The sequence below is a fragment of the Bosea sp. 124 genome (genome assembly GCF_003046175.1).
Taxonomy (GTDB): Bacteria; Pseudomonadota; Alphaproteobacteria; order Rhizobiales; family Beijerinckiaceae; genus Allobosea.
The window spans coordinates 4,827,027-4,883,086 of the sequence record NZ_PZZM01000001.1; the positions used below are offsets into that span (position 1 = coordinate 4,827,027).

General features: G+C 66.6%; 53 protein-coding genes and 1 pseudogene (2 of these 54 cut by a window edge). 25 read left to right on the forward strand and 29 right to left on the reverse strand.

The window, feature by feature from the left end:
- The 7 genes from C8D03_RS22850 to C8D03_RS22880 form a co-directional block, all read left to right on the forward strand.
- Positions 1-113, forward strand: the final stretch of a protein-coding gene (locus tag C8D03_RS22850; RefSeq protein ID WP_066724541.1) for a P-II family nitrogen regulator. It extends 226 nt beyond the left edge of the window; 113 of the gene's 339 nt are visible here — the last part of the coding sequence; its start codon lies beyond the left edge, outside the window; it ends in the stop codon at positions 111-113.
- Between the two features lie 92 nt (positions 114-205).
- The gene (glnA, locus tag C8D03_RS22855; RefSeq protein WP_108049945.1) at positions 206-1,615 is read left to right on the forward strand and encodes a type I glutamate--ammonia ligase; all 1,410 of its coding nucleotides are present in this window, start codon (positions 206-208) and stop codon (positions 1,613-1,615) included.
- A 265-nt stretch (positions 1,616-1,880) separates the two neighbouring features.
- On the forward strand, positions 1,881-2,978 hold the full coding sequence (locus C8D03_RS22860) for a glycosyltransferase family 4 protein (RefSeq protein WP_108049947.1): 1,098 nt from the start codon (positions 1,881-1,883) through the stop codon (positions 2,976-2,978).
- Positions 2,979-3,501: 523 nt separating this feature from the next.
- A complete protein-coding gene (locus C8D03_RS22865; RefSeq protein ID WP_248308586.1) occupies positions 3,502-3,810 on the forward strand; it encodes a hypothetical protein in 309 nt (102 codons plus the stop codon).
- A gap of 126 nt (positions 3,811-3,936) precedes the next feature.
- Positions 3,937-6,117: a DNA topoisomerase IV subunit B gene (parE, locus tag C8D03_RS22870; protein WP_108049951.1), complete on the forward strand. Its 2,181-nt coding sequence runs from the start codon at positions 3,937-3,939 to the stop codon at positions 6,115-6,117.
- Positions 6,118-6,327: 210 nt separating this feature from the next.
- Positions 6,328-7,239 (forward strand): LysR family transcriptional regulator, encoded by a 912-nt coding sequence (locus C8D03_RS22875; RefSeq protein ID WP_108049954.1) that lies wholly within the window; start codon positions 6,328-6,330, stop codon positions 7,237-7,239.
- 106 nt (positions 7,240-7,345) lie between these two features.
- Entirely contained in the window at positions 7,346-7,606 is a 261-nt protein-coding gene (locus C8D03_RS22880) for a hypothetical protein (RefSeq protein WP_146170268.1), read from the forward strand.
- 3 nt (positions 7,607-7,609) lie between these two features.
- Here the strand turns inward: C8D03_RS22880 and C8D03_RS22885 are convergent, their stop codons facing one another.
- A complete protein-coding gene (locus tag C8D03_RS22885; RefSeq protein WP_108049958.1) occupies positions 7,610-8,305 on the reverse strand; it encodes an alpha/beta fold hydrolase in 696 nt (231 codons plus the stop codon).
- Positions 8,306-8,467: 162 nt separating this feature from the next.
- Between C8D03_RS22885 and C8D03_RS22890 the strand changes: the two genes are divergently transcribed.
- A complete protein-coding gene (locus C8D03_RS22890; protein WP_108049960.1) occupies positions 8,468-10,063 on the forward strand; it encodes a DEAD/DEAH box helicase in 1,596 nt (531 codons plus the stop codon).
- A gap of 184 nt (positions 10,064-10,247) precedes the next feature.
- Positions 10,248-11,306 carry a GGDEF domain-containing protein gene (locus C8D03_RS22895; protein WP_108049962.1) on the forward strand — a complete coding sequence of 353 codons (1,059 nt, stop codon included), beginning with the start codon at positions 10,248-10,250 and terminating at the stop codon, positions 11,304-11,306.
- On the opposite strand, the gene C8D03_RS22900 is transcribed toward C8D03_RS22895, so the two are convergent.
- The gene (locus C8D03_RS22900; RefSeq protein ID WP_108049964.1) at positions 11,266-11,631 is read right to left on the reverse strand and encodes a TfoX/Sxy family protein; all 366 of its coding nucleotides are present in this window, start codon (positions 11,629-11,631) and stop codon (positions 11,266-11,268) included. The two genes, C8D03_RS22895 and C8D03_RS22900, sit on opposite strands and share 41 nt — an antisense overlap.
- A 6-nt stretch (positions 11,632-11,637) precedes the next feature.
- Positions 11,638-12,024 carry a HesB/IscA family protein gene (locus C8D03_RS22905; RefSeq protein ID WP_181301189.1) on the reverse strand — a complete coding sequence of 129 codons (387 nt, stop codon included), beginning with the start codon at positions 12,022-12,024 and terminating at the stop codon, positions 11,638-11,640.
- Positions 12,025-12,216: 192 nt separating this feature from the next.
- Here C8D03_RS22905 and C8D03_RS22910 point away from each other — a divergent pair, with 192 nt between their 5' ends.
- A complete protein-coding gene (locus tag C8D03_RS22910) occupies positions 12,217-13,293 on the forward strand; it encodes a malate/lactate/ureidoglycolate dehydrogenase (RefSeq protein ID WP_181301191.1) in 1,077 nt (358 codons plus the stop codon).
- A 25-nt stretch (positions 13,294-13,318) separates the two neighbouring features.
- A complete protein-coding gene (locus C8D03_RS22915) occupies positions 13,319-13,702 on the forward strand; it encodes an MmcQ/YjbR family DNA-binding protein (RefSeq protein WP_108049968.1) in 384 nt (127 codons plus the stop codon).
- Positions 13,703-13,854: 152 nt separating this feature from the next.
- Here C8D03_RS22915 and C8D03_RS22920 read toward each other — a convergent pair whose 3' ends face one another.
- The 9 genes from C8D03_RS22920 to C8D03_RS22955 form a co-directional block, all read right to left on the reverse strand.
- Complete coding sequence (locus C8D03_RS22920; protein WP_108049970.1) at positions 13,855-14,742, reverse strand: PhzF family phenazine biosynthesis protein; 888 nt, start codon at positions 14,740-14,742, stop codon at positions 13,855-13,857.
- 284 nt (positions 14,743-15,026) lie between these two features.
- Positions 15,027-15,407: an SUF system Fe-S cluster assembly protein gene (locus tag C8D03_RS22925; RefSeq protein ID WP_108049972.1), complete on the reverse strand. Its 381-nt coding sequence runs from the start codon at positions 15,405-15,407 to the stop codon at positions 15,027-15,029.
- 17 nt (positions 15,408-15,424) lie between these two features.
- Entirely contained in the window at positions 15,425-16,663 is a 1,239-nt protein-coding gene (locus C8D03_RS22930; protein WP_108049974.1) for a cysteine desulfurase, read from the reverse strand.
- 16 nt (positions 16,664-16,679) lie between these two features.
- Entirely contained in the window at positions 16,680-16,889 is a 210-nt protein-coding gene (locus tag C8D03_RS22935) for a tautomerase family protein (RefSeq protein ID WP_108049976.1), read from the reverse strand.
- Positions 16,889-18,238, reverse strand: coding sequence for a SufB/SufD family protein (locus C8D03_RS22940; RefSeq protein ID WP_181301194.1), 1,350 nt, complete (start codon positions 18,236-18,238; stop codon positions 16,889-16,891). The genes C8D03_RS22935 and C8D03_RS22940 overlap by 1 nt, the downstream gene beginning before the upstream one ends.
- Position 18,239: 1 nt before the next feature.
- Positions 18,240-18,992, reverse strand: a complete 753-nt coding sequence (gene sufC, locus C8D03_RS22945) for a Fe-S cluster assembly ATPase SufC (RefSeq protein ID WP_108049980.1) — start codon at positions 18,990-18,992, stop codon at positions 18,240-18,242.
- Between the two features lie 5 nt (positions 18,993-18,997).
- Positions 18,998-19,285, reverse strand: a complete 288-nt coding sequence (locus C8D03_RS26275; protein WP_146170269.1) for a hypothetical protein — start codon at positions 19,283-19,285, stop codon at positions 18,998-19,000.
- Positions 19,282-20,754 carry a Fe-S cluster assembly protein SufB gene (sufB, locus tag C8D03_RS22950; protein WP_108049982.1) on the reverse strand — a complete coding sequence of 491 codons (1,473 nt, stop codon included), beginning with the start codon at positions 20,752-20,754 and terminating at the stop codon, positions 19,282-19,284. The genes C8D03_RS26275 and sufB overlap by 4 nt, the downstream gene beginning before the upstream one ends.
- A gap of 62 nt (positions 20,755-20,816) precedes the next feature.
- Complete coding sequence (locus C8D03_RS22955) at positions 20,817-22,022, reverse strand: cysteine desulfurase family protein (protein WP_108049984.1); 1,206 nt, start codon at positions 22,020-22,022, stop codon at positions 20,817-20,819.
- A 325-nt stretch (positions 22,023-22,347) separates the two neighbouring features.
- On the opposite strand from C8D03_RS22955, the gene C8D03_RS22960 reads away from it, so the two are divergent.
- The 3 genes from C8D03_RS22960 (at position 22,348) to C8D03_RS22970 (ending at position 25,385) form a co-directional block, all read left to right on the forward strand.
- On the forward strand, positions 22,348-23,019 hold the full coding sequence (locus C8D03_RS22960) for an alpha/beta hydrolase (protein WP_108049986.1): 672 nt from the start codon (positions 22,348-22,350) through the stop codon (positions 23,017-23,019).
- Positions 23,020-23,167: 148 nt separating this feature from the next.
- Entirely contained in the window at positions 23,168-24,412 is a 1,245-nt protein-coding gene (tyrS, locus tag C8D03_RS22965) for a tyrosine--tRNA ligase (RefSeq protein WP_108049987.1), read from the forward strand.
- A gap of 97 nt (positions 24,413-24,509) precedes the next feature.
- Complete coding sequence (locus C8D03_RS22970; RefSeq protein ID WP_108049989.1) at positions 24,510-25,385, forward strand: hypothetical protein; 876 nt, start codon at positions 24,510-24,512, stop codon at positions 25,383-25,385.
- Between the two features lie 21 nt (positions 25,386-25,406).
- Here the strand turns inward: C8D03_RS22970 and C8D03_RS22975 are convergent, their stop codons facing one another.
- Positions 25,407-28,862: a hypothetical protein gene (locus C8D03_RS22975; protein ID WP_146170271.1), complete on the reverse strand. Its 3,456-nt coding sequence runs from the start codon at positions 28,860-28,862 to the stop codon at positions 25,407-25,409.
- A gap of 222 nt (positions 28,863-29,084) precedes the next feature.
- Here C8D03_RS22975 and C8D03_RS22980 point away from each other — a divergent pair, with 222 nt between their 5' ends.
- The 4 genes from C8D03_RS22980 (at position 29,085) to purN (ending at position 32,763) form a co-directional block, all read left to right on the forward strand.
- Entirely contained in the window at positions 29,085-29,561 is a 477-nt protein-coding gene (locus C8D03_RS22980) for a peroxiredoxin (RefSeq protein ID WP_108049994.1), read from the forward strand.
- Between the two features lie 84 nt (positions 29,562-29,645).
- Entirely contained in the window at positions 29,646-30,953 is a 1,308-nt protein-coding gene (locus C8D03_RS22985) for a peptidoglycan DD-metalloendopeptidase family protein (RefSeq protein WP_108049996.1), read from the forward strand.
- Positions 30,954-31,069: 116 nt separating this feature from the next.
- On the forward strand, positions 31,070-32,143 hold the full coding sequence (gene purM / locus C8D03_RS22990; protein ID WP_108049998.1) for a phosphoribosylformylglycinamidine cyclo-ligase: 1,074 nt from the start codon (positions 31,070-31,072) through the stop codon (positions 32,141-32,143).
- Positions 32,144-32,145: 2 nt separating this feature from the next.
- A complete protein-coding gene (gene purN, locus C8D03_RS22995) occupies positions 32,146-32,763 on the forward strand; it encodes a phosphoribosylglycinamide formyltransferase (protein ID WP_108050000.1) in 618 nt (205 codons plus the stop codon).
- Here the strand turns inward: purN and C8D03_RS23000 are convergent.
- Entirely contained in the window at positions 32,753-33,556 is an 804-nt protein-coding gene (locus C8D03_RS23000) for a helix-turn-helix transcriptional regulator (protein ID WP_108050002.1), read from the reverse strand. The genes purN and C8D03_RS23000 overlap by 11 nt on opposite strands.
- A gap of 118 nt (positions 33,557-33,674) precedes the next feature.
- On the opposite strand from C8D03_RS23000, the gene C8D03_RS23005 reads away from it, so the two are divergent.
- Positions 33,675-34,397, forward strand: coding sequence for a glutathione S-transferase family protein (locus C8D03_RS23005; protein WP_108050004.1), 723 nt, complete (start codon positions 33,675-33,677; stop codon positions 34,395-34,397).
- Here C8D03_RS23005 and C8D03_RS23010 read toward each other — a convergent pair.
- Together C8D03_RS23010 and C8D03_RS23015 are read right to left on the reverse strand one after the other, a co-directional pair.
- Complete coding sequence (locus tag C8D03_RS23010; RefSeq protein ID WP_108050006.1) at positions 34,381-34,743, reverse strand: hypothetical protein; 363 nt, start codon at positions 34,741-34,743, stop codon at positions 34,381-34,383. The genes C8D03_RS23005 and C8D03_RS23010 overlap by 17 nt on opposite strands.
- Before the next feature lie 103 nt (positions 34,744-34,846).
- Positions 34,847-36,934: a molybdopterin-containing oxidoreductase family protein gene (locus tag C8D03_RS23015; protein ID WP_108051926.1), complete on the reverse strand. Its 2,088-nt coding sequence runs from the start codon at positions 36,932-36,934 to the stop codon at positions 34,847-34,849.
- A gap of 187 nt (positions 36,935-37,121) precedes the next feature.
- Here C8D03_RS23015 and C8D03_RS23020 point away from each other — a divergent pair, with 187 nt between their 5' ends.
- Positions 37,122-37,964: a MipA/OmpV family protein gene (locus C8D03_RS23020; RefSeq protein WP_108050008.1), complete on the forward strand. Its 843-nt coding sequence runs from the start codon at positions 37,122-37,124 to the stop codon at positions 37,962-37,964.
- A gap of 109 nt (positions 37,965-38,073) precedes the next feature.
- On the opposite strand, the gene ndk is transcribed toward C8D03_RS23020, so the two are convergent.
- Together ndk and C8D03_RS23030 are read right to left on the reverse strand one after the other, a co-directional pair.
- A complete protein-coding gene (gene ndk, locus C8D03_RS23025; RefSeq protein WP_108050010.1) occupies positions 38,074-38,496 on the reverse strand; it encodes a nucleoside-diphosphate kinase in 423 nt (140 codons plus the stop codon).
- A gap of 118 nt (positions 38,497-38,614) precedes the next feature.
- Complete coding sequence (locus C8D03_RS23030) at positions 38,615-38,884, reverse strand: SEL1-like repeat protein (protein ID WP_108050012.1); 270 nt, start codon at positions 38,882-38,884, stop codon at positions 38,615-38,617.
- A gap of 356 nt (positions 38,885-39,240) precedes the next feature.
- Here C8D03_RS23030 and C8D03_RS23035 point away from each other — a divergent pair, with 356 nt between their 5' ends.
- On the forward strand, positions 39,241-39,639 hold the full coding sequence (locus tag C8D03_RS23035) for a DUF2147 domain-containing protein (RefSeq protein ID WP_108050014.1): 399 nt from the start codon (positions 39,241-39,243) through the stop codon (positions 39,637-39,639).
- A 495-nt stretch (positions 39,640-40,134) separates the two neighbouring features.
- Here C8D03_RS23035 and C8D03_RS23040 read toward each other — a convergent pair whose 3' ends face one another.
- The 4 genes from C8D03_RS23040 to gatB all read right to left on the reverse strand — a co-directional run bounded on the left by C8D03_RS23040 (position 40,135) and on the right by gatB (position 43,494).
- Positions 40,135-40,842: a glutathione S-transferase N-terminal domain-containing protein gene (locus C8D03_RS23040; protein WP_108050017.1), complete on the reverse strand. Its 708-nt coding sequence runs from the start codon at positions 40,840-40,842 to the stop codon at positions 40,135-40,137.
- Between the two features lie 138 nt (positions 40,843-40,980).
- Entirely contained in the window at positions 40,981-41,469 is a 489-nt protein-coding gene (locus C8D03_RS23045; RefSeq protein ID WP_108050019.1) for a GNAT family N-acetyltransferase, read from the reverse strand.
- A 32-nt stretch (positions 41,470-41,501) separates the two neighbouring features.
- Positions 41,502-42,008, reverse strand: coding sequence for a GNAT family N-acetyltransferase (locus tag C8D03_RS23050; protein ID WP_108050021.1), 507 nt, complete (start codon positions 42,006-42,008; stop codon positions 41,502-41,504).
- A gap of 4 nt (positions 42,009-42,012) precedes the next feature.
- Complete coding sequence (gene gatB, locus C8D03_RS23055; protein WP_108050023.1) at positions 42,013-43,494, reverse strand: Asp-tRNA(Asn)/Glu-tRNA(Gln) amidotransferase subunit GatB; 1,482 nt, start codon at positions 43,492-43,494, stop codon at positions 42,013-42,015.
- A gap of 230 nt (positions 43,495-43,724) precedes the next feature.
- Here gatB and C8D03_RS23060 point away from each other — a divergent pair, with 230 nt between their 5' ends.
- Together C8D03_RS23060 and C8D03_RS23065 are read left to right on the forward strand one after the other, a co-directional pair.
- Positions 43,725-44,897 (forward strand): efflux RND transporter periplasmic adaptor subunit, encoded by a 1,173-nt coding sequence (locus C8D03_RS23060; protein ID WP_108050025.1) that lies wholly within the window; start codon positions 43,725-43,727, stop codon positions 44,895-44,897.
- A 74-nt stretch (positions 44,898-44,971) separates the two neighbouring features.
- On the forward strand, positions 44,972-48,169 hold the full coding sequence (locus C8D03_RS23065; protein ID WP_108050027.1) for an efflux RND transporter permease subunit: 3,198 nt from the start codon (positions 44,972-44,974) through the stop codon (positions 48,167-48,169).
- Between the two features lie 105 nt (positions 48,170-48,274).
- On the opposite strand, the gene C8D03_RS23070 is transcribed toward C8D03_RS23065, so the two are convergent.
- The 6 genes and pseudogenes from C8D03_RS23070 to C8D03_RS23095 all read right to left on the reverse strand — a co-directional run bounded on the left by C8D03_RS23070 (position 48,275) and on the right by C8D03_RS23095 (position 53,316).
- Positions 48,275-49,507: an HlyD family secretion protein gene (locus tag C8D03_RS23070; RefSeq protein ID WP_108050029.1), complete on the reverse strand. Its 1,233-nt coding sequence runs from the start codon at positions 49,505-49,507 to the stop codon at positions 48,275-48,277.
- Positions 49,500-49,946, reverse strand: coding sequence for a hypothetical protein (locus tag C8D03_RS23075; RefSeq protein WP_108050031.1), 447 nt, complete (start codon positions 49,944-49,946; stop codon positions 49,500-49,502). Before C8D03_RS23075 ends, C8D03_RS23070 begins: the two co-directional genes overlap by 8 nt.
- Positions 49,947-50,145: 199 nt before the next feature.
- Positions 50,146-51,660 carry an Asp-tRNA(Asn)/Glu-tRNA(Gln) amidotransferase subunit GatA gene (gene gatA / locus C8D03_RS23080; protein ID WP_108050033.1) on the reverse strand — a complete coding sequence of 505 codons (1,515 nt, stop codon included), beginning with the start codon at positions 51,658-51,660 and terminating at the stop codon, positions 50,146-50,148.
- 85 nt (positions 51,661-51,745) lie between these two features.
- Positions 51,746-52,033: an Asp-tRNA(Asn)/Glu-tRNA(Gln) amidotransferase subunit GatC gene (gatC, locus tag C8D03_RS23085; protein WP_108051927.1), complete on the reverse strand. Its 288-nt coding sequence runs from the start codon at positions 52,031-52,033 to the stop codon at positions 51,746-51,748.
- Positions 52,034-52,305: 272 nt separating this feature from the next.
- Positions 52,306-53,004: a metal-dependent hydrolase gene (locus C8D03_RS23090; RefSeq protein WP_108050035.1), complete on the reverse strand. Its 699-nt coding sequence runs from the start codon at positions 53,002-53,004 to the stop codon at positions 52,306-52,308.
- A 21-nt stretch (positions 53,005-53,025) separates the two neighbouring features.
- Positions 53,026-53,316, reverse strand: a pseudogene (locus C8D03_RS23095) (GIY-YIG nuclease family protein).
- Positions 53,317-53,566: 250 nt separating this feature from the next.
- On the opposite strand from C8D03_RS23095, the gene ade reads away from it, so the two are divergent.
- Both ade and C8D03_RS23105 read left to right on the forward strand, forming a co-directional pair.
- Complete coding sequence (gene ade, locus C8D03_RS23100; RefSeq protein ID WP_108050037.1) at positions 53,567-55,282, forward strand: adenine deaminase; 1,716 nt, start codon at positions 53,567-53,569, stop codon at positions 55,280-55,282.
- Positions 55,283-55,439: 157 nt separating this feature from the next.
- A complete protein-coding gene (locus tag C8D03_RS23105) occupies positions 55,440-55,865 on the forward strand; it encodes a GFA family protein (RefSeq protein WP_108050039.1) in 426 nt (141 codons plus the stop codon).
- 94 nt (positions 55,866-55,959) lie between these two features.
- On the opposite strand, the gene C8D03_RS23110 is transcribed toward C8D03_RS23105, so the two are convergent.
- A protein-coding gene (locus C8D03_RS23110; RefSeq protein WP_108050041.1) for an Ldh family oxidoreductase crosses the window boundary here: on the reverse strand, positions 55,960-56,060 show its 3' portion. Its footprint extends 880 nt past the window's final position; 101 of the gene's 981 nt are visible here — the last part of the coding sequence; its start codon lies off the right edge, out of view; the stop codon is at positions 55,960-55,962.

Below are 56,060 nucleotides of genomic sequence, written 5' to 3' on the forward strand. Positions count from 1 at the left end.
CGATCATGAAGGCGGCCCAGACCGGGCGCATCGGCGATGGCAAGATTTTTGTATCGACGGTGGAGGGGGCGATCCGCATCCGCACCGGAGAAACCGGCGCGGACGCGATCTGAGGGCTCATCCCGACCCGAGAGTTCGGCGGCCCGGCGGTCAGGCGACCCCGCGGATCGTATGAGTTGAGAAACGACACAAGAGGAATTCTGAGATGAAGAACGCCAAGGATGTCCTGAAGGCGATCAAGGACAACGACGTCAAATATGTCGACTTCCGCTTCACCGACCCGCGCGGCAAGTGGCAGCATGTGACGTTCGACATCACCATGATCGACGAGGACATCTTCGCCGAGGGCACGATGTTCGACGGCTCCTCGATCGCCGGCTGGAAGGCGATCAACGAGTCCGACATGCTCCTGATGCCCGACCCGACGACCGCCGTGATGGATCCGTTCTTCTCGGCCGCGACGATGGTCATCACCTGCGACGTGCTCGAGCCGGCCACCGGCGAGCCCTATGGCCGCGATCCGCGCGGCATCGCCAAGAAGGCCGAGGCCTATCTCAAGTCGACCGGCATCGGTGACACCTGCTATGTCGGACCTGAGGCCGAGTTCTTCGTCTTCGACGACGTCAAGATTGCTGCCGACCCGTACAACACCGGCTTCAAGCTCGACAACGTCGAGCTGCCGACCAACGGCATGACCGAATATGAGGGCGGCAACCTCGGCCACCGCATCGCCACCAAGGGCGGCTACTTCCCCGTCCCGCCGCAGGATTCGGCGCAGGACATGCGCGGCGAGATGCTGGCTGCCATGGCCGCCATGGGCGCCAAGGTCGAGAAGCACCACCACGAGGTCGCTTCCGCCCAGCACGAGCTTGGCCTGAAGTTCGACACGCTGACGCTGATGGCCGACACGATGCAGGTCTACAAATACTGCATCCACAACGTCGCCCAGAGCTACGGCAAGACCGCGACCTTCATGCCGAAGCCGATCTATGGCGACAACGGCTCGGGCATGCACGTCCACCAGTCGATCTGGAAGGGTGGCAAGCCGACCATGGCCGGCAACAAGTACGCCGACCTGTCGCAGGAGTGCCTGTGGTACATCGGCGGCATCATCAAGCACGCCAAGTCCCTGAACGCCTTCACCAACCCGTCGACGAACTCCTACAAGCGCCTCGTCCCGGGCTATGAAGCCCCGGTGCTGCTGGCCTATTCGGCCCGCAACCGTTCGGCGTCCTGCCGTATTCCGTGGACGAACTCGCCCAAGGCCAAGCGCGTCGAAGTCCGCTTCCCCGATCCGATGGCGAACCCCTATCTCGCCTTCTCGGCCCTGCTGATGGCCGGCCTCGACGGCATCATCAACAAGATCGATCCGGGTCCGGCCATGGACAAGGACCTGTACGACCTGCCGCCGCGCGAGCTGAAGAAGATCCCGACGGTCTGCGGTTCGCTCCGCGAGGCGCTGGAGTCGCTCAAGAAGGACAACGCCTATCTCAAGGCCGGCGGCGTCTTCAACGACGACTTCATCGAGAGCTATATCGAACTGAAGATGCAGGATGTGATGCGTTACGAGATGACGCCGCACCCCGTCGAGTTCGCGATGTACTACTCCTACTGAGGATTTCGGCCGGCGAAACAGCCAGCCGCGAGCTTCCTCCCGACCGCGGTCTTTCGCGGTCCACCTGACCAACCGGGGCGGCGACGCCCCGGTTTTTTCATGCGCCGGGCGAGCACCCGCCTGCGCTTCTCGCCATCTGCGCCTCTCGCCAGCGACGACGCGGGCCGCCTGCGACCGGCCGGCGGCGGAAACGCCGTCTTTACGCGACGCAGGCAACAGTCCGCCGGATTTGCAGGGCGGACCCTGCGCGCGGGGACGCCTGCTCTTGAAGACGATCAGCATCAATGGCCGCTTCCTGGCCCAGCCTCTCACGGGCGTGCAGCGCTTCGCTCGTGAGCTGACGCAGGCGCTCGACCGGAAGATCGCTGCCGGCGAGGTGCCGCAGGCGCTGCGGGGCATGGACTGGCGGCTGGTCGTACCAGGCGAGGCCAAAGCCGATCTCGATTTGACCGCGATCCGGCTGGAGCGCCTCGGCGGCGGCACCGGCCATCTCTGGGAGCAGACCGCGCTGGCGTGGCGAGCGCGTGGCGATCTGCTCGTCGGCTTTGGCGGCAGCGGGCCGCTTCTCCATCGCGATCAGCTCACCGTGATCCATGACGCCACGATCTTCCGCCATCCCGCTTCGTTCAGCCGCTCCTACCGCATCTTCCATGGCCTGCTCGGTGCCGTGCTGACCCGGACGGCGAGGATTGCGACCGTCTCACATTTCTCCCGAGGGGAACTCGGCGAGATCTTCCGTGTCGATCCGGCGGGGATTTCCGTCGTCTACAACGCGACCGACCATTTCGCTGGCCTCGTGCCGGACGAGACGATCCTGGACAGGCTGAAGCTCACGGGAGGCGATTATTTCCTGCTGGTCGGCACGCTCAAGCCGAACAAGAACATCGCCTTCGCGATCCAGGCTTTCGAGGCGCTGGCGGCGGCCGGCCAGAAGCTGGTGATCGTCGGCGGCATCCATTCCCGCGTCTTCAAGGGTGGCGACTATGGCACGGGCGAGGGCCTCGTCTTCGCCGGGCGCCTGAGCGATGCCGAGATCGCGGAGCTGGAGCGGCGCGCCACGGCGTTCGTCTTTCCGAGCCTCTATGAGGGCTTCGGCATTCCGCCGCTGGAGGCGATGTCGCAGGGCTGTCCGGTGCTGGCGTCCGATATTCCCCCCGTCCGCGAGGCCTGCGGCGAAGCCGCGCTCTATTTCGACCCGACGAGGCAAGAGACGCTGGTTCAAGCCATGCGGACGGTGCTCGGCGAGCCCGCGACGCGCGACCGGCTGATCGCCGACGGGCATGCGAATGCGAAGCGCTTCTCCTGGGCTGGCAGCGCCGACAGTCTGCTCACGCTTCTGGCGAGGATGCAGCCGAAGCGGTAGCGGGCGAGGCGGATCAGCGCGTGCTCAGCACCAGCAATCCGGCAGCCGCAGCGAGGCCGGCGGCAAGCCAGAGCAGCCAGCGCGACGGCTGCAAGGCGGGCCAATTCAGCCGCGGCAGCGGAGCCGGCTCTTCATGTCCGAAGGCCTCGCCGGCAAGGCGGGCCGCCCGTTGCAATCTCGCGACTTTCACACTCGGTACCAACCGAACAGACGCCACGAACCCCTCCCTCATTTTTGTCGATCATAGCAGCCGGCGGCGTGACGCCCAGCCCTCCGATCGTTGAATTCATTCTTCAGTCCGCCTTGTTAATGCGGCCTGAACGGTTCGGTTCCAGCGACGATCATCAGCATCGGCAGGTGACGGCGCGATGACGGTGCAGGATGGCACGCAAGGACCGCTTGACGCTAGGGCAGCTCCACCCTCTACTGTCGAAAGCCGAACCACAAGGTCGCCATCATGCCATCGCGCCTGTCCACGGCTACGCTATGCCTGCGCGTCGCTCCCGTCATCGCGCTGGCAGGCATGCTGCTCGGCATCGCGATGGGCGTTCTCAACGATCACCGGCTGAAAACGCTTCATGCCCATGTCAACCTGATCGGCTGGGTCTCGCTGTTCCTCGCGGGCCTGTACTACCGACAGATTCCGGCGGCCGACGGCAAGCTCGCGCGCTGGCATTTCGCGCTCGCGACGCTGGGACTCGCGGTGCTGTCGATCGGGCTGGCGGGCCTCGCCTTCGGTGAAATGGCGTTCGAGCCCTTCGCTATCGTCGGCTCGTTCCTGACCATCATTTCCATGGGACTCTTCTCATGGATCGTGATGCGGACCAGTTGAACGCGAAGCCGTCGCGCAACCTCGGTGGTTCCCTCGCAGCGCCCGTCGCTGTAGGAAGAGCCGCGACGCGGCAGCGCAGCATCCGCGCTATCATGCACAGTCGCGAATCAGGGGCCCACGGACACGATGGCGGAGAACGGCGATCTATTCGGCACGGAACCGGAGCGGCCGGTGGCACCCGTCCCTCGGCCGGCTGCGCCAAGGCCTGCGCCATCGCGATCCGAAGCCCCGGCTGGCGAAGGTTCCGCTAGCCCGAGTGCTTCCAGCGCCAGTGCTTCCAGCACAAGTTCTTCCGGCAAAAATTCTTCCAGCCCACGCCTCGCCCAGCCGGCTGCACCGACGCCTCCGCGAAACGGCACGCTCTCCGAAGCGAACTATGATGCGTCCGCGATCGAGGTGCTGGAGGGGCTTGAGCCCGTCCGCCGTCGTCCCGGCATGTATATCGGCGGCACCGACGAGCGCGCACTGCACCATCTCTTCGCCGAGGTGATCGACAACGCGATGGACGAGGCCGTGGCCGGCCATGCCAGCTTCATCGATGTCGAGGTGCTGGAGGACGGCTCGATCGCGGTCACCGACAATGGCCGCGGCATTCCGGTCGACCCGCATCCGAAATTTCCGGGCAAATCCGCGCTCGAAGTCATCATGACGACGCTGCATGCCGGCGGCAAATTCGACTCGAAGGCCTATGAAACCTCGGGCGGCCTGCACGGTGTCGGTGTCTCGGTGGTGAACGCGCTGTCCGACCTGCTCGAGGTCGAGGTCGCGCGCGGCAAGACGCTCTATCGCCAGACCTTTTCGCGGGGCCTGCCGCAGGGGCCGCTGGAGACGGTCGGTGCCGTGGCCAACCGGCGCGGCACCCGGGTCCGCTTCCACCCCGATGCGCAGATCTTCGGCGAGGGCGCGCATTTCGTGCCGGCCCGCCTGTTCCGCATGGCGCGCTCCAAGGCCTATCTCTTCGGCGGCGTCGAGATCCGCTGGCGTTGCGCGCCGGCTCTGCTGAAGCCAGAGGGCGATGTCGCGGCCGAGGCCGTGTTCCGCTTCCCCGGCGGCCTGCGCGACTATCTTGGCCGCGAGATCGAGGGCAAGGATCTCGTCGCCGAACCGATCTTCTCCGGCAAGATCACCAAGGATGGCAGCCACGGCTCGCTGGAATGGGCGATCGCCTGGCTCGCGACCGGCGAGGACGGCTTTTCCTCCTCCTACTGCAACACCATCCCGACGCCGGAGGGCGGCACCCATGAAGCGGGACTGAGGATCGCCCTGCTGCGGGGCCTGCGCGACCATGCCGAGCGCATCGGCCAGTCCAAACGCATGGCGCAGGTGACCTCCGACGACGTGATGGCGACCTGCGCCGCGATGCTCTCGGTGTTCATCCGCGAGCCGGAATTCCAGGGCCAGACCAAGGACAAGCTGGCGACGCTCGAAGCCTCGCGCATCGTCGAGAACGCGGTCCGTGATGCCTTCGATCACTGGCTGGCGCAGGCGCCGCAACAGGCGCTGCGGCTGCTCGACTGGTCGGTCGACCGGGCCGAGGAGCGCCTGCGCCGCCGGCTCGAAAAGGAGGTCTCGCGCAAGACCGCGACGCGCAAGCTCAGGCTGCCCGGAAAACTGGCGGATTGCAGCAATGCGGGCGCGGCGGGCTCCGAGATCTTCATCGTCGAGGGCGACAGCGCCGGCGGCTCGGCCAAGCAGGCGCGCAACCGCGCGACCCAGGCCATTCTCCCCTTGCGCGGAAAAATCCTCAACGTCGCCAATGCGACGCGCGAAAAGATGAACCAGAACCAGCAGCTCGCCGACCTCATCCTGGCGCTGGGCTGCGGCATCGGCAGCCAGTTTCGCGAGGACGACCTGCGCTACGAGAAGGTCATCGTGATGACCGATGCCGATGTCGACGGCGCCCATATCGCCTCGCTTCTGGTAACCTTCTTCTGGCGACAGATGCCGCGGCTGATCGAAAAGGGGCACCTCTATCTCTCGATCCCCCCGCTCTACCGGCTGCGCCATGGCGGCAAGAGCGTCTATGCGCGAAACGACGCCCATAAGGACGAGCTGATGGAGACCGTCTTCAAGGGCAAGAAGCCGGAGATCGGCCGCTTCAAGGGTCTCGGCGAAATGATGCCGGCCGAACTCAAGGAAACCACGATGGACCCGAGCAAGCGCATCCTGCTCAAGGTCATGGTCGATCACGAGTTGCGCGACGAGACTTCGGACACGGTCGAGCGGCTGATGGGCAACAAGCCGGAAGCGCGCTTCCTGTTCATCCAGGAGCGTGCCGCCTTCGCCGGCGAGCTGATCGACCTGTGATCCCGGCAGGCCGCCGGGTCCAGAGCGCCGACCCCGTCATTCTTGACGGGTTGGGCGGCAATCATGCCGGGCTGCCATGCTGCAGCGGTGCCGGCATGGTCGGCGCATGTCGAACGAACCGCACCACCGCCCTGCCCGTCCTCCCCAGATCGGCCAGCATGACCGCAGATCGTCCCCGGGCCAATCCTTCCCGTCCTGGCCGCTGATCGCATGGGGCAGCCTGCTCCCGCTTCATCTCGACGCGACGGCGATCTGGCAGCGCCGGGCTGGGACGACATCGGCATCTTTCACGCCATCGCCGAGAGCGGGTCGCTGGCCCTGGCAGCGGTCCGGCTCGGACTGAGCGAGGCGACGATCGCGCGCCGGCTCAAAAGCTTCGAGCGCGAACTCGGCCTGCTGCTGTTCCGGCGCGGCGCCAACCGCCTGACCCTGACCGCCGCAGGCACCGAACTGGCGCGCGAAGCAGGAAGGGTCGCAGCGGCCGCAGCGCGCTTCGCCAGTTGCGCGAGAGCCGCCCGCCCCCTGGCGGACGCCCCGGTACGGGTGACGGCGACGACGTCGATCAGTCTCTTCCTGACCAGGAATGCGACGACGATCTCGGCTGCGGCGGGCGGTGTCGAACTCGTCATCATCAGCACGCGCGACCGGCTCGACCTGGCGCGTGGCGATGCGGACATCGCGGTGCGAATGAGCAGCGTCCCCGACGAGCCGGGCTATTTCGGCCAGAAGGTCGGGCGGCTGGTGCAGGCGCTCTATGTCCGGCGCGACGTCGATCCGCTGACCGCGCCGATCATCTCGGTGAGCCGCGAAACCTCGTCGCGGATCGACGAGCACATTCTCGCCTTCGCTCAGGGCCGGCCGATCGCCGCCCGCGTCGGCGATTCGGCCGCGCGCTACGAAAGCGTGCGCTCTGCAGGCGCCGTCTCGATGGTGCCCTGCTTCATGGGCGATGCCGACGATCTGCTGCTGCGCCTGCAGCCGCCGCCCGACAGGACCGCCGACGAAATCTTCCTTGTGACGCATGAGGTGTCGCGCCAGAGGCCGGCCGTTGTCGCCGTGCTCGCCGCCCTGCGCAAGGTCTTCCGCGAGCACCGGGCGCGGCTCGAGGGGCACATCGTCTGAGCGACAGCCCCCCGGCACAACGCTTCGCTAACCATCTTTTTACAGGTGCTGCCGCAAGGTGTTCGGGCAGGGGCGCGCGGTCGCCCCTCTCATGCGGGAGGGCCCGATGCGGCTCATCGAATTGTTCTGGAAGAACGAGCGCGGCACGCTGGTTGCCGACATCGCCAAGGCCGGCGCGGCGATCGCGTTTCTCTCGGTGATCGCCGCCAATTTCGTCTCGAGCCAGACGGCCCATTTCGACAGGGAGCGCCTCGCCGAAGTGGCTGCGGCCGCGACCAAGGGCAAGCACGCCGACCCGATGGTCACGGGCTCGATCCGCAAGGCCGCAAGCGAAACCCGGTTCGACCCCTGCGCCGTCCCGCGCTGAGCGTCAGGCCAGCCAGGCCAGCAATTCGCGCGTGACCGCCGCGGGCTGCTCCATCGTCGAGAGATGGCCGCAGCCGGGAAGCGTGACGAGCCGCGCATTCGAGCCGATTCCACCGGCGATCTCCTGCGCGTCGGATGGCGGCGTGATCTGATCCTCCGCGCCGACCAGCACCAGCGTCGGGATGCCGATCGCGGCCAGGCCGATGCGCGAATCCGGCCGGCCCATGATCGCGCGCTGCTGGCGCACGAAGCCCTCCGCGCCGATGTTCTCGGCCATGGCGCGCACCAAGAGGCGCAGGGGCTCATCCGAAAGACGCGACGGTGCGACAAGCTTCTGCCAGATCAGCGTGGTGACGTTGTCGAAGGCGCCCTTCTGCGCCAGCGCGATCATCTGCTCGCGCGGCGCATTGGTCTCCGGCGTCGCAGGCTTGGCGCTGGTGTCGAGCAAGGCCAGCCGCGTCACACGCTCGGGCGCCTGCCGCAAGATCTCGAAGGCCGCATAGCCGCCCATCGAAAGCCCGCAGAGCGCGAAACGCTCCGGCGCGGCCGCGAGCAGCCGCCCGGCGATGGCGCGGAGGCTCTCGTCGCGGTCATGCTCGGCGACCAGGATCGGGCGCCCCGGCGCCAGCGCCGGCCATTGCGGCGCATAAAGGTTGGCATCGCAGTTCAGGCCGGGAATCAGGACAAGCGGTTCATGCATGAGGCGGATGGCTCCCTGAGGTGCTAGTTTATTGACTTTGCCGCGCTTTTTCTGCATTGCACACGGGTCCGAAGGCGCGCAGGAAAAGAAGTCGCGCCACCGTCGCGGTTGAGTAGGTCATCCCGCCACGTGTCACCGACCCTAAAAGAAGCGCAACCATCGATGTCATTCGCCGAACTCGGCCTGAGTGAAAAGGTTCTGACAGCCGTCACGACCGCAGGCTACAACACCCCGACCCCGATCCAGGCACAGGCCATTCCGCATGTGCTCGCCCGCCGCGACGTGCTGGGCATCGCCCAGACCGGAACGGGCAAGACCGCCGCCTTCACCTTGCCCATGCTGACGATCCTGGAAACCGGCCGCGCCCGGGCCCGGATGCCGCGCACCCTGATCCTCGAGCCGACGCGCGAGCTCGCCGCCCAGGTCGAGGAAAATTTCACCCGCTACGGCGTCAACCAGAAGCTCTCGGTCGCGCTGCTGATCGGCGGCGTCTCCTTCGGCGACCAGGATGCCAAGATCACGCGCGGCGTCGACGTACTGATCGCGACGCCTGGCCGCTTGCTCGACCATGTCGAGCGCGGCAAGCTGCTTTTGACCGGCGTGGAATTGCTCGTCATCGACGAGGCCGACCGCATGCTCGACATGGGTTTCATCCCGGACATCGAGCGCGTCTGCAAGCTGGTGCCCTTCACCCGGCAGACGCTGTTCTTCACGGCGACGATGCCGCCCGAGATCACCCGCATCAGCGAGCAGTTCCTGCACAATCCGGTGCGTGTCGAGGTTTCGCGGCCGGCAACGGCGGCAGCGACCATCACGCAGCGGCTGATCGCCTCCAACGGCCAGGATTTCGAGAAGCGCGACACGCTGCGCCGGCTGATCAACGAGGCCAAGGACCTGCAGAACGCGATCGTCTTCTGCAACCGCAAGCGCGATGTCGCGACCCTGCACAAGTCTTTGCTGAAGCACGGTTTTCCGGCCGTCTCGCTGCATGGCGACATGGACCAGTACGCCCGCATGGCGGCGCTGGAATCCTTCCGCACCGGCGAGAACCCGATCCTGGTGGCGAGCGACGTCGCCGCGCGCGGGCTCGACATTCCGGCGGTCAGCCATGTCTTCAACTACGACGTGCCGACCCATGCCGAGGACTATGTCCACCGCATCGGCCGCACCGGCCGCGCTGGCCGCGAAGGCGCGTCCTTCACCATCGTGACGCGCCATGACGAGAAGCTCGTCGCAGCGATCGAGAAGCTGATGGGCCAGGCCATCGCCTGGGAAGAGGGCCGCGGGCTCGACGCCCTGCCCCCCGGAGCACCGCGCGAGGAACGCTCCGGCGGCCGTGGCGGACGCAGCGAGGGCGGCCGTTCCGGTCGTGGCGGCGAGCGCGGCCGTGGCCGCTCCGAGCGCGGCCCGCGCGCCGAACCCGAGACGGCGCCCCGCCCGATCCGGGTCGAGCGCCCGGCCACGGAAGAGGATGCAGCACCGCGCCGCCGCCGTGCCGCATCGGATGGACCGACCCGGACCAAGATTCGTGGCGAAGTATCTGCCGCAGACGGCGCCGCACCGGCCGCTCCCGCGAGCAAGCCCGAGCGCACGCCGGAGCCCCGGTCGGCGCGGCCGGAGCGTACCTCGGAGCCCCGCTCGGCGCGACCGGAGCGTACGTCCGAGCCGCGGCGGCGCGACGACGATGACGGGCCGAAGGTCAAGGGCCTGGGCGATCATGTTCCGGCCTTTCTGCTGCGGCCGGTCCGTGTCGGATAGGTTCAGGTTATCAACGGCATTTTAACCGACCTCGCCTAGGGTCACCTTCAAGGTCGGGATATAGATTCCGACCACGGACGGGCGCATGCAGCCGTTGAGACGGACAGGATGTCCCGCTTCGATTCTCAATCGGAGCCGCCACGGCTGATGGCCGTGACAGGTTCCCGTTCGGACTATCGGTGGCATGAGCGAGCACGCGGTGCATTCTTCCCCGTCAGACGACCTCGCAGAGCGCGTGGTCGCCGCCATGCGCCAGCATGGCTCGCCGAGCTACCCCCGCGCCTTCGAGGTCTGGTACGCCCATCTCAGCGGCGAGTTGCCGGCCGTCAGCATGGCGATGAACGCGATCATCACGGCGAGCGAGGCCAAAGTCGGCGCAGCCGACATCGACACCCTCTATGACCGTTTCATCGGCACCGAGCGCCTGGCGCGCCATGCCGAACGCACCAGCCTGCAGGTGTTGGGCGAGATCGACGGGCTGATGACGCTCGTCGACAAGGCGCTGGATTCAAGCGAGCGCTATCATGGCCGCCTCTCCGCCATGTCCGAGGACGTGCCGCCGCCAGCCGACCGGCAGAAGCTGCGCGAATGGGTCGAGGCGCTGGTGATGTCGACGCGCGAGGAGGTGACGCGCAAGACCAAGCTCGAGGCCCAATTGCGCGACAGCTCGAACGAGATCCGCAATCTCCGCGAGGCGCTGGAATCGACGCGCGCCGAGGCGCTCACCGATCCACTGACCGGCCTCGCCAACCGCCGCCATTTCGAGGAGATGCTGCAGAAGTCGATCGACCAGGCGACGCTGCGGCGCGAGCCCTTCGCGCTGGTAATGGCCGACATCGATTTCTTCAAGCAGTTCAACGACGCCCATGGCCATCTCACCGGCGATCAGGTGCTGCGCCTCGTCGCCCGCACGATGAAGGACAAGTTCAAGGACAAGGCCGTGATCACGCGCTTCGGCGGCGAGGAGTTCGCGATCATCCTGCCGGATGCCGACCTCATCGCCGGCAAGTTCGGCGCCGAGACGGTGCGCCAGGCGCTGCTCACGCGCGAGCTGGTCAAGCGTTCGACCAACGAGAATCTCGGCCGCATCACGATTTCGCTCGGCGTGGCGAGCTATACCCGCGGCGACACGGCCGCATCGATGACGGATCGCGCCGATCAGGCGCTGATGATGGCCAAGCGCAGCGGCCGCAACCGCACGGTCACCGAGGACGCGATCGAGGCGACGAGCCAGGTCGCCTGATCGGGCGCGCCGCACCGCGCCGGCGGGCCGCCGCCACAGCAAGCTCCGCCCAGCCTCGCAGCATGCCGCCATCGTCGAAGGCCGCCTCGGGCAGGCGCCAGCAGCTCATTGCGAATGGCTTCTCGCCACGGACGTAGACGAAGGGATAGCTGCCGGCCGCGATGAAGCGGCTTTCGCTCTCGGCATCCGCCTTGAGGAAGATCTCGCCGTCGAATTCCAGCGCGAACATGCTCCCGCCGTCATAGATGCCGTGGCCGCCGAACATGCGGCGCACGCGGACAGACATGATCCCGGCGAAAAGCTCGCGGATGCCCTCGGCATCCATCGCTGCTCAATGGGCAGCGAGCGCGGCTTCGGGCTGCGGCTTGATCTCGACAGATTCACCGCAGCCGCAGGCGGAGACCTGGTTCGGATTGTTGAACACGAAAGTGGAGGAGAAGCGGTCGGTCCTGAAATCGAGCTCCGTGCCAAGCAGGAACAGCACCGCCTTGGCATCGACGATCACCGTCGCATCCTTCTCGTTGACGATTTCGTCGCCCCTGGCCGTCTCGCGCGCGATCTCGAAGGTGTACTCCATGCCGGCGCAGCCGCCCTTCTTGACGCCGACGCGCAGGCCGAGTGCGGGCTCGGCGCCCGCCGATTGCGCCATGATCTCGCGGATGCGCGCAGCCGCCGCGTCGGTCAGCGAGACGACCTTCAGGCCGGGTATCGAAAACATCTCTTCGTCCCTCCTCAACCGGGTTCAAGGCCCGATGAAGCAAGATTGCAGATCACAACATAAGGATTGCTGACCGAAACGTCGAGATGTCGGGGCGCGGGGCGCTCCGTGCCCGCCGCATATTGCACGCAACCGCCGCTCATGCACTGTGACAGCCCGCAAACCGGCACAGAAATCTGGCGGCTTCATATCATGGCCTATCGCACGCACCGTCCCGAATCGCTCCGCGCCCTCGTCCAGGACATGGTGGTCAAGGCAGGCTGGACCCTGGAGGAAGCCGTGGAGACGGCGCAGCACCTCGTGCTTGCGAACCTCAGCGGCCACGACAGCCATGGCGTCGGCATGCTGCCGCTGTATTTCCAATCGCTGCAGGACGGCAACCTCTCGCCGCAGTCGCGGCCACAGACACGGCTGGACGCCGCGCCCTTCCTGATCGTCGACGCCGGCGTTTCGCTCGGCCAGCCGGCCGCTCGCAATGCGGTCGAGCAGGCGGCGCGAATGGCGAAGACGGGCGGCGTCGCGATCCTCAACCTGCTCGACGCCCATCATATCGGCCGGATCGGCCATTATGCCGAGGCTGCGGCCGTGCATGGGCTGATCTCGCTGTTCTGGGTCAATGTCGCCGGCCGGCCGCCGATCGTCGCGCCCTTCGCGGCGAAGGAGGCGCGCTTCGGCACCAACCCCCATGCGATCGGCATCCCGCTGCCGGGCGGCGACCCGATCATCCTCGACTTCGCCACCAGCCGCATGGCCCATGGCAAGGCCCGCGTCGCGCTCAACAAGGGCGAGCCGGTGCCGCCAGGCTACATCATCGATGGCGAGGGCCGGCCAACGACCGAGCCGCGGCACGTCTTCCAGCATGGTCTCGCTGGCGACGAGGCCCTGGGGGCGCTGCTGCCCTTCGGCGACCATAAGGGCGCCGGCCTCTCGCTGATCGCGGAGCTGCTCTCGGCCGGGCTGATGGGGGCCGCGCGCATCGACCAGAAACCGGCGAAGAGCTGGATCATCAATTCCCTCTTCGGCGTGCTGATCGATCCGGCAAGGCTCGAGCCCGATGCCGGGCTGCGCCGGAGCCGGATCGAGAGCTATCTCGCCTTCGTCCGCGCCGCGCGCCCGCAAGACGAGGCCAACCCGGTGCTGACGCCGGGCGAGAAGGAGCGCGCCGTCCGGATCGAGCGCGGCGAAAGCGGCATCCCGCTCGACGACGAGACCTGGTCGCAGATCAGGGCCGCCGCGGCCGCCCATGGCATCGACGCCGAGAGCTACTGATGCACAACAGCGCCCGGGCCGTGTCATGACGCTCGACGGCTACACCGCATTCTGTGCCGCCCTCCCCGCGACGCATATGGTCGTGCAGTGGGGCGGCGCGCATGTCTGGAAGGTTGGCGACAAGGTCTTCGCGATCGCCCGCACCGATGACGGCGTGGCGCTGTCCATCACCTTCAAATGCTCCTGGGCGAGCTTCGACATCCTGAAGGAGCAGCCGGGCCTGCGTCCGGCGCCCTACCTCGCCTCGCGCGGCATGAGCTGGATCCAGCGCCTGACGGACGAGGCCATGCCCGACGCGGCCCTGCAGGACTATCTGCGGGAGAGCCACAGGCTGGTCGCGGGCAAGCTGACAAGGCGTGTGCGGGCAGAGCTGGGGCTAGACGTTCAAACCAGTTCCCGGCGACTTTGAACTCTTGTGCGCGTCGTCCCGGACAAGCCGCGAAGCGGCACCGATCCGTGACCCATTCCGGAGCATCAACCAGAAAGGTTCGGGAATGCGTCCCGGGCCTTCGCTGCGCTGCGCCCCGGACGACGCGTTCAGGCAAATGCGTTTCTGATCGCCTAAAGCAACGCCTCGCCGCGAAAGACCGGCACGCAGGAGCCGCCGACCGTCGCGCGGATGCCGTCCGCGCCGCGCCGGGCAGTGACCCGCAACTGGCTCGGGCGGCCCATCTCGACGCCCTGCGTCAGCGAGAAGGCCGCGCTGTCACCGCCGTCGAGCGAGAGCAGGAGGGCAGCCAGCGTGGCGCTGGCGCTGCCGGTGGCGGGGTCCTCCCAGGTGCCGGACAGCGGAGCGAACATGCGCGCCCGGATCTGCGCGCCGTCGCGGACATAGATGAACAGCGAGAGCCGGCCCTGCAGGGCCGGAAAAGCCTGCTCCAGCGCCTGAAAGGCCGCGATGTCCGGTCGCGCGCGGCCCAGCGAGTCGGCTCGCACCTCGGCCAGGACGAAATGCACGCCGACGGAGGCCTGGATCGGCCTGTGGGCCCCGACGACGACATCGGCGGTGTCGAGGCCGGCGCAGGCCGCGATGGCGTCTGCCGGAAGTTCGATGCCGGTCGAGAGCGGCTGCGGCGCGGCGATCGTCGCACCCGTGACCTCGCCATCCGGGCCGCTGGCGATCCTGACCTCGACGAGGCCGGCGATCTCCTCGAAGCGCAGCACGCCGTCCCGGTCGCGGCCATGGCGTGCGAGCACGAAGCCGGTGCCGACATTGGGGTGTCCGGCGAAGGGCATTTCGGCGGTGCGATGGAAGATGCGCACCCGCGCCGTATGAGCCGGATCGGCCGGAGGCAGCACGAAGGTCGTCTCGCTGTAGTTCATCTCGGCAGCGAGCGACTGCATCTCGGCGTCGCTCAGGCCGCGGGCATCGGTGAAGACCGCGAGCTGGTTGCCGCCGAAGCGCTGTTCGGTGAAGACGTCGACGGTCTCATAGGCGAATTTGCGCATGACTGGCTCCCCACCGCGCGGATAACGCGCGGCCCGGCCGCCTTGATGCCACCGATTCAGGCGGCGGGATAATGAAGCTCGCAGATGCGATCGATCACGAGATGCGATCGCCTGCGTCAGCCGAGAGGCTCACTCAAAGCCGAGGCTCTCTGAAAACGCGCTCCGGTGAGTCGGCTGGCGCGGCTTTCGAGAACCGGAGCGGAACGGACTGATGTCCGTGAGCACCGGAAGCGCAGAAAACGGCGTCGGACGGCCGCCGGAGTAGAGTTCGCAGAGCGGTTCGCTCACCACATGTCGAGCGCGACCCTCGCCTCGTCGGACATGCGCGACTGGTCCCAGGGCGGGTCGAAGGTCATGTTGACGGTCACGGAGGCGACGCCCTGAACGGTGCTGACCGCGTTTTCGACCCAGCCCGGCATCTCGCCCGCGACAGGGCAGCCCGGCGCCGTCAGCGTCATGTCGATCGTGACCTGGCGGTCGTCGGCGATGTCGACGCGGTAGATCAGGCCGAGCTCGTAAATGTCGGAGGGGATTTCCGGATCGTAGACCGTCTTCAGCGCCGCGACGATGTCGTCGGTCAGGCGGTCGATCTCTTCCGGGGGCAGGCCGGCGCCGGCGCCCATGGTCGGGGCATTCGGCTTCAGCTCTTCGGTGATGTCGGTCATGGCTTTACCAATCCTACTCAGGCGAACAGGCTCTCGGCCTTTTGCAGGGCTTCGACGAGCTTATCGACCTCGTCCATGGTATTATAGAGGCCAAACGAGGCTCGGCAGGTCGACGTCACCCCATATCGTGCCAAAAGCGGCATGGCGCAATGGGTTCCGGCCCGGACGGCGACACCGGCCCGGTCGATCACCGTCGCGACGTCATGGGCGTGGGCGCCCTTCATCTCGAAGGCGACGATGGCGCCCTTGTCCCTGGCCTTGCCGAAGATGCGGATCGAGTTCATCTCGCCGAGCCGCTGCATGGCGTAGGCGCCGAGCCTGGCTTCATGGGCCGCGATGTTCTCGCGGCCGAGCGCCATCATGTAGTCGAGCGCGGCGCCGAGGCCGACCGCCTCGATGATCGCCGGCGTGCCGGATTCGAAGCGGTGCGGCGGGTCGTTATAGGTGACCGCGTCTTCGGTGACGGTGACGATCATCTCGCCGCCGCCTTCATAGGGCGGCAGCTTGTCCAGCCACGCCTTCTTGCCCCAGAGGATGCCGGAGCCGGTCGGTCCATAGGTCTTGTGGCCGGTGAAGGCATAGAAATCGCAGCCGAGCGCCTGCACGTCGACCGGCAGGTGGACCGCGCTCTGGCTGCCATCGACGACCAGCGGAATGCCGTGCGAGCGGCAGATCGCGGCGACCTCGGCGATCGGGACGATGGTGCCGATCGCGTTCGACATATGGGTCAGCGACACCACCTTGGTCCGCGGCGTGATGAGCTTCTCGAATTCCTCGATCAGGAAATTGCCGTCCTCGTCGACCGGCGCCCATTTGATCACGGCGCCATGGCGCTCGCGCCAATAGTGCCAGGGCACGATGTTGGAGTGGTGCTCCAGGATCGAGAGGATGATCTCGTCACCCTCGCCGAGCTGGAGATGGCGGCCGAGCGAGGAGGCAACGGTGTTCAGCGAGCCCGTCGAGGAGCGCGTGAAGACGATCTCCTCGAGATGGGCGGCATTCAGGAAGCGGCGGGCGCTTTCGCGAGCGGCCTCATAGGCTTCGGTCGAGGCGTTGGCGAGATAGTGCAGGCCGCGATGGACGTTGGCGTAGTCCTCGCGCATCAGCCTGGTCATCGCCTCGATGACGACTTCCGGCTTCTGGGCCGAGGCGGCGTTGTCGAGATAGACCAGCGGCTTGCCGTAGACTTCCCGGCTCAGGATCGCGAAATCCTTGCGGATCTCCGAGACATCATAGGGCTTCGCCAGTGCGTTCATGGTTCAGGCCTTTCGATCAAGCTTTTCCCGGCGAGGCCGGGGCCTTGTCGGCGACGAGCTCGCCGCCATGGCCCCAATCCTCGCGCTCGATCTCCTGGATCACGATATGGGTGTTCTGCGGGTTCTTGCCGAGGACGCGCACCAGCGTCTGCGTGAATTCCTTCACGATCTCGGCCTTCTGGGCGCGGGTCGCGCCCTTGGTGATCTGCAGATTGATGTAGGGCATCAGATGGCACTCACGACCGAGGAAGCTTCACGCGCGCCGAGCCAGGCCTCGATCTCGGCCATGACAAGATCGCGCAGCGTCTCGTCCTGGACGAATTCGACCGCCTCGCCCGCGAAGGCCTGCAGCACCAGCGCTTCGGCCTGCGGACGCGGCAGGCCGCGCGCCATCAGGTAGAAGAGCTGCTCGCCGTCGATCTGCGCCACGGTCGCGCCATGGCCGCAGACGACGTCATCGGCGAAGATTTCGAGCTCCGGCTTGTTGAACATGGTCGCGCCGTCGTTCAGCAGCAGCGCATTGCTCTTCATGCTGCCATCGGTCTTCTGCGCATGCTGGCGCACGATGACCTTACCCTGGAAGACGCCGGTGCCCTCCCCGCCGATGATCGACTTGAACATCTCGCGGCTGGTGCCATGCGGCACCTCGTGATCCATCACCAGCGTCACGTCGGAATGCTCGGAACCGCCGAGCAGGTTGACGCCGCGCAGACCGATTTCGGTGTGCTCGCCGGCATAGCGGACGAAATACTGCTGGCGGACCTTGGCGGCGTCGCAGACCAGCGCGAAGGAGTCGAACTTCGCGTTCCCGCCCACCGTGGCGAGCAGACTGAAGATGCCGACAGAACCCTCCGACTGATCCGTCAGGAGCCGAACATGCTCCACCTCGGTCTCGTTGCCGGCCTCGACGACGAGCGCGACGTTAAGCTGCTGCGGCGCCTTGCCGAGGCAGGCGTTGATCTCGACGATCGTCGCCTTGGCCCCGTCGCCCACGAGCACGACCGAGCGACCATAAACCGAAATCTCCGTCTCGCCCGAGAACAGGCGCACGATCGCGATCGGCCTTTCAAGCACGACACCGGCGGCGATCTCGACGAAGGCACCGTCACGCATCAGGGCCGCATTGAGCATCAGCCCGCTATCATCGGCAGCGACGGACGGACCGGAGAGCAGGCTCGGCAGGTCGTCGCGACCGGAGACGAGCGCATCGGCCAGCGTCTGCACGGAGAGCCCCTCGGGCAGCCCCTCCAGAGAGGACAGCTCGGGCACGAAGGCGCCGTCGACGAGCACGACGACCGTCGCATCAAGGGCGAGTTCGGCGAGCTTAACCCGCGCCGTATCGAGCGTGCGGGGGCCCGTCGCTAGCGGGGCAGCCTCGCGCAGCATGCTGCGCAGATCGGTGTAGCGCCAGGTCTCGAGCCGGCGATGCGGCAGGCCTCTGGCCTCGAAGCCAGCGAAGGCATCCTCGCGCAGCTTGCGCACGGCCGGACCGCCCGGCAGCTCGGCCTTGATATCGGCGAATTGCTGGACGAGCTGCTGTTCAGCCGCGGTCTTGAGCGGGGTGACGATGCCCATCTCAGGCCGCCTCGACATAGGACGCATAGCCGCTCTTCTCGAGCTCCAACGCCAGATCCTTGCCGCCGGTCTTCACGATCTTGCCCTTCGACATGACGTGGACCGTGTCGGGGATGATGTGGTCGAGCAGGCGCTGGTAGTGGGTGATGACGAGGAAGCCGCGGCTCTTGTCGCGCAGCGCGTTGACGCCCTCGGCGACGATGCGCAGCGCATCGATATCGAGGCCGGAATCGGTCTCGTCGAGGATGCACATGGACGGCGAAAGCAGCGCCATCTGAAGGATTTCCATGCGCTTCTTCTCGCCACCGGAAAAGCCGACATTGAGCGGCCGGCGCAGCATGGCCTTGTCGATGCTCAGGGCATCGGCCGCCGCGTTGACCTTCTTGATGAAGTCAGGCGTCAGCAGCTCATCCTCGCCGCGCGCCTTGCGCTGGGCGTTCATCGCCGCCTTGAGGAAGGTCATGGTGGCGACGCCGGGGATCTCCAGCGGATACTGGAAGGCGAGGAAGACGCCGGCGGCGGCGCGGGCGTCGGCCTCCATCTCCAGCAGGTTCTCGCCATTGAGCAGAATCTCGCCGTCGAGGACCTCATAGTCCTCCTTGCCGGCGATGACATAGCTCAGCGTCGACTTGCCGGAGCCGTTCGGGCCCATGATGGCCGCGACCTCGCCGTCGTTGACGGTGAGGTTGAGGCCGTTGAGGATCTGCTTGTCTTCGTCGGCGATCTTGACGACGAGATTACGAATTTCGAGCATCACATCTATCCTGTCGGGTAAAATTTTTCGCGCTTTTGAGCAATCTGCTCATCATTCAAACCGGCTGCTCTCCAGTATTCAACGAAGGCACGGTCCTTTCGCGAACTCGCTTTGAAGCTTCCAAACACACAGATGATGGTGTTCGCGGCTAGCAGCGATAGGACTATGCGGCCGTCAAAAAAGGGGCTCGCCAAAAGAGAGAGAACAAAGCCGCCGACAAGAGCAAGAATCCATCGTTGAGTACGACGATCCGCCTGCTTCATATCGGCAGCCAGCCTCTCGAGTTCACTCACCCCACGCTTCCCTCAAGCGAGATCGTGATCAGCTTCTGCGCCTCGACGGCGAACTCCATCGGGAGCTGCTGCAGCACCTCCTTGACGAAGCCGTTGACGATCAGCGCCACCGCCTCCTCCTCGGAGAGGCCGCGCTGCTGGCAGTAGAACATCTGGTCCTCGCCGATTTTCGACGTGGTCGCCTCGTGCTCGAAGACGGCGGTCGCGGTCTTGGCCTCGATATAGGGGATGGTGTGGGCGCCGCACTGGTCGCCGATCAGCAGCGAGTCGCAGTTGGTGAAGTTGCGCGCGCCGGTCGCCTTGCGGTGGGCCGAGACCATGCCGCGATAGGTCGAGTCGGATTTGCCGGCCGCGATGCCCTTGGCAATGATCTTCGACGTCGTGTTCTTGCCCAGATGGATCATCTTGGTGCCGGAATCGACCTGCTGGGCGCCGTTCGACACGGCGATCGAGTAGAACTCGCCGCGCGAGCCGTCGCCGCGCAGGATGCAGGACGGGTATTTCCACGTGATCGCCGAGCCGGTCTCGACCTGCGTCCAGGAAATCTTGGAGTTCTTGCCGCGGCAATCGCCGCGCTTGGTGACGAAGTTGTAGATGCCGCCCTTGCCCTCGGAATCGCCCGGATACCAGTTCTGCACCGTCGAGTACTTGATCTCGGCATCGTCGAGCGCGATCAGCTCGACCACCGCGGCATGGAGCTGGTTCTCGTCGCGCTTGGGTGCCGTGCAGCCTTCGAGATAGCTGACATAGGCGCCCTCGTCGGCGATGATCAGCGTGCGCTCGAACTGGCCGGTGTTCTGCTCGTTGATGCGGAAATAGGTCGACAGCTCCATCGGGCAGCGCACGCCCTTGGGGATGTAGACGAAGGAGCCGTCGGTGAAGACGGCGCAGTTCAGCGTGGCGAAATAGTTGTCGGTCACCGGGACGACCGTGGCGAGGTACTTCCTGACCAGCTCCGGATGCTCCTGGATCGCGTCCGAGATCGAGCAGAAGATCACGCCAGCCTGGGCCAGCTCCTTCTTGAAGGTGGTGACGACCGAGACCGAGTCGAACACCGCATCGACCGCGACGCGGTTCTCAGGCGCTACGCCAGCCAGGATTTCCTGCTCGCTCAGCGGGATGCCCAGCTTCTTGTACGCATCCAGGATCGCCGGATCGACCTCGTCGAGCGACTTCGGCGAAGCGCCCTTCTTCGGCGCGGCGTAGTAGTAGATGTTCTGATAGTCGATCGGCGGGTACTGCACGCGCGACCAGGCCGGCTCGGTCATCGTCTTCCAGCGACGGAAGGCGTCGAGGCGCCATTCGAGCATCCATTCCGGCTCGTTCTTGCGCGCCGAGATGTAGCGCACCGTGTCCTCGGTCAGGCCCTTGGCGGGCTTGTCGACCTCGATTTCGGTGACGAAGCCGTATTTGTACTCGGTCACGTCAATCGACTTGACCTGATCAATGGTCTCCTGGACCGCTGCCATTTTCTACTCTCCTGTCGCGGGTTCAAGGCCCGCCGGTCTGTTCTTCGTAGTGCGGAAACGTTTCAGGCGGCAGCCCGAGCGTTCCGATCCGGATGGTTGGCCAGCGCTTTCGCGTAGGCCGCAAGGACATGTTCGATCTCGGCTTCGGAGGTGGTCCATCCGAGCGATGCCCGCAAGGCCCCCGCGCTCATGGCAGGGTCGACGCCCATGGCGGTCAGCACATGCGAGCGCCGGACCTTGCCCGACGAGCAGGCCGAGCCGGAGGACAGCGCGACGCCGGCGAGATCGAGCTTGATCAACGTGGTTTCAGCGGTGAGGCCCGGCGTCGCGAAGGCGCTGGTGTTGGGCAGGCGCGGCGCGGCACGGCCGAAGATGACGGTATCCGGCGACAGAGCGAGGACGCCGTCCTCGAGCCGGTCGCGCAGCGCGGTAAAGCGTCCGGATTCGGACGCGAGCGCAGCGTTCGCGATGGCAGCCGCAGTGCCAAAACCGACGATGCCCGGCAGGTTCTCGGTGCCGGCCCGCCAGCCACGCTCCTGCCCGCCGCCGCGCAAGGGCTTGTCGGCGAGTTCGAGCGCGCCGGTGCGGAAGACGATGGCCCCGATGCCCTTCGGCCCGCCGAGCTTGTGGGCGGAGACGGTCAGGACATCGACGCCCAGAGCCGCGATGTCGATGGCGATCTTGCCGGCAGCCTGGACCGCATCGCTGTGCAGCAGGGCCCCAAAACGCCTCGTGATCGCCGCGACCTCGGCTAGCGGCTGGATCACGCCGGTCTCGTTATTGGCGAGATGCAGGGAGACCAGCACGCGAGCACCCGGATGCTCGGCCATGTGCCGCTCCAGCCGGGCGGAGAGCCAGGCGAGATCGACGAGCCCGTCCGCATCGACGGGGATCGTCTCGGCCGCATGCGCCGGGAAACGGTGGCCATCGCGCACGCAGGGATGCTCCGTCGCGCCATGCAGCAGCAGCGTGGCCGGCGTACGCACGCAATCGCGCCCGCCATCGCAATCCATCAAACCGGGCGAGAGGACCGTGGCGTTGGCTTCGGTGCCGCCGCTGGTGAAGACGACGTTGGTGGCTTTGGCGCCGACCAGCGCGGCAACCTGCTCGCGGGCCCGCTCCACCGCGGCGCGGGCGGCCCTGCCCTCGGCATGCACCGAGGAGGGGTTGCCCGGCATTGCCAGCGCGCGCGCCATCGCCTGCGCCACCTCGGGACGAACCGGGGTGGTGGCGTTATGGTCGAGATAGGCGCGGGCGGACGCGATCACGGTTGCTCCATCTTGCCCGGTTGCTGGCCCGGGTGAACCCCAACTTGCCTCTTCGCGGGCGGCCGGCACGAAATGCTTGAATTCGCACCCCTGCGCCGTGCTATAGCCGCCCGTCCGAACCGGTCGCGAAGGGGGCAAGCGGCAACGCCGAAACGGCGAACTGCCTGTATGTTCCCGACTTGTTCACGGCCGTTAGAACCATTCTAAGCGCTTGATGTAGGGCGCGAGCGGCGGGGCCGTCAAGGGTGACCGGGCCAATCGGCGGCGTGATGCCGGCTTTTGGCGGGTCGTTCCAGGCCCCGACCCAACAAAAGGCGACAAGACGATGCCCGAGGTGATTTTCAACGGACCGGCCGGCCGGATCGAGGGCCGCTACCAGCCCGCCAAGAAGCGCGGCGCGCCGCTGGCCATCATCCTGCACCCGCACCCGCAATTCGGCGGGACGATGAACAACCAGATCGTCTACAACCTGTTCTACACCTTCGTGAACCGGGGCTTCTCGGCGCTGCGCTTCAACTTCCGTGGCGTCGGCCGCAGCCAGGGCCATTTCGACCATGGCGCCGGCGAGCTTTCGGACGCCGCCGCGGCGCTCGACTGGATGCAGGCGCTGAATCCCGAGGCCAAGAGCTGCTGGATCACCGGCGTCTCCTTCGGCGCCTGGATCGGCATGCAGCTCCTGATGCGCCGGCCGGAGATCGAGGGCTTCCTGTCGATCGCCGCGATGGCGAACCGCTATGATTTCTCGTTCCTGGCGCCCTGCCCGTCCTCGGGCCTGTTCGTGCACGGTTCCGAGGACCGCGTCGCCCCCGTCAAGGAGGTGATGGCGGTGATCGAGAAGGTGAAGACGCAGAAGGGCATCCAGATCGAGCATACCGTGGTCGAGGGCGCCAACCATTTCTTCGACGGCAAGGTCGATGTGCTGATGGAGCAGGTCGGCGCCTATCTCGACCGCATGGTCGGGCCGGAAATCCTGAAGAGCGAGCAGGAACAGGCCTGAGCCCAGGCATCGGCCCCTCGACGTCGTGCCGGCCCTTGTGGCGAGTATCCACGTCCCGAACGCCGAGCCCCATCAGCGAAGACGTGGATGGTCGGGACAAGCCCGACCATGACGACAGAGCGAGCCTCCCGAACCACCGAGTTGCCCCATGACCGCCTTCAAATCTGATTTCCTGCAGACGCTCTCCGAGCGCGGCTTCGTCCACCAGATCTCCGATCCGGAGGGGCTCGATGCGGCGGCCGTCAAGGGGCCGATCTCGGCCTATATCGGCTTCGATGCGACCGCGACCTCGCTGCATGCGGGCTCGTTGATCCAGATCATGATGCTGCACTGGATGCAGGCGACCGGCCACAAGCCGATCGCGCTGATGGGCGGCGGCACGACGATGGTGGGCGACCCCTCCTTCAAGGAGGAATCGCGCAAGCTGCTGACGGTTGCCGATATCGAGCGCAATCTGGAAGGCATCAAGCGCGTCTTCGCGAACTATCTGGATTTCGACGGCGCGGCGACGATGATGAACAACGCCGACTGGCTGCTCGGGCTGAACTATCTCGAATTCCTGCGCGATGTCGGCCGGCACTTCTCGGTCAACCGGATGCTGTCCTTCGACAGCGTCAAGACGAGGCTCGACCGCGAGCAGTCGCTGTCCTTCCTCGAATTCAACTACATGATCCTGCAGGCCTATGATTTCGTCGAGCTGAACAAGCGCACAGGCTGCATCCTGCAGATGGGCGGCTCCGATCAATGGGGCAACATCATCAACGGCATCGATCTCGGCCACCGCATGAGCAATGTCCAGCTCTACGCCCTGACCTCGCCGTTGCTGACGACCGCGTCTGGCGGCAAGATGGGCAAGACGGCCTCGGGCGCGGTCTGGCTTAACGCCGACCTGATGAGCGCCTACGAGTTCTGGCAGTTCTGGCGCAACACCGAGGACGCCGATGTCGAGCGCTTCCTGAAGCTCTACACGACGCTGCCGCTGCCCGAGATCGCAAAGCTTGCGGCTCTCGGAGGCGCCGAGATCAACGAGGCCAAGAAGGTTCTGGCGACCGAGGTCACCGCCATTCTGCATGGTCGCGCCGCGGCAGAAGCCGCGTCGGAGACCGCGCGCAAGACCTTCGAGGAAGGCTCGCTGGCTGCCGACCTGCCAAGCGTCTCGATGGCGCGCGCCGAATTCGATGCCGGGCTCGGCGTGCTGAGCGCCTTCGTCAAGGCAGGTCTCGTGCCCTCGACGGGTGAGGCGCGCCGCCAGGTCAAGGCCGGTGGCCTGCGCATCAACGACCTGCTGGTGAGCGATGAGCGCGCCATGCTCGGTGGCGGCGACCTCACGGCCGAGGGCGCGGTCAAGCTCTCCTTCGGCAAGAAGAAGCACGTCCTGCTGCGGCCGGAATAATCCACGGGCCGCAATCTCAGGTTGCATAACTACGCCCTACCATGCCAAATTCGAGTACCCCTTCCGCTTGGCGAGGGGCACCGAATGGGGGGTGGCGATGGCTTTGCTGTTCACGATTCTCAGGACCGGCAACGACTTCTCATGCAGGGCAGGCGCCGACAAGCCGTTCTTCGTGGGCCGGCGCGTGCCTTATGAGGGCAATATCGGGCTGTACAACATCTTCAGCGGCGCGAAGCTGGAGAAACGGAATTTCGTCGCGACGGATTTTGAAGGCCAAAGCGGCTTCTGGGCGCATTTCATCGAGCCGACCGCGCTCTGCGAAGGGCGCAACTTCCTGACGCTGAACACCTATGATCGCGCGGCCTTCACCTTCGGGTTCGGTCAGTTCGCCGCGCATGTTCCCGGGGGCGATTTCGTCCGCTATTTCAGGGCGATGCTTGGCCTGCCGGAGGCGAGCGACTATTTTCCGCACCTTGCCGTGATCGGCGGCCTCATCCATCGCTCGGAGGACGGCGTTTCGGCGGTGCCGCTCGAAACCGAGAGTTCGACCCAGGCGCTGATGAACTACCTCAATCCCGGGCTCGACGAGGTCCAGGACTCGGAGGTCATCGCTGCCGCCAAGCTGATCCACTGGACGGCGGCCTCCGCCTCGGCGCGCAAGACCCAGGTCGACCAGATGATCGCGACGTTTCGCGACTTCATGCTGCGAGCCGACAGGCGCCTGGGCATCGATGGGCTTGCCGCGCGGGAATGCTGCGTCATTGCCGACATCCTGCATCACGGCCGCGGCGGCAGGAACATGACATGGCCGCGCTTGCAGTCGGCCTTGCAAAGCGGAAATCCTTATGAAGCGCTGCTCCAGATCGGTTTGCCGCCCTGGTTGGAGCGCCTGCGCACCCTCAGGCGGGCGCTGAACGCCCGTCCCGCCTTTATGGCGCTCAAATGGAACAGCGCCGCGCAAAATTTCGTTTGAAGAAATCGCTCGCCGCCCCGCCTATCGCGTGGGCGGCTGCACCGGCCTCTGCGCCGGCGCGCCACCGAGCGGGTCGACGAAGCGGCGCAGGATTCCAGGCGCGATCGCCGAGAGCGGGTTGATCGACATGGTCGGCGCACTCGCCGCGCCCGCGATCCGGAAATTGACGGCGAAGAGCCCGCCATACTGGCTGCCGCCGCCGAGCAAGGCGCCGACCACCGGCACCTGCGCGAAGGCGTTGTTGAAAGCGTAACCCGGCACGAAGGTGCCACCGATATCGACCCGGTCACGGCCGTAATCGACATTGCCCTGCAAGGTGAACCCGACCTGCTGGCCCCAGATCACCATGTCGGAGACATCGAGGCGGCTGGCGGAGCGGGTGAACTCCGCCCGCAGCTTGATGAAGGCGACCTCGCTGACATTGATCGGCGCGGGCGGCGCGGTACTGCCGGCCCGGTCGCCCGAGAGCGCCTGCACCGATTGCTCGCCGACGACGCGACGCAAGGCCGGCTCATCGCGCACCACGAAGTTGCGGAACAGGAGCTCGCCGCTCTGGCGGCTGTCGCCCGGGCCGAGATTGAGGACGAGATCGCCGCCATGGGCCCGGCGGTAGAGGTCGACGAAGCGCAGCAGCGCGCCGCCATTCTCCGACTGCACGATCAGCCCGCCCGCCGCCTCGCCCTGCCGCGATGCCTGCTTGGCCGTGACCTCCGCCCGGCCGATCCGCCCCTGGAAGGCAATCGCGCGCAATTCGCCGCCGCGCTTCGAGAGCTTGAGCGTGGCGTTGGTGATCGCCTCGTTGTTGAACCCGGTCAGGATCGGCACTTCGAGATCGACGTCGAGATCGCCGCTCTTTGCCGCCTTGTCGCCGCGCGGCGCGGCCGGACCCGATGCCGACTGGAGGTCGCGGATGAAGGGCCGCACATCGGCGACGGCGCCGCGGATGACGAGCCTGGTCAGGTTGCCGTCGCGCCTGGCATCGACCTTGAGATTGTCGCCGGCCGAAAGCCGAAGCTGCGACAGGCTGGCGCTCTCGAAGCCGTTTTGGCGGTTCAATTCGACCTTGCCGCGGATCAGGATCGGATTGGAGTCGAACAGGAGATCGTCGAGATCGGGCCCGTCCGCATCGGCGATGTAGTTGAAGGTGAGCTTCGCGGCCCGGCCGGCCGGCTTGCTCAACCCCGGGAACACGCCTTCGAGCGAAGCCTTGGTCAGGTCGGTCTCGACGCGCGGCGGCGTGTCCACGCCGCGGCCGAGCGCCTTGGTCACCCGCACCTGGATCGGGCCGTTGATGCCGGCCTCGGGGCCCAGCCCGCGCTTTTGCCGTGCGGCATTGTCGAGCATCAGCGACAGGTTCGCCTCGCCCTTGCCGCGCGCATCCTGCCGGATTTCGACCTGGGCCCGGTCGCCGCCGACGCGGGCCTCGCCGCGCAACTGGACACCGTTGCGGTCGGCATTGACGGTCAGGTTGCCGCCGTCGAGCTTCTCGGTGCCGAGCAGGGTGTCGGAGGCGACGCCGGTCAGCGTGCCCGTGCTGGTGACGACGATCTCGCCCGGCTGCGGATCGTCGACGAGGGCCAGATTTACGACGCTCTTGAGGTCGCTGCTGCCGCGCAGGCTGGCCGGATCGATCCCGCCCGGCGCGAACTCCTTCAGCGCCGGAAAGGCGAACAGCGCGGTCAGCGCCTCCATCGATCCGGTCGTGCGGAAGGACGCGCGCGCCGGCGTGCGCTTTACCCAGGTCTCGGCGATGTCGAAGCTGCCCTCGCTGAGTTGAAGCTGCCGGCCATTGCCGAGATCGGCCGTCGCCTTGCTGATCGCGAGCTTGACGGTGCGCCCCGTCGTCCTGCCGGTGACGCTGGCGTCGATCAGCAAAGGCAGGCCGGGGCCGGGCAGGAAGCGCACCTGCGAGGCATCGACGACGACGGAGAGCGCGTCGTCGGGGATGCCCGCACCCTGCATCAGCCGGGCGTGATCCTCGGCGGCGAGATCCATGTCGACCTGCAAGGAGGCGAGGCGCCCGCTGACGAGCTGACGCGAAAGCGTGCCGTGCACGTCCGGCGAGGTCCAGCGCGGCCACAGCGCCAGCGCCGCACGCGGGTCGGAATCCGTGGCGGTGATCGAGAAGCGCTGCAGCGGCGAGGCGCCGACCTGCTGCACCAACCCGCGCCCCTCGGCGCGGATCGCCGGCCCCTGCACGGACATCGATTCGATCAAGGCCTCGCTGGTGCGGGGATCGATCCTGAGCTCGGCCGCGAGGGCATCGATCGTGACCGGGGGGTCGGCATCGACGCCCGCGACCTCGCCTTTCGCCGCGAGGCTCGTGCGCCAGGCGCCGCCATCGGCCCGCAGGCTGCCGGTGCCTTTCAGGCGCGTCGCCCCGGCATTGAGTTCGACGGACTTCACCTCGATGACGGAGAGATCGCCGCTGCTCGCCAGTTCGAGATGGGCCGCGTCGACGGCGATCGGCGGCATCGGGCTGTCTGGGAAGCGGATGACTCCCGGCAGCACGTCGATCCGCGCCTCAATCGATTTGCGACCGTCGGGCGACTGGCTGAGGCTCGCCTTGCCGCGCACCGGCAGCCCCTCGATCGAGAGTCCGCCCGTGCCGAGCGCGAGCGCGACGACCTCGGCCGGCTCGAAGCGGACGATGTCGATGTCGGCGCGCTGCGTGCCGTCCGCCTGGCTCGACAGATCGATCGCGAGCTCCTTCCAGCGCTGGCCAGTGCGCCCCTTCACGGTCAGGCGCGTGCCGCGCTCGCCAGTCCGGGTCAGGCGGATCTCGACATCCTCGAAACCGGCCTTCTGGCGGCCGTCGGGATCGACCAGCGACAGACGGGCACCGTTCATGCCGGCCGTCTCCAGCGCGCCCAGCAGGCCGTCGCCCTGCGCCAGCGTCGAAATCGCCGCCATGATGCCGGTGAAGGCGTTCCACTGGGCCGCATCGGGCAGTGTCGAGGGCGGCGGCGTCTCGGCCGGAGCCGAATCGGCATTGACGATCAGCGCGCCGTCCTTGTTGACGCCGAGACGCACATTGACGCCCCTGAGATCGACCGAGGTCAGCCTGATCTCACCGCGCAGCAGGGCCATCGGCTCATAGCCGAGAATCGCCTCGGGCGCGCGGATGGCGGCGCCGCTCTTGTGGCGAAACGAGACCTGCCGCACACGAAGCTGCGAATGCCCGTCGATGCGGCCGAGTTCGGCGGCGGCGGCCTCGACCTTCCAATCGTGCCCCAGACGCTCCTCGATGGCGTCGGAGATGCGGCCTTCCAGTCCCGACAGCGGAACGAGGCCGGTGACGAGCAGCGTCGCAGCAGCACCGGCCAGAGTCAGCACGGCGACCACCACCGCGACCGCGATGGTGACGAGGCCCGCCTTGGCGCGCCGCTTGACCTCGGCCACGTCGCAGTCGGGCCCGTCCGGCATCGCGGTCGATGCTGAAGCGGCATCCGGCTTGTTCGCGTCCTGGTCCAGCAAGGCCTTCTCGGTCCTCTCGGGCAAATGATCCGCTTCGGGTTCGGCGCCGTATGACTGCGATGGTCAGTGCCGTCCTTGAAGCGGCGATCTGGCCTGTCGATGCAGCCGGGCCAGGCGATTCGGCAAGGCGGGGTTTTGGCCCCGGCCCTGCCGCACTCTATCATGGCGCTTGAACCCGCGCTGGCCCATGGAAGGCGAAGGCGACGAAAGGAAGGCGAATCAATGGCTTTGCAGGCAAGCTTGGCAGAAGGTGATCGGGCCCCCGATTTCACACTCGGGCGCGACGGGGGCGGCACGCTGTCGCTGTCGGACTTCACGGGCCGCAAGCTCGTGCTTTACGCTTATCCCAAGGACGACACGCCGGGCTGCACGCAGGAGGCCATCGCCTTCAACGGCCTGCGCAAGGACTTCGCCGCGGCGGACACCGAGATCGTCGGAATCTCGCCCGATCCGGTGAAGCGTCACGACAAATTCAAGGCCAAGCACGGGCTCGATTTCGCGCTCGTCGCCGATGAGGAACAGAACGCGCTGCAGGACTATGGCATCTGGGTCGAGAAAAGCATGTATGGGCGCAGCTATATGGGCGTCGAACGGACCACCTTCCTGATCGATCGCGACGGCAAGATCGCGCGGATCTGGCGCAAGGTGAAAGTGCCGGGCCACGCCGAAGAGGTGCTGGCGGCCGCGAAGGATTTGTGACGGCCCGGGGCCGGCTTTGCGAAAGATTAACCTTAACGATGTCTCATGACGGTATCGGCAGCGTAACTTTCCGGTCCCGCGTACATGACACATTCCGTCTCGACAGGCCCCGCCCTCCCAGTCACCGGGCTGGTCACGCAGAAGACGTATACGATCCGCCGCTCGACTGTGCTGGCCGGCCTGGCATGGCTGGCGCTGACGACCGCAGGCAGCGGCGCGGCGGGCTGGTACATCCTGAGCAAGGACGACCTCGCCGCCCGGCTGATCGCCCGCGAGACCACTCGCCAATATGCCTATGAGGACCGGATTGCCGCGCTGCGCGCCGATGTCGACCGCCTCGCCAGCCGTGCCCTGCTCGACCAGGACGGCGTCGAGGCCCGCGTCGACGAGCTGGCGACACGGCAGGCCGAGCTGGAATCGCGGCAGTCCCTCGTCACCGCGCTCGCCGACACGCTCCAAACCGGCGGCATCGTGACGGCGCCCAAGGCTCCCTTGCGTCCGCGCATGATCAAGCCGGAAGAGCCGGTCCGGGCCTCGGGCGTCACCAGCTTCGCCCCGATCATGCCGACGAAGCCGACGCCTGCGCTCGATTCTCCCGTGCTGCGCGGCGCCAACGAGAACCAGAACGCGCCCTGGAAGTCAGGCGAGGCCGAGGTGCAGCCGCCGGCGCAGCGCGTCGATGCCGCCCTCACCCGTCTCGACCGCGCCATCGCCAACACCACAGGTGCCCAGCTCGCCGCGCTGAAGGAGATGGACGAGACGCTCGCGGAATCGCAGAAGCGCCTGCGCGGCGCCCTCTCCGAGACCGGCCTCGATCCCGACCGTCTCGCCGCCCAGAGCAGCGTCGCCAAGGGTGTCGGCGGCCCCTTCGTTCCCTTCACGATCGATCCCGCGGCCGGCCCCTTCGAGGCGACGCTGAGCGCGCTACAGCCGCGCATCTCGGCGGTGATGCGGCTGCGCGGGCTGGTCGAGCAGTTGCCGCTCGCCAAGCCGATGGCCGGCGACGTCGATTTCACCTCGAACTACGGCTACCGCGTCGATCCGTTCACGCGCAGCCCCGCCATGCATACCGGCGTCGACTTCCGGGCCGAGACCGGCTCGCCGATCCGCGCCACGGCGCCGGGCAAGGTCGTCACGGCGGAATATACCGGCGGCTACGGCAACATGGTCGAGATCGAGCACGCCAACGGCATCACCACGCGTTACGCCCATATGTCGGCGATCCTGGCGTCGGTCGGCCAGAGCGTAACGACCGGGACCGTCGTCGGCCGCGTCGGCACCACGGGGCGCTCGACCGGGCCGCATCTCCATTACGAGACCCGCGTCAACGACGAGCCGGTCGACCCGACCCGCTTCCTGCGCGCCGGCGGCAAGCTCGCGACGTTGCGCTGACGAGACGGCGCGGCGAGTTCTCAGAGGGTTTCGCCGCTCATAGCGCCAAGACGCCTTGCAAGGCGCCGCCCGCTTCCCTATCGCTCGCGCGAACGGAAATCGAAGGCGGAAACGAGATGAGCAAGCCGGGCGCGAACGGATTGACCTATGCGCAGGCGGGTGTCGACATCGACGCCGGCAACGCCATGGTCGACCAGATCAAGCCGCTGGTGCGGGCGACGCGCCGGCCTGGAGCGGATGCCGAGATCGGCGGGTTCGGCGGGCTCTTCGACCTCAAGGCGGCCGGCTTCAAGGATCCGATCCTGGTCGCGGCCAATGACGGCGTCGGCACCAAGGTCAAGATCGCGATCGAGAGCGGACTGCATGCGACGATCGGCATCGACCTCGTCGCGATGTGCGTCAACGACCTGATCGTGCAGGGCGCCGAGCCGCTGCTGTTCCTCGACTACTACGCCACCGGCAAGCTCGACCCCAAGGTCGGCGTCGAGATCGTGCGTGGCATCGCCGATGGCTGCCGCCAGGCCGGCTGCGCCCTGATCGGCGGCGAGACGGCCGAGATGCCCGGCATGTATGCCGAGAAGGACTACGATCTCGCCGGCTTCGCGGTCGGCGCGGCCGAGCGCGGCTCGCTCCTGCCGCGCGCTGATCTCGAACCCGGCGACGTCGTCTTCGGCCTGCCCTCCTCGGGCGTCCATTCCAACGGCTATTCGCTGGTCCGGCGCATCGTCGCGCTGAGCGGGCTTGGCTGGGACGCGCCAGCCCCCTTCGCGAGCGAAACCAGCCTCGCCGAAGCCCTGCTCGTGCCGACGCGGATCTACGTCAAGCCGCTGCTCGCCGCGATCAAGGCGACCACCGGCATCAAGGCGCTGGCCCATATTACCGGCGGCGGCTTCCCCGACAACATTCCGCGCGTGCTGCCGGAGGGCTTGGGCGTCTCGCTCGACCTTGCGGCCATTCCCGTGCCGCCCGTCTTCGGCTGGCTCGCCAAGGTCGGCGGCGTCGCCGAGCGCGAGATGCTGCGCACCTTCAACTGCGGCATCGGCATGATCGTCGCCGCAGAGGCCGCCAAGGCCGACGAGGTCGCCGCCGCACTGGTCGCGGCCGGCGAGGCGCCCGTCAGGCTGGGCGAGATCGTGCCCGTGGCCGAGGGCGAGGAGCAGGTCGCCTACCGCGGCAAGCTCGTACTGTGACGATGGCGGCCTCGCGCCCGCGCGTCGGGATCCTGATCTCGGGGCGCGGCTCCAACATGGTCTCGCTGGTCGAGGCGGCCCATGTCGAGGGCTTCCCGGCCGAGATCGCGCTGGTGCTCTCCAATGTGCCGGGCGCCGGCGGGCTCGACCGTGCGAAGGCCTTCGGCATCGCGACCGCGACCGTCGATCACCGCGCCTTCAACAAGGATCGCGAAGCCTTCGAGCGTGCGATGGACGAGGTCCTGCGGGTCAACCAGATCGACCTCGTCGTGCTGGCCGGCTTCATGCGGATCATGACGCCGTGGTTCGTGCGGCGCTGGCAAGGCCGGCTGATCAACATCCACCCGTCGCTGCTGCCGCTGTTCAAGGGCACGCATACACACCGCCAGGCTCTGGAAGCCGGCGTCGCCGAGCATGGCTGCAGCGTGCATTTCGTCGTGCCGGAACTCGATGCCGGCCCGGTGATCATGCAGGCGAAGGTGCCGGTATTGCCGGGCGACGACGAGGACACGCTGTCGGCGCGCGTACTGGTGCAGGAGCACCTGCTCTATCCGCGCGCGCTGGCCGAGGTCGCAGCCGGCCGCGTCGCGCTGATCGACGGAGCGGTCGTCAGGCGCTGAGCCTCGTCGCGCCGGACCGGGCCGTTTCGTCCCGCTGCGCGGTTGTTTCTTGCTGCGCGGATTGATCCTGCTGCGCCGTTGCCTGGCGCCGCTCGCAATCCTCGCGACTGCGGGCCTCGTCTTCCTTCTGCCAGCGACGGAAGAGATCGGCGCGCCTCGCCGGATAGCGCTCCTCGCGCGCGACGAGATCGCTCATGCGGTCGGTCCGGAAGTGGCGGAAGGCCTCGCGCAGCTCGCACCAGGCGATGACGACGCGGACCCGCTCATAGAAGGTCATGCCGATCGGCCAGATCATGCGCTGCGTGTCCTGGCCGCTCTCGTCGCGGTAGCGCATCTCCAGCTTGCGACCCTGGCGGATGGCGGCGCGCACGGCGGCGACATCGACCTGGTCGACCGGCGCGTCGCGGCCATAGGCCGGGGCGAACAGCGCACCGTCGAGCAGGATCGGCCGCAGATGCGGCGGCAGCACGGCCGCGACCTTGCTGACGACATCCTCCGCGGCGCGCGCCAGCACGGGGTCGGCCCGCTCGCCGAGCCAGCGCATGCCGACAAGCACGGCCTCGATCTCGTCGGGCGACAGCATCAGCGGCGGCAGGTCGAACCCGGCGTCGAGCACATAGCCGATGCCGGCCTCGCCGCGCACCGGCACCCCCTGGCGCACCAGCGCGGCGATGTCGCGATAGACGGTGCGGACGGAGACATCGAGTTCGGAGGACAGCGTTTCGGCCGTGACGGGCCGGCGCCGGCGCCGCAGGCTCTGGATCATGTCGAGCAATCGTTCGGCGCGCTGCATATCGACGGTTCCCGCTTCGGCTTCAGCGATGCCACAATGCTCTAGCGCTGCTGACAACTCCTGTCAGCAGCGTGTCAGTAGCATCCGACATCACGATCCGACGATCCGGGAGGCGAGCATGATCACGCTGCACAGTTTCGGGCCGGCTTTCGGGCTGCCCGATGCGAGCCCGTTCTGCATCAAGGCCGAGATCCTGCTGAAGATGTCCGGACTGCCCTACCGACGGGCGGGCGGCGATCTGCGCCGCGCACCGAAGCACAAGCTGCCGCTGATCGTCGATGACGGTGTCACCATCGCCGATTCGAGCTTCATCCGCTTCCATCTCGAAAGCCGGCACGGCATCGGCTTCGATGAGGGGCTGGATGCCGAACGGCGCGGCACCCTCTGGGCCGTCGAGAAGATGCTGGAGGAGCAGATCTACTGGATCGTGGTCGACGAGCGCTGGATGGACGATGCCAATTTCGCGCGCGGCCCGGTGCATTTCTTCAAGGCCGTTCCGGCGCCGCTGCGCCCGCTCGTCTGCGCACTGGTCAGACGCCAGGTGCGCCGGAGCCTCCATGGGCATGGCATGGGCCGGCACAGCCAGGCCGACAAGATGGTGCTGGCCGAGCGCGCGCTCGATGCGATCGTCCCGATCCTGGGCGAGCGCGCCTTTCTCGGCGGCGAGGCGCCGGCCGGCGGCGATGCCGCGCTCGGCGCTTTCATGATCGCGGGGCTGGGGCCGCTGTTCGATTCGCCGTTCCGGGGACTGGTCGAAGCGCGCCCGAGCCTCGTCGCCTATGCGACGCGGATGCGGGAGCGCTTCTTCCCGTCGTCGGAGCTGCTCAGACCGGCCGCTTGAGCTTGCACTGGTCAATGAAGCCGAGCCCCTTCGCGCGGGCCGAATCGTTGAAATAGCCGGTGTCGCGGAACGCCTGGAGCTCGTCCTTGGTCATCGAACCGACCGTGCCCTTGGCGTAGCAGCTGCAGGGCGTGTGGACTGCCTCGCGCGTCGTGCTCATCAGGCGCGACTGCGTCACCAGGCAGGCGTCGAAAGCGCGCAGCTGGATCATGTAGGGCGTCAAGTTCTTGGCGGTCGGATCGGGCGGCGGCAGGGCGCTCGACCCGCTCGCCGCATGAGCGCCGAGCCCCGCCAGCACAGACAATCCACCGGCCAGGAAGACCGCACCCATCCGCCGCATGATCATGATTTCGTTCGTCCTTCGAGAGCAGGCACGCCGGGTCCGCTTCACGCCCCGCCCGCAGCAGGGATGGTCCATACCGCCGCTGAAACGTCAAGGGTTCGCGCAGTCACGCCTTCCTGATCCAGACCTTGTTGTCGTGGAAGGCGGCCCCGCCGAAGGGGGCGGGTGCGTCCGCGCCGGTGATGGTGTTGATGCCCCGGCCATGCTTGTGGGCGGCGTTGGGCCAGATCGATTCGGCGATGACGACGCCGGGCACGACACCGGCGAACAGCGACGCGGTGAGATGGACGCTGCCGCGCCTGTTGCCGACGACGACCTCCTCCCCCGCAGCGACACCCAGCCGGGCGGCATCGTCGGGATGCAGCATCAGCGTCGGGCCGACCTCCTTCTTCACCGAACTCGGCGTCTCGGTGAAGCTCGAATTGAGGAAGCTGCGCGCCGGGCTCGTCGCCAGCCGGAAGGGATGCTCGGCATCGACATTGTCGAGCACGTCCCACTGGTCGGGCAGGACCGGCATCTGCTGCCAGGGCCCGGTCAGGCCGGCATTGGTGTTGGGGACCTTCGGCCAATCCGGCTTGAAGCGGAACTTGCGGTCAGGGTAGCCGAAGCCGTCGAGATAATGCGCCGTGCGAAAATCCGGCTGCACATCGAGGAAATCATTGGCGACGAGTTCGTCGAGCGTGCCGCGGCCGCTTTCGCGCATCGTCCAGTCGACGATGTCGCGCGAGGTCATCGCGAAACCGCGATGCTCGGCGCCCAGGCGCTCCGCCAGCGCGCAGATGACCTCATGGTTCGAGCGGCATTCGCCCGGCGGCTCGACCAGCTTGCCGCCCCACATGATGTGCTGGTGGCCGCCGCCCTGGTAGATGTCGTCATGCTCCATGAACTGGGTCGCCGGCAGCACGATGTCGGCCATCTGCGCCGTCTCGGTCATGAACTGCTCATGCACGACGGTGAACAGGTCATCGCGGGCGAAGCCCTGCTTGACCCGTTCCTGCTCGGGCGCGACCGTGACCGGATTGGTGTTCTGGATGAAGAGCGCCCTCACCGGCCCGCCCTGGCGCAGGGCCTCGGCATCGCCGGTGAGAACGCGGCCGATCTGCGACTGGTCGAGTTCGCGCACGCCCGGATCGCGGACGTCGAGCCCCTCGATCAGGCTCTTGCGCCATTTATAGATGCCGCTGTTGCTGTGGAAGGCGCCGCCGCCTTCATATTGCCAGGCGCCGGTCACGGTTGGCACAGACAGCGCCGCATGCATCGAGACGGCGCCGTTGCGCTGGCGGGCGAAACCGTAGCCGAGGCGGAAGAAGCTGTTCTTGCGCGTGCCGACGAGCGCTGCGAATTCCTCGATCTGCGCGACCTCGAGCCCGGTGATCGCGGCGGCCCATTCCGGCGTGCGGCTCTGCAGATGGGCTTCGAGTTCGTCGGGCGCATCGGTATGCGCCGCGAGGTAATCGCGGTCGGCATGGCCGTCACGGAAAAGGACGTGCATGACGGCGCAGGCAAGCGCGGCATCGGTGCCCGGCCGCAGCACGAGAGCGAGATCGGCCTGGGCCAGCGTCGCGTTGCGGTAGATGTCGATCGCGACGATCTTGGCGCCGCGCGTCTTCCGCGCCTTGATGGCGTGATGCATCACATTGACCTGGGTGTGCACGGCATTGGTGCCCCAGATCACGACGCAGTCGGACTTCGCCATCTCGCGCGGATCGGGCCCGGCGAGGCGCCCGGTGCCGGCGATGAAGCCGGTCCAGGCCGTGGTCGTGCAGATCGTCGAATACTGGCCGGAATAGCGCTTGGCATGGCGCAGGCGGTTGATGCCGTCGCGCATGACGAGGCCCATCGTGCCGGCATAGTAATAGGGCCAGACGGCGTCGGCGCCATGCTCGGCCTCGATGGCAAGGAAGCGTTTGGCGATCTCGTCCAGCGCGTCGTCCCAGGAGATCCGCTCGAACTGGCCCGACCCCTTCGGCCCGGTCCGGCGCAGCGGGTGGAGCAGCCTGTCGGGATGATGGATGCGTTCGGCGTAACGCGCGACCTTGGCGCAGATCACCCCGTCGGTGTAGCTCTGGCGCTTGCTGCCGCGAACGCGGCCGATGCTGCGTCCGTCGATGACCTCGACCTCCAGCGAACAGGCGGAAGGGCAGTCATGCGGACAAACCGACGGGAGGTGGGCAATGCGTGGCAGTTCGGTCATGTGCCTGTCGTAGAGCATGATTGGACAAAGTGGAATGTGCTCCGGGCTGGCCGCCATCTTGCCTGGGGAGCATACCCCTCCGGCGCCTGCGATTCGGCGCGCTGCCATCAACCTTGGGTTAATCCTAATGCTTCAGCTTGCCGGTATCGGTTCATGAAAGGCGCGGTCGCGCCGGAGTCCAAGTTTCATGCGTAGCGTTGCGTTCCTGGCGAGCCTTGTCGCCTGTCTCTTCCTGTCGCCAACCGACCGCGCCCAGGCGCAGTCGCGTGACTACACCACCCTGACCTCGCCGCAGTCGGCGCAGAACTGGTACGTCACCCTCGGCGCCGGCGTTCGCTATCAGCCGGACTATACGGGCTCCGACGACTATGTTTTCCGCGCGCGGCCGATCATTTCGCTGGGCAGGGGTCTGAAGAGCACCTGGTGGAGTGCCGAGGACGACACGATGCTCAGCATCGGTGTCTTCTCCGGCCAGGGTTGGCGAATCGGCTTCTCGGGCGACCTGCTCTGGAAGCGGAGCGCCAAGGTCAATCCGGCGCTCGTCGCGGTACCCGAAACCAAATTCGGCGCCGAGGCCGGCGGCTTCGTCGAATTCTATCCGACCTCGTGGCTGCGCAGCCGCATCGACGTGCGCCGCGGCATCGCCGCGCATGACGGCGTCGTCGCCGATTTCAAGCTCGACGCCTTCAGCACTATCGGTCCCTGGACGCTGGGCGTCGGCCCACGCATGCGGATCGCCTCATCCGACTACATCCGGACCTATTTCGGAACCGCCGGCGCCATGCCCGGCACGGGCGGCCTGCTGCAGCGGTACAATGCCGGCGTTCATACGGTCGGCGCGCTGGCGCAGTTGACCTATAACTGGTCCGACCAGCTCAAGACGACGGCCTATGTCGAGTACAAGCGCCTCGTTGGCGACGCCACGCGTTCCCCGATCGTCAGGCCGTTCGGCTCGCGCGACTCGATCACGATCGGCCTCTCCGCAAGCTACTCCTTCGATACCGGGTCGAGCTACTCCTTCGGGCTCTGAAAGAGCGGCAGCGTCACGGCGGGACTCGCTGCGGCCGGGACGCGCAAAAAACAAAAAAGGCGGACCGGAGACCGGCCCGCCTTTTCTGTTTGTCAGACAGTCGCTGAAATCAGCCGACGATCTCGTTGCCGGCGAAGAACTGCGCGATCTCGACGATGGCAGCCTCGGGCGCATCCGAACCATGGGCGGTGTTCTCGCCAACCGATTCAGCGAAGAGCTTGCGGATGGTGCCCTCGGCGGCGTTGGCCGGGTTGGTGGCGCCCATGACTTCGCGATACTTCGCGATGGCGTCCTCGCCTTCGAGGACCTGCACGACCACGGGGCCGGAGGTCATGAACTCGACGAGCTCGCCGAAGAAGGGGCGCGCGGAATGGACCGCATAGAAGGTCTCGGCCTGGCCCTTGGTCAGGTGGATGCGCTTCTGGGCGACGATGCGCAGGCCGGCCTTCTCGATGACCGCGTTGACCGCGCCGGTGAGATTGCGCCGCGTCGCGTCGGGCTTGAGAATGGAGAAGGTACGCTGAACAGCCATCGGTCGATCCTTGGGGAAATTCTGGGGGAAATCTTGGGGAATGCGGCGCGCTTATAACCGCGCCCTCCCCGCCCCACAAGGCTCGTCGGCGGAAGCCTTCGCGCTTCCGCGGGCCGGTTCAGTGCCGCGTCAGGAAGCTGCGGGCCTCGCGGAGCGCTTCTGCGACCTGATCGCGGGTCATCTCGAGCGCGAGTTCCTGGCGATGTGCCGCAGCGCGGCCGCAACCGCGGGCCTGGGCAATGTTGAACCATTTCTGCGCCGCGACCAGATCGACCGCGATGCCGCGGCCGGCCGCATACATCAGGCCGAGCTCGTAATACGCCTCGGCCGAAGCCTCGCTCGGGATCACCAGAGAAGCGGGGATCGCGTTCATTTCCATGCGTGCCATGACAACCACCCTTGTCGTTTTCTGTGCCGGCCACCCGTCCAAAGGCCCCGGCTCGTGATGGCGAGATTGGGCGGCGGCGCTTAAATGGGTCGCTAAAATTCGCGATGAATCGAAGCTCAACGAGAAATGAGCGAGCGGTTAAATCAACGCACGGTTCATCTTTGAATCGCAAAAAATCGAGTGTTTTCAACGGCGCTTGTGGCGAATGCCGGCGAGCGCGTTGACGGAGGATTCACCCTCCGTTGCGGAAGCAGGCTCCCGGTCTGCCGTGGCGGCGGCTTGGAAGCGGTCCGGCCCTGCGATATCGTTCATATCTGAACCATGTAGCATGGCGTGGTCGGACAGGGAGGATTGCCATGGCTATCGGATCTTGCGCGCCTCGCGCATCGCTGGCCGGTCTTGGTCTCATCGTCATTGGCCTGAGCGCGGGCGGGCCTGCTCTGGCGCAGGATGTCAGCGGCATCTGGCTGCGCGACACCGGCGCCTCGCGCGTGCGCTTCGCTCCATGCGGCGATGCGGTATGCGGCACGCTGGCCTGGCTCAAGGATACGAACGGCCCGGCCAAGGCGGGGGAGCGCATCTTCTACGACATGAAGCCGTCCGGCGACGGCAAATGGAGCGGCAGCGTCTTCAATCCGGAAGACGGCAAGACCTATTCGGGCACGATGACCCTGTCCGGCACGACCTTGAAGACCTCGGGCTGCGTGCTGGGCGGGCTGATCTGCCGATCGGTGACGTGGAACCGGGCCAATTGAGGTCGGAGGCTCTTTCGCGGAGACGCCGCCGCGGCGACAAGAGCGCGGGGAACCCCTCGCCTGTAAGGAGAAGATTCTCCGTCGCGGTTCCCGCGCCCCCGGAATCTTATCCCCGCCCTCTCTTCCCATGCCTATTCTCTCGCCGTTCCGCCCGACCAGGGGGGCTGTCGCGAGGCGTCGTGCGGCCGGGTGGAGTTGCGGTGTTCAGGGTCGTGGCCGTCGCTGGCTTGCGGCCCTGGAGGGGTCGATCGTCGTCCGGGCCGAGGCGGGTCCGGTCTCGTGCCGAGACATCAAAGCACGGCGGGGACACCGGAAGACAACCGCGCGCGGGGCGGGGTGGCGGCTGTTGGCGCTGCTTCGACATATCGACTTCGACATCGACACCGGCACGCAGTCGTCGACTGCGACGCCACCTCTCCCCGCGCATCCCTCTGGATGCATCGAGGCCCGAAAACCCCGCGGCACGAGCCGGACGGGGCTATCGCTGCGTCTCGGTCAGCGTGCCTTCTGTCCGAACAGGACCGCCTTCTCTTCCGGCGTGCTGATGCCGGCCGGGTTGCGCAGAGCCTCGCCGACCTTGATGCCGCGCTGAACGGCAGGGCGAGCCAGCATGATCTCGAGCCAGCGCGCGACATGGGGGAACTGCTTCAGATCCTGCCCCTGTTTCTCCCAGCCGCGAGCCCAGCCGATGCAGGCCATGTCGGCGATCGAATAATCGCCGCAGATAAAGCTGCGGCCGTCCAGACGCTTGTTCAGCACGCCATAGAGCCGGTTGGTCTCGTTGGTGTAGCGCTCGACGGCGTAGGGGATCTTTTCCGGCGCGTAGAGCCGGAAATGATGGGTCTGGCCCAGCATCGGGCCGAATCCGCCCATCTGCCAGAACAGCCATTCGTCGACGGCGACGCGGGCGCGCTCGTCGGTCGGATAGAAAAGGCCGGTCTTGCGGCCGAGATATTGCAGGATCGCCCCCGATTCGAAGACCGAAATCGGCTTGCCGTCCGGTCCTTCCGGATCGACGATCGCGGGCATGCGGTTGTTCGGCGAGATCGCCAGGAAGTCCGGCTTGAACTGGTCGCCCTTGCCGATGTTCACCGGCAGGACGTTGTAGGGCAGCCCGCACTCCTCCAGCATGATGCTGATCTTCCACCCGTTCGGAGTGGGCCAGTAGTAGAGGTCGATCGGCTTGGTCTGGCTGGCGGACATGTTCTGCTTCCGGTCACTGTGCAGACGTCGGGGAGCGATTTGTAGGCCTCTTCGCAGAGCCGAGAAAGGGGCGCGAGCCTCCTGCGGCGCAGCGTCGCCATGTCGTGAACATGGATGCGCGGCGGCCAGAAACCTGTCTCAGAGCACCATCTTGAAGCCCTCATGGCTCTGGTCGAAGCCGAGCCGGACATAGAAGCGATGGGCGTCCTTGCGGTCCTTGTTCGAGGTCAGTTCGGCCAGTCCCACGCCATTGTCACGGGCGAAGGCGAGCGCGTGGGCGATCATGATCGCGCCGATGCCCTGCCCGCGCCGTTCGGGCGTGACATGGACGCTCTCGAACTTGGCGCGCCGGCGGCCGCGCGAGACCAGCCCCGGGATCAGCGTGACCTGGAAGGTCCCGACGACGGCGCCGGCCTGCTCCGCGACGAACAGCGTGTTGTGAGGGGACGCCTCGATCTCGGCGAAGGCGTCGAGATAGGCGGGATCGGCCGCCTCGGCCTCGATTTCAGCGGGTGTCATCGTCGGCGTCGGGGCGCCCAGCATGATCAGCGCCGCGATGCGCGCGACATCCTCGCGGCGGGCAAGGCGAATGGCGACACGGGACGGTTGGGGGATGGCGGTATCCATCGGAGGCGGAGTTCCCGGTCGGGCTGCAGGCGTCACTCGGCGAAGAGCCGCTTGGCCATGAGCAACGTATTCGGCGTGTCGTCGCGGCCGTCGAAACGGGCCTGGCGCTGCAGGAAGAAGCCCATGCGCTCATAGAAGGTGATCGCCGGCTCGTTCTGGTTCTCGACCTCGAGCCGCGCCACCGGCGCCTGCGGGAAGCAGGCCAGCGTCACCTGCAGCAGCGTGCGGCCAACGCCGACGCCCTGCCAGGCCGGCAGGACATAAAGCCGCGTCAGTAGAGCGGCGCGGTCGCGCTCCAGCCGCGCCGAGGCGGTCGCGATGATCTCGGTCCCGACCAGCGCCACGAGGAACGCCCCGCTCTCGCGACCGAGCTGCGCCGTGAGATTGTCGAGCGAATGCCACGCATTGGTGATCTCGGCGACGCGCTGCCAGCCATAGATACCGTCATAGGTGGCATGCCAGGTCTCGACCAGAAGCGCACGCACCGCCGGCAGATCGGCGGCTTCGGCGTCACGGATGATGAGACCGTCCGGCGTCACAGGTTCACTCGATGCCGAGTTTGGCTTTCAGGATCTCGTTCAGGGCCTGCGGATTGGCCTTGCCGCCGGAGGCCTTCATGGCCTGGCCAACGAACCAGCCCAGCATGGTCGGCTTCGCCTTGACCTGCTCGACCTTGTCGGGATTGGCCGCGATCAGCTCGTCCACGGCCTTCTCGATCGCGCCGGTGTCGGTGACCTGCTTCATGCCGCGGGTCTCGACGATGTCACGGGGATCGCCCCCTTCCGACCAGAGGATCTCGAACAGATCCTTGGCGATGCGGCCGGAGATGACGCCCTCGCCGATCAGATCGACCAGCCCGCCAAGCTGGGCGGCCGAAACCGGCGAGGTGGTAACGTCCTGGCCTTCCTTGTTGAGGCGGCCGAAAAGCTCGTTGATGACCCAGTTCGCGGCGGCCTTGCCGTCGCGGCCCTTTGCGACAACCTCGAAATAGTCGGCCTGCTCGCGCTCGGCGACGAGCACCGAGGCGTCATAGGGCGAGAGCGCGTATTCGGCGATGAAACGGGCCTTCTTGGCGTCCGGCAGCTCCGGCAGATGCGCCTCCAGTGCGGCAACGAAGGCGTCGTCGAATTCGAGCGGCAGCAGGTCGGGATCGGGGAAATAGCGGTAATCATGCGCCTCCTCCTTGGAGCGCATCGAGCGGGTCTCGCCTTTGCCGGGGTCGTAGAGCCGCGTCTCCTGGTCGATCGAGCCGCCATCCTCCAAGATGCCGATCTGGCGGCGGGCCTCGACATCGACGGCCTGGCCGATGAAGCGGATCGAGTTGACGTTCTTGATCTCGCAGCGCGTGCCGAGTCCGGCGCCGGGCTTGCGGACCGAGACGTTGACGTCGGCGCGCAGATTGCCCTTCTCCATGTCGCCGTCGCAGGTGCCGAGATAGCGCAGGATGGTGCGCAGCTTGGTGACGAAGGCGCGCGCCTCGTCGGCCGAGCGCAGATCCGGACGAGAGACGATCTCCATCAGGGCTACGCCCGAACGGTTCAGGTCGACGAAGCTCATCGTCGGATGCTGGTCGTGGATCGACTTGCCGGCATCCTGCTCGAGATGCAGCCGCTCGATGCCGACGGTGATCTGCTCGGTCGGCGAGAGATCGACCACGATCTCGCCCTCTCCGATGATCGGGCTCTTGTACTGGCTGATCTGGTAACCCTGCGGCAGATCGGGATAGAAGTAATTCTTGCGGTCGAAGACCGAGCGCTTGTTGACCTGCGCGTTCAGGCCGAGGCCAGTGCGCACGGCCTGGCGCACGCATTCGGCATTGATCACCGGCAGCATGCCGGGCATGGCGGCGTCGACAAGGCTGACATGGGCGTTGGGCTCGGCGCCGAAGCCGGTCGAGGCGCCCGAAAACAGCTTGGCGTTGGAGGTGACCTGGGCATGGATTTCCATACCGATCACAATTTCCCAGTCGCCTGTCGCGCCCTTGATCAGCTTCTTGGGGTCGGCGGGGCGGGCATGCGCGTTCATCGTCGGTCTTCCGGCTCGAATGGGTCGCCTGACGGTTACGATTTCGGCGGGCGGGCGGCAAGCTCCTGTTGCGTTCCCGACACCTCCTGACGGGATTGTGGCATAGTAGGGTTCATTCTACGCCCAATGATGGGTGATGGAACTTGACAATCGTCAGCGCACACCTCTTGTAGCGGCACAGGTCGGAAACCCGTCGAGGTTGCGCCGGCCCAGCCATCCGGAGTTTCGCCATGTTGACCCGCCGCCCCGGTCCGATGCTTGTTGCCTTGTCTGTCGCGACGCTGATGACCGCCACAGTCGTGCTATTGCCGCACGGCGCCCGAGCGCAAGGCGCCCCGCCGGCGCCTCCGGTTCAGGTTTCCACGCCGCTCGCCCAGCGCGTCACCAACTGGGACGAGTTCACCGGTCGCTTCGAGGCGAGCGAGCAGGTCGAGGTGCGGGCGCGCGTCTCGGGGTTCCTGGACTCGCTTCACTTCAAGGACGGCGATCTCGTCAAGAAGGGCGACCTGCTCTTCACCATCGACCCCCGCCCCTACCGCCTCGCGGTCGACGCTGCGCGCGCCGAGGTCGCCCGGGCCAAGGCCCAGGTCGAGCTGGCGCAGAACGAGGTGGAGCGCGCCGAGGGACTGACGCAGAACCGCACCATCACGGCCCGCGACGTCGATCAGCGCCGGGCCAATCTGAACAGTGCCATCGGCAGCCAGCAGGGCGCCGAGGCGAATTTCAAGACCGCCGAGCTCAATCTGGAATGGACCGAGGTGCGCGCACCGCTGGCGGGCCGCCTCTCCAACCGCCGTGTCGACCCCGGCAACCTGATCGCCGGCGGCCAGTCGGGCGCGACGCTGCTGACGACGATCGTTGCGGTCGATCCGATCTACTTCACCTTCGACGCCTCCGAGGCGGACTATCTGCGCCTTCAGCGCCAGGCCAGAAGCCTGCGTGCCGGCGCCTCACGCGAGGATGGCACGCGTGCCGAGGCTCGCCTGTCGGATGAGCAGGAGTGGAAGCGCCGCGGCAAGATCGACTTCGTCGACAACGCGCTCAATGCGCGTTCCGGCACGATCCGCAGCCGCGTCGTGTTCCCGAATACGGACCAGTTCCTGACGCCGGGCACCTTCGGGCGGTTGCGGATCTATTCCGGCGAGGCCGATGCCCTGCTGGTTCCCGACAGCGTCATCGTCTCCGATCAGGCCAACAAGATCGTCCTGACCGTCGGGCCGGAGAACAAGATCGTGCCGAAGCCGGTGGTGCTGGGGCAGATCACGGGCGGCCTGCGCGTCATCCGCAGCGGCCTGACCCCTCAGGACAAGGTCGTGATCGGCGGTTTCGCCAATCCGATGGTGCGCCCGGGCGCGACCGTCACGCCGCAGCCGGGCGAAATCAAGATCGCCGCGTCGAACTGAACGCGGCAGCCTTCGACATTGCACCTCGGACGGCCGTCGGCCGTCCGCCCTGACGTCAGGCCAGGACAGATTCCATGTTCCGTTTCGCCCATTTCTTCATCGACCGGCCCATCTTCGCCACCGTGCTCTCGGTGCTGCTGACGATCGCCGGCGCCATCGCCCAGCGCGGCCTCCCGATCGCCGAATATCCGGAGATCGCGCCGCCGACGGTCTCGATCACCGCGACTTATCCCGGCGCCTCGGCCGAGGTCGTTGCCGCGACCGTCGCGACCCCGATCGAGCAGGAGGTGAACGGCGTCGACGACATGCTCTACATCACCTCGCAGTCGACCGGCGACGGGCGGGTGACCATCAACGTCGTGTTCAAGGCCGGCGTCGACATCGACCAAGCGCAGGTGCTGGTGCAGAACCGGGTCTCGGCCGCGGAACCGCGGCTGCCGCAGGATGTGCGCGCGCTCGGCATCCAGACGCGCAAGGCCTCGCCCGATCTGATGATGGTCATTAACATGATCTCGCCGGATGGCTCGCGCGACGCGCAATACGTCTCGAACTACGCGACGCTCAACGTCAAGGACGTGCTGACGCGCATCGACGGCGTCGGCAACGTCCAGGTCTTCGGCGCGCGCGACTTCTCGATGCGGGTCTGGCTCGATCCCGCCAAGGTGTCGTCACGCAATCTGACGGCCGGCGATGTGGTGGCCGCGCTGCGCGCAGCCAACGTCCAGGTCGCGGCGGGCGCGATCAACCAGCCTCCGGCGAAATCCGACGGCGCCTTCCAGCTTTCCGTCAACACGCTCGGGCGCCTGACCGACATCGCCGAGTTCGAGAACATCGTCGTGCGCTCCGACGCCAGCGGCGGCACGATCCGGATTCGCGACATCGCGCGGGTCGAGCTCGGCTCGCAGGACTACACCACCAACGCCTATCTCGATAACCAGAACGCCGTCGCCATCGGCATCTTCCAGCGGCCGGGCTCGAATGCGCTCGCCACCGCCGACACCCTGATCAAGACCATGGAGACGATGTCGCGCGAGTTCCCCGCCGGGCTCGAACACCGCATCATCTACAACCCGACCGAGTTCATCGCCGAATCGGTCAAGGCGGTCGTCCAGACCCTGATCGAGGCCGTTGCGCTCGTCGTGGTCGTGGTGATCCTGTTCCTGCAGACATGGCGCGCGGCGATCATCCCGATCATCGCAATCCCGGTTTCACTGGTCGGCACCTTCCTCGTCATGAGCGCGGTTGGAATTTCGTTCAACACGATCTCGCTGCTGGCGCTGGTGCTGGCCATCGGCATCGTCGTCGACGACGCGATCGTCGTGGTCGAAAACGTCGAGCGCTATCTGGCCGAGGGCATGTCGGCGAAGGACGCCGCGCACAAGACGATGGACGAGGTCGGTGGCGCGCTGCTCGCCATCGCGCTCGTGCTCTGCGCCGTGTTCATCCCGACCGCCTTCATCAGCGGCCTGCAGGGCACGTTCTACCAGCAGTTCGCGGTCACGATCGCAGCCTCGACGGCGATCTCCTGCTTCGTCTCGCTGACCCTGTCGCCGGCTCTGGCGGCGCTGCTGCTGAAGCCGCATGGCCATGACGAAGGCCAGAAGAAGGGCTTCTTCTACGCGCTGGGCGCGCCGGTTCGCGGCTTCTTCCACTATTTCAACAAGGGCTTCGACTGGCTCTCGCGCAGCTATGGAGGGCTGACCTCGCGGCTGATCCGCTTCTCGGTGATCCTGCTCATCGCCTATGCCGGGCTGATTGCGCTGACGGCGCAGCGCCTGACATCGACGCCGACCGGCCTCGTGCCGCAGCTCGATCGCGGCTATTTCATTGCCGCCTTCCAGCTCCCCCCCGGCTCCTCGCTGCCGCGCACCGACGCGGTGATCCGCAAGGCATCCGACCTGCTCCTGTCCCGGCCGGGCGTTGCGCACGCCATCGCCTTCGCCGGCCTCGACGGCGCGACCTTCACGATCGCTCCGAATACCGGCGTCGTCTTCGTCAGTCTCAAGCCCTTCGCCGAGCGCCAGAAGGACGGGTTGACGACGCAAGGCATCCTTGGCGACCTCCGCCGGCAGATGTTCAGCATCAGCGAGGCCTTCGCGCTGGTGATCGAGCCTCCGGCCGTGCCGGGCATCGGCACGGGCGGCGGCCTCAAGGGCTATGTCCAGGACCGTTCCGGCCGCGGACTGGCGGCGCTCGAGGGTGCGACCTGGGCCGTGGCGGGTGCCGCCGGCCAGGTGCCGGGCATCCAGCAGCCCTTCACGCTGTTCTCGACCAAGACACCTCAGGTCTTCGCCGACATCGACCGCACCAAGGCGGAAATGCTCGGGGTGCCGGTGACGCGGGTCTTCGAGACGCTGTCGGTCTATATGGGCTCGGCCTATATCAACGACTTCAACCTGCTCGGACGGACTTATCGGGTGACGGCCCAGGCCGACAATCCGTTCCGTCTCGATTTGCGCGACGTCGCCAATCTCAAGACCCGCAATGCCGATGGCGAGATGGTGCCGATCGGCTCGGTGGCGTCGTTCTCCGACACCACCGGCGCTTATCGCGTGCCGCGCTACAATCTCTTCCCGGCTGCCGAAGTGCAGTTGTCGATGGCGCGGGGCTTCTCCACCGGCCAGGGCATCGCGGCGATCGAGAAGATCGCGGCGGAGCGCCTGCCCGCGGGCTTCGGCTTCGAATGGACCGAGATCGCGCTGCAGGAGAAGCTTGCCGGCAACACGGCCGTCATCGCCTTCGGACTGGCGGTGGTCTTCGTCTTCCTGCTGCTGGCGGCATTGTACGAGAGCTGGATGCTGCCGCTGGCGGTCATCCTAATCGTGCCGATGTGCATTCTCGCGGCGATGATCGGCGTGAACCATCAAGGGCTCGACCGCAACATCCTGGTCGATATCGGCCTGGTCGTGCTGGTTGGCCTCGCCGCCAAGAACGCGATCCTGATCGTCGAGTTCGCCAAGCAGGCCGAGGACGAGGGCATGCACCGGCGCGACGCGGCCATCGCCGCTGCGCGGACGCGGTTGCGGCCGATCCTGATGACCTCGCTCGCCTTCATCCTCGGCGTGCTGCCGCTGACGATCTCGGTCGGGGCCGGCGCGGAGATGCGGCAAGCGATGGGCATTGCGGTGTTCTCCGGCATGGTCGGCGTGACCTTCTTCGGCCTGATCTTCACCCCGGTGTTCTATGTGGTGGTGCGCTGGCTCGCAGACCTGCGCAAGAAGAAGACGCCGGCCGAGCCGACCCGTCACGAGCCGACGGCGGCGCATGGCTGACGGACACATGGCTGACGGCACGAGCCGACAGCAACAGACAATGCGAAAGGGCCGCTTGCGCGGCCCTTTTTTCTTGGGTTGGCTGTTGCGCGCCTCCGCGCCGGATCAGTGTCCGCCGAAGACCAGCAGCTTGATCGGCAGCACCGCAGCCTGGATGCGCAGCAGCAGCGCATGGACGAGCCCGACTGCGTCGACGGCATGCAGGGCGACACTTCTGGTCGTGCTCAGCTTCCCCGACGCGATCAGGTCATGGTTGCTGGTATAGGCGTTGGCGATGCAGCTGCTGCCCGGGACGACGCCGGTCAGGCCGCCTTCATAGAGCGGTTCGAGAAAGGTGAGGATGGTGCCAGGCGCCCTCGTCTGCTGGGCATCGATAAGCACTTCGCCGCCACGGAACTGCCCCGCCGCGATGAAGTCCTGCACATCCGTCACCACCATCGGGATGATCGTCCAGGGTTTCGACAGGCAGGTGACCTCCGCGATCATGCCGACCTTGAGCACCTGTGCCTCGACCTGGCCGAATCCGGCCTGGAGCATGGTTCGTCCGGCTCCCTCCGGGATCAGGATGCCGGCCGGGCGCATGAAGGGATTGACGATATCGCCGACCTGAAGCGCGAATTGTTCGATATGGCCGGTGAAACCGGCACGGACGACCGTCTTGGCGAGATCGACTTCGGCCTGGGCCAGAGCCGCCTCCGCACTGGCCTTCTCGGCCGGCAGCAGCACGGCGATCCGCGTCTGCGCCGATTCGCGCGCAGCGGTCGCGGCAGTAACTGCCGCCTGACGACCCTCGACGAGGTTCTGGAGGCGTTCGATCTCGCGCTCTGCGACCGTGCCCGAGTTCCGCGCCTTCAGCTCCTGCTTCGTGTTCAGTTCGTCCAGCGCCTGTTGATACTGGCTCTTCTCTTCCAGGATCTTGGCGTCGTTGGTCTGGAGATCGACCCTGGCGACAGTAAGGCCTGCCTCCACTTCGGCGATCTTGCGCCGGGCCGTTTCGGCCGCAGCCCTCTGCGTCGAGCTGTCGAGGCTGAAGATCGGCGCGCCCCGCGCAATTTTCTCACCACTTCGGATATGGATTTCGGCGACCCGCCCGCTGGTCTCGGGCACGATCGGCACCGTGCGGAAGAACAGCGTCGCATTGGTCGTCGAGGGATGGTTGTAGAAGATCACCGTGATCAGGCCGACCGCCAGCATCAGGCAGGTGATGATGCCCCAGCGCAGCTCGAACCAGACGGAATAGAGTGTGATCTCATGGCCGATCCGCTTGCCCTGGCGGTAACGGCGATAGAGGTAGTCCGGCAGGATCGTCAGCAGCGAGCACAGCAGAATCTCAAGCATGAACGGGCGCTCCGTCCTGATCGGTCTTCGCTTCGGCCTGGACCGGCGCGGGCGGCGGCAATGGCGCTTCGACGGCCTCCCCCCCTTCACCGGGAGCCTGTCCCGCCATCTTCTCAAGCGATCCGGCCATCCGGCGCAGCGGATTCCAGAAATCGGGAATCTCGATCAGCGCCAGCAGAAGCCCGGCGACCCAGAACAGGTGGATATGGGTGAAGAGCGCGAGCAGGCCGAGGACCGCGACGATCTCGAACTGCAGCTTGTGCGCCTTGTGTGCCATCCGCTCGGGCAAGGTGTGGAGCCGAAGGAAGATCAGGCCCACGCCCAGCACCGCACCGAGCAGCGTCGCGATCGCGACGAGAAGCAAGACGTCCGTCTCGCCGGGCGGTGTGATAAAGGATGGCAGATGCGGCGTCGCCACCGGATGTATCGGAAGTGCCAAAATAATCCCCCCAGTCTTTCGCCTGGGCTGGCGTCCGGCAAGCCGGTTGCGGTTCTTCCGTGGCGCGCCGATCACGCGCTGACGTGGGCTGCCCAAGCGTCAGTAGATGTGACGCCGATCAAGCGGGGGAGTCAAATGGCTTCGCGGCCGGCTCCGCACCGGCCGCGAAGCCCAACCGTGCCGGGCCTCCTGTTGGGAATCAGCCCCACCAGCGCTCTGCGACCGGGAAGCGCCCTGCGGCGTCCTCGATGGCCTGACCGAGCGAGAACAATGTCTCCTCGTCGAAGGGGCGGCCGATGAGCTGCAGGCCGAGCGGCAGGCCCTGACGATCGAGCCCGGCCGGCACGGCGAGGCCGGGCAGGCCGGCCATGTTCACCGTGACCGTGAAGATGTCGTTGAGATACATCTCGACCGGGTCGGCCGAGCCCTTCTCGCCGATGCCGAAAGCCGCGGACGGCGTGGCGGGCGTCAGCACGGCGTCGATGCCGGCCGCATAGGCCTCGTCGAAATCGCGCTTGATCAGCGTCCGAACCTTCTGGGCCTTGAGGTAATAGGCGTCGTAATAGCCGGCCGAGAGGACGTAGGTGCCGATCATGATGCGGCGCTTGACCTCGGCGCCGAAGCCGGCGGCGCGGGTCTTCTCGTACATCTCGACGATGTCGCGGCCCTGCTCGCGCAGGCCGTAGCGGACGCCGTCATAGCGGGCGAGGTTGGACGAGGCTTCGGCCGGGGCGACGATGTAATAGGCCGGCAGGGCATATTTGGTGTGCGGCAGCGAGATCTCGACGATCTCGGCGCCGGCAGCCTTGAGCCAGTCGATGCCCTGCTGCCAGAGCGCTTCGATCTCGGCGTTGAGCCCGTCGAGCCGGTATTCCCTGGGAATGCCGATCTTCATGCCCTTGACCGACCGGCCGACGGCCTTCTCGTAATCCGGCACGGCGTTGTCGACCGAGGTCGTGTCCTTGGGATCGTGACCGGCCATGGAGCGCAGCATCACGGCGCAGTCGCGCACGCTTTTGCCGATCGGGCCCGCCTGATCGAGCGAGGAGGCGAAGGCGACGATGCCCCAGCGCGAGCAGCGGCCATAGGTCGGCTTGATGCCGACGGTGCCGGTGAAGGCGGCAGGCTGGCGGATCGAGCCGCCGGTGTCGGTTGCGGTCGCCGCGAGGCAGAGATCGGCCGCAACCGCCGAGGCCGAGCCGCCTGACGAGCCGCCCGGCACAAGATGGGCGCCCTCGACCGCGCCGGTCGCGCCCGCGCCGACATTGGAGCCTTTGCGGCGCCACGGGTTCACCACCGATCCGAAGGCCGAGGTCTCGTTCGACGAGCCCATGGCGAATTCGTCATTGTTGAGCTTGCCGAGCATGACGGCGCCGTCGCGCCAGAGCTGGCCCGAAACCGTCGACTCATAGGGCGGAATGAAGTTGCCGAGGATTTTCGAGCAGGCAGTGGTGCGCACGCCTTCCGTCGCGAAGAGATCCTTGATGCCGAGCGGCAGACCCTCGAGCGGGCCGGCGTCGCCCTTCGCCAGCCTGGCATCGGACACCGCCGCCTGCTTCAGCGCGTGCTCCGGGGTCTCCAGCACATAGGCGTTCAGCGCGCGCGCCTTCTCGACAGCGGCGATATGGGCCTTCGTCAGCTCGGTCGCGGAGAAGGTCTTGGCCTTCAGCCCGTCGCGCGCTTCGGTCAGGGTCAGGCGGGTGAGATCGGTCACGTTGGAATTCCAGCGTTATCTGGTCGGGAGGCCCCGGATCGCGCGCCGCGCGTCCCGGGTAATCGAAGGAGCGGCTATCGCCCGCTCACTCGATCACCTTCGGCACCATGAAATAGTTGTCGTCCGAAGCAGGCGCGTTGGCGACGATCTTGCCGGCGATCTCGCCATCGGTGACGATATCCTCGCGCTGCTTCATCGCCATCGGCGTCACCGAGGTCAGCGGCTCGACGCCGTCGACATTCACCTCGTTGAGCTGCTCGACGAAGCCGAGGATGGCGTTGAGCTCGCCTTGCAACTTGGGCAGATCGGCCTCCGGCACGGCGATGCGCGCCAGATGCGCGACGCGTTTGACGGTGGCGAGATCGACCGACATGGCGGGCTCCTGAAAGGGGGCGGCGCAGCGCGCGCCGGACATGCTCAGGGCTATAAGGCCGCTCTCCGCCGCTCGCAAGGATCGCAGCAAGATACAAGCCGGGCGCGCGATCCCCTCTCCTGCAAGGAGAGGGGCAGGCGTGATGTGCAGGCCCTCGGACACCGCAACTGTGAGCTGACGGCGGCGCCCGTCCGTCGCGCTGGTCGAGGGGCCGCCCCCTCGCCCTGCCCTCTGCCTCCTGCCCTCTGCCTATGGCAGAGGGTTTCCATGCCTCAGATGGTGACAGCCTCGCCCTTCTTCGGCACCACCGCCTCGATGCTGCTGCCCTTCAGCCCTGCCACGAACGCATCCGCGTTCTGGTCGATCATCGGGAACGAACCGTAATGGCAGGGGATTGCGGTCTGCGGCTTGACGAAACGCGTCATGGCGAGCGCCGCCGTCTTGCCACCCATGGTGAAACGGTCCCCGATCGGACAGATGCAGACCTCCACGCCATGAAGCTCGCTGATCAGCGCCATGTCCGAGAAGATGTCGGTGTCGCCCATGTGCCAGAGGGTCTTCTCGCCCTTCGCCTTGATGACCACGCCGTTCGGGTTGCCGAGCGGAAAGCCGACCCCGGCCTCGACCAGACCGGCGGAATGATCGGCCCGGACCAGGCTGGCCGAGAAGGCGCCGCAATCGACCGTGCCGCCGGTGTTCATCGGCTCGAATTTCTTCATCCCCTTCGAGGCGAGGTACATGCAGAGATCGAAATTGGTCACGACCGTCGCGTCGTTCGCCTCGGCGATGGCGAGCGCGTCGCCGATATGGTCGCCATGACCGTGGGTGACGACGATGTGGCTGACGCCCTTCGAGACGGCTGCAACATCGCCCCCGAAGGCCGGGTTCCCGGTGAAGAACGGGTCGATCAGCAGGGACGTTCCGGCGAGATCGATACGGAAGGCCGAATGGCCGAACCAGGTCAGTTTCATCGTGGACTCCAGAATGGTCGCTCAATCGAGATGCGTCGTGGGGTATAGATCATTCCAATCGGGATTGCCTTGCTGAATCAATTCGATCTTCCAGTTTCGACGCCAATGCTTGATGCGCTTTTCCTCGGCAATGGCCTCATCAGGATTATCGTAATGCTCGGCATAAACGAGACGCATGGCACCATAGCGGCGCGCGAATTCCGAGCCTCAACCGTCGCGATGCTCCGATATGCGCCGCGACAGCGAGTTGGTTACGCCGACATAGAGCGTACCGCCCTTTTTGCTCGCGAGAAGATAGATCCACATCTCCATATCATAGTGCGACGTCGTCCCGGGCGAAGCGCAGCGTAGACCCGGGACCCATTCTGTAACGGTGCCAAGGCTATGGTCAGGACGCGTTGTCCGGGCGACCATCGATCGATGTTCCGAATGGATCCCAGGTCGGCGCGGCTGCGCCGCTTGCCCGGGACGACGTCGCGGATACGTCAATTCGTGGGGATTGATCGACAAGCGCAGGCCTGCAGTGCAGGCTTGTGCCCCCGCCCGCGCCGGAATCGACCCTATGACCAATGCCGCCAAGGTCTCCAGCCAGGAACTGGCCCATCGGATCGCGCAGGGGCGCGGCGACGAGCCGGCCGATCTCGTCATTCGCGGGGCGCGGCTGTTCGATCTGGTCACCGGGGCGCTGGTCGAGACCGATATCGCGCTCTGCGGCGACAGCATCGTCGGCACCCATGGGCGCTATCAGGGCAAAACGACGTTCGACGCCGCCGGGCTGATCGCGGTGCCCGGCTTCATCGACACCCATCTCCATGTCGAATCCTCGCTGGTAACGCCGCTGGAATTCGAGCGCTGCGTGCTGCCGCATGGCGTCACGACGGCGATCTGCGACCCGCACGAGATCGCCAATGTCCTTGGCACCGGGGGCATCCGCTACTTCCTCGCCTGCGCCGAGGCGATGCGGATGGATTTGCGCGTGAACCTGTCGAGCTGCGTGCCGGCGACGCATCTGGAGACCGCTGGCGCCCGGCTCGACGCCGCGGACCTCACGCCGATGATGGACCACCCCAAGGTGATCGGGCTGGCGGAGTTCATGAACTTCCCCGGCGTCCTGCATCGCGATCCCGCCTGCCTCGCCAAGCTGGAAGCCTTCTCCCAGCGTCATATCGACGGGCATGCACCGCTTGTCCGGGGCATGGACCTGAACGGCTATCTGTCCGCCGGCATCCGCACCGACCACGAGACAACGACGGCGGACGAGGCGCGCGAAAAGCTCGCCAAAGGCATGGCGATCCTGATCCGCGAGGGCTCGGTCTCGAAGGACCTGCACGCGCTGATCCCGCTGATCTCGCGCGACGCCTCGCCCTTCCTCGCCTTCTGCACCGACGACCGCAACCCGCTCGATATCGCCGAGGAGGGCCATCTCGACCACATGATCCGCACGGCCATCGCCCATGGCGCGGATGTGCTGGCGACCTATCGCATCGCCACGCTCTCGGCGGCACGGAATTTCGGCCTGTTCGACCGCGGCTTCATCGGGCCGGGCAAGCGGGCCGATATCGTGCTGGTCGAGGATCTGACGGCGTGCTCGGTGAAACAGGTTTTTGCTGGCGGCAGGCTTGTCGAACCGGCGCTCTTTGCAGACCGGGAGCACGTCGAGCCGGTCGGGCGGGGCAGCGTCAAGAGCCGGGCGCTGACGCCCGCAGATTTCAGGGCAGCGGCACGCGATGGCGAGACGCCGGTGATCGGCGTGGTGCCCGGGCGCATCATCACCGAGCGGCTTGGCCTGCGCCTGCCCTCACGCGATGGCGAGGCCCTACCCGATCTCGCGCAGGACGCGGTCAAGGTCACGGTGATCGAGCGGCACGGCAAGACTGGCGGCATCGCGACCGGCTTCGTTCATGGCTTCGGCATGAAGCACGGCGCGATCGCCTCCTCGGTCGGCCATGACAGCCATAACCTCTGCGTCGTGGGGGTCGACGCCGCCTCGATGGCGGCGGCGGCCAACCGCCTGATCGCAATCGGCGGCGGCTTTGCCGTCGCGGACAGCGGCGCGGTGACGGCGGAGCTGGCGCTGCCCGTCGCCGGGCTGATGAGCGACCAGCCCTTCGAGACGGTGCGGCACGGGCTGGAAGACTTGCGGGCGGCAGCCAAGGCGCTCGGCGTCGTGCTGGCCGAACCGTTCCTGCAGGTCGCCTTCCTGACGCTCCCGGTGATCCCGCATCTCAAGATCACGGACAAGGGGCTGGTCGACGTCGACGCGTTCGATTTCGTGTGACCGGCGCGGCAAGAGACCCGGGCACCGAGCGACAATCCATCGGATCGAAGCCGCTGAGGGCGGGCTCCGGTTTCTCGCGCCTCGATATGGGCGGGACATTCTTGTCCTTTCGCCGGGACCGGACGTAGAAGGGGTCCGAACAGGAGGCACGGGCAGCATGGTGGCGGACAGGAAGGTTCGGGCTGGCCAATGCCATTGCGGCGCGGTGCATTTCGAGGCAACGCTCAGCGATGGATTCAATTCGGTCCGCCGTTGCACCTGTTCCTACTGCCGGATGCGAGGTGCTGTCGTCGTCATGGCGGAAACGGGTGGCATCAAGATCCTGCAGGGAGAGGATGCGCTCACCACGTACCGCTTCCATACCGGGTCAGCGCAGCACTTCTTCTGTTCGCACTGCGGAATATACACGCACCATCAAAGGCGTTCCGACCAGAACCTGTATGCCGTGAACGTGGCCTGCCTGGACGGGGTCAGCCCGTTCGATTTCCCCGAGGTGCCGGTCATGGACGGCGTCAATCACACCAACGACACCGGCAAGCCGACGCGTCGGGCAGGCACGCTACGCTTCATCCCGACTGAGTGATGATCGCTGCAGGCCGGCGCATCCTCTGCGCAGGCCATGCCCTGCGCAGATCACGGCCTCCAAAAGCCGCTTTCCATTGTTCAGGCGACGGCTCTCAGCCTGCCAGCAGTTCCTCAGGAACCTCAATCCCTTCGGCCTTCGCCTTCTCGCGCAGAGTCAGGCGCCGGACGCCCGGCAGGCGGGTACCCTCCTGCG

Bases quoted from the DNA above. Each gene is read 5' to 3' on its own strand.
- C8D03_RS23005 (WP_108050004.1), top strand. From the start codon at position 33,675: ATGATCACGCTGCACAGTTTCGGGCCGGCTTTCGGGCTGCCCGATGCG.
- C8D03_RS23045 (WP_108050019.1), bottom strand. From the start codon at position 41,469: ATGGATACCGCCATCCCCCAACCGTCCCGTGTCGCCATTCGCCTTGCC.
- C8D03_RS23000 (WP_108050002.1), bottom strand. From the start codon at position 33,556: ATGCAGCGCGCCGAACGATTGCTCGACATGATCCAGAGCCTGCGGCGC.
- C8D03_RS23060 (WP_108050025.1), top strand. From the start codon at position 43,725: ATGTTGACCCGCCGCCCCGGTCCGATGCTTGTTGCCTTGTCTGTCGCG.
- C8D03_RS23030 (WP_108050012.1), bottom strand. From the start codon at position 38,884: ATGGCACGCATGGAAATGAACGCGATCCCCGCTTCTCTGGTGATCCCG.
- C8D03_RS22940 (WP_181301194.1), bottom strand. From the start codon at position 18,238: ATGGGCATCGTCACCCCGCTCAAGACCGCGGCTGAACAGCAGCTCGTC.
- C8D03_RS22905 (WP_181301189.1), bottom strand. From the start codon at position 12,024: ATGTTTTCGATACCCGGCCTGAAGGTCGTCTCGCTGACCGACGCGGCG.
- C8D03_RS22930 (WP_108049974.1), bottom strand. From the start codon at position 16,663: ATGAACGCACTGGCGAAGCCCTATGATGTCTCGGAGATCCGCAAGGAT.
- gatC (WP_108051927.1), bottom strand. From the start codon at position 52,033: ATGTCGGTCGATCTCGCCACCGTCAAACGCGTCGCGCATCTGGCGCGC.
- C8D03_RS22920 (WP_108049970.1), bottom strand. From the start codon at position 14,742: ATGCGCAAATTCGCCTATGAGACCGTCGACGTCTTCACCGAACAGCGC.
- C8D03_RS22985 (WP_108049996.1), top strand. From the start codon at position 29,646: ATGACACATTCCGTCTCGACAGGCCCCGCCCTCCCAGTCACCGGGCTG.
- sufB (WP_108049982.1), bottom strand. From the start codon at position 20,754: ATGGCAGCGGTCCAGGAGACCATTGATCAGGTCAAGTCGATTGACGTG.
- C8D03_RS23035 (WP_108050014.1), top strand. From the start codon at position 39,241: ATGGCTATCGGATCTTGCGCGCCTCGCGCATCGCTGGCCGGTCTTGGT.
- C8D03_RS22900 (WP_108049964.1), bottom strand. From the start codon at position 11,631: ATGGATGCCGAGGGCATCCGCGAGCTTTTCGCCGGGATCATGTCTGTC.
- C8D03_RS22915 (WP_108049968.1), top strand. From the start codon at position 13,319: ATGACGCTCGACGGCTACACCGCATTCTGTGCCGCCCTCCCCGCGACG.
- C8D03_RS23065 (WP_108050027.1), top strand. From the start codon at position 44,972: ATGTTCCGTTTCGCCCATTTCTTCATCGACCGGCCCATCTTCGCCACC.
- purM (WP_108049998.1), top strand. From the start codon at position 31,070: ATGAGCAAGCCGGGCGCGAACGGATTGACCTATGCGCAGGCGGGTGTC.
- C8D03_RS22980 (WP_108049994.1), top strand. From the start codon at position 29,085: ATGGCTTTGCAGGCAAGCTTGGCAGAAGGTGATCGGGCCCCCGATTTC.
- C8D03_RS23015 (WP_108051926.1), bottom strand. From the start codon at position 36,934: ATGACCGAACTGCCACGCATTGCCCACCTCCCGTCGGTTTGTCCGCAT.
- C8D03_RS22895 (WP_108049962.1), top strand. From the start codon at position 10,248: ATGAGCGAGCACGCGGTGCATTCTTCCCCGTCAGACGACCTCGCAGAG.
- C8D03_RS22890 (WP_108049960.1), top strand. From the start codon at position 8,468: ATGTCATTCGCCGAACTCGGCCTGAGTGAAAAGGTTCTGACAGCCGTC.
- C8D03_RS22885 (WP_108049958.1), bottom strand. From the start codon at position 8,305: ATGCATGAACCGCTTGTCCTGATTCCCGGCCTGAACTGCGATGCCAAC.
- C8D03_RS22925 (WP_108049972.1), bottom strand. From the start codon at position 15,407: ATGACCGACATCACCGAAGAGCTGAAGCCGAATGCCCCGACCATGGGC.
- gatB (WP_108050023.1), bottom strand. From the start codon at position 43,494: ATGAACGCGCATGCCCGCCCCGCCGACCCCAAGAAGCTGATCAAGGGC.
- C8D03_RS23090 (WP_108050035.1), bottom strand. From the start codon at position 53,004: ATGAAACTGACCTGGTTCGGCCATTCGGCCTTCCGTATCGATCTCGCC.
- C8D03_RS22910 (WP_181301191.1), top strand. From the start codon at position 12,217: ATGGCCTATCGCACGCACCGTCCCGAATCGCTCCGCGCCCTCGTCCAG.
- tyrS (WP_108049987.1), top strand. From the start codon at position 23,168: ATGACCGCCTTCAAATCTGATTTCCTGCAGACGCTCTCCGAGCGCGGC.
- ndk (WP_108050010.1), bottom strand. From the start codon at position 38,496: ATGGCTGTTCAGCGTACCTTCTCCATTCTCAAGCCCGACGCGACGCGG.
- purN (WP_108050000.1), top strand. From the start codon at position 32,146: ATGGCGGCCTCGCGCCCGCGCGTCGGGATCCTGATCTCGGGGCGCGGC.
- C8D03_RS23020 (WP_108050008.1), top strand. From the start codon at position 37,122: ATGCGTAGCGTTGCGTTCCTGGCGAGCCTTGTCGCCTGTCTCTTCCTG.
- glnA (WP_108049945.1), top strand. From the start codon at position 206: ATGAAGAACGCCAAGGATGTCCTGAAGGCGATCAAGGACAACGACGTC.
- C8D03_RS23070 (WP_108050029.1), bottom strand. From the start codon at position 49,507: ATGCTTGAGATTCTGCTGTGCTCGCTGCTGACGATCCTGCCGGACTAC.
- C8D03_RS23105 (WP_108050039.1), top strand. From the start codon at position 55,440: ATGGTGGCGGACAGGAAGGTTCGGGCTGGCCAATGCCATTGCGGCGCG.
- C8D03_RS22880 (WP_146170268.1), top strand. From the start codon at position 7,346: ATGCGGCTCATCGAATTGTTCTGGAAGAACGAGCGCGGCACGCTGGTT.
- C8D03_RS22875 (WP_108049954.1), top strand. From the start codon at position 6,328: ATGGGGCAGCCTGCTCCCGCTTCATCTCGACGCGACGGCGATCTGGCA.
- C8D03_RS22960 (WP_108049986.1), top strand. From the start codon at position 22,348: ATGCCCGAGGTGATTTTCAACGGACCGGCCGGCCGGATCGAGGGCCGC.
- C8D03_RS22935 (WP_108049976.1), bottom strand. From the start codon at position 16,889: ATGCCCTACATCAATCTGCAGATCACCAAGGGCGCGACCCGCGCCCAG.
- sufC (WP_108049980.1), bottom strand. From the start codon at position 18,992: ATGCTCGAAATTCGTAATCTCGTCGTCAAGATCGCCGACGAAGACAAG.
- C8D03_RS23040 (WP_108050017.1), bottom strand. From the start codon at position 40,842: ATGTCCGCCAGCCAGACCAAGCCGATCGACCTCTACTACTGGCCCACT.
- C8D03_RS23010 (WP_108050006.1), bottom strand. From the start codon at position 34,743: ATGATCATGCGGCGGATGGGTGCGGTCTTCCTGGCCGGTGGATTGTCT.
- C8D03_RS22970 (WP_108049989.1), top strand. From the start codon at position 24,510: ATGGCTTTGCTGTTCACGATTCTCAGGACCGGCAACGACTTCTCATGC.
- parE (WP_108049951.1), top strand. From the start codon at position 3,937: ATGGCGGAGAACGGCGATCTATTCGGCACGGAACCGGAGCGGCCGGTG.
- C8D03_RS22865 (WP_248308586.1), top strand. From the start codon at position 3,502: ATGCTGCTCGGCATCGCGATGGGCGTTCTCAACGATCACCGGCTGAAA.
- ade (WP_108050037.1), top strand. From the start codon at position 53,567: ATGACCAATGCCGCCAAGGTCTCCAGCCAGGAACTGGCCCATCGGATC.